The organism is Litoreibacter sp. JB4-2 (assembly GCF_055693445.1).
In genome coordinates this window covers 851,516-906,586 of the sequence record NZ_CM146334.1, presented here as the reverse complement: position 1 = coordinate 906,586, position 55,071 = coordinate 851,516, and the positions used below count along the sequence as shown (strand labels likewise).

Below are 55,071 nucleotides of genomic sequence, written 5' to 3'. Positions count from 1 at the left end.
TGTCCTTGAGGGAGGTGAAAACCGCTATGTTCATAGCCTGCCAAAGCATGTGAGGCAGGACATCATCCTTGAACATAGTATTGCAGACGCCGATAATCCTGTGTTCGCATGGTTAAAGTCGATATTGGAAAACGGATTCACCGCGCCGATTGAACCCAAGTTGCTGACTATCTCGCTCTGCGATGAAACGTCAGCCGTTTTGGCCAGCTGGCAGGTTGAACAGGCCTGTCCCATCACTTGGTCACTTGCGGATATTGATGCATCCAAAACGGATGTCTTAATTGAAAAGGTTGTGCTGGCTGGCGCGCGGGTCAACCGAACGTAGTGGTTCGGTATACAGTTGCACACCTCTAACTCTCAGTTTTTTAACGATTTTCTCTTTACAACTCCGGGCAAGAGGCTAGGTTGCGCCTCAAGTTTGGAAAAGGTCCCATGCCGTTAATTGAAGATCACCCGCTCCGTTACGAGCTTGCCAATGAATTGCATGCGCGTCCGTTCCCCTCACTCAAAGCGCCTTGCAGCGCTGCTTTTCTCGCAATTAAACAACCGGTTGACGCCTCTGCGCGGGATCGTGACGCGGATCGCGCGCACTTGCTGGCGTTGCTGGATCGATACGGCGCACCGCATCCAAAGCCAGGTGCCACGCATTGGTTTGGCCAGTTGGGCCGATACCAACTGAAATGGGAAAGCCACACCGAATTTGTCACTTATACGCTTTTTGGTGAAGGTGTGCCCGAACGGGCGTTTGATGGCAGTGTCTTTGCGGCCTTCCCGGATGATTGGCTGAAAGACGCGCCGGGCGTGCGGATGACCTCAGCTTTGGTGCGGGTCGTGCCGCATCCGGGCGAGGAGAAGATATCTAAAGTGCTGAGCGATTGGTTCGTGCCCGAGAGCTTGGCTTGTTCGCGGATGCTGGATGATAGCGTTACGGTCGCGGGTGACTTCCGCATCGACGAAAACGGACACATGCGCTTTGCTGTTTTTGCTGCGAAGGATTGCGGACCGCGGCGTTTGGGACGTGTCGTGCAGCGTGTGTGCGAAATCGAGACCTATAAAACGATGTCCATGTTGGGGCTCAGCCGGGTGCGGGGCATGGGGCGCGATTTGACGTCGATAGACGAGACGCTGACCCATATCATGACCAACATGAACAGCGAGCTGAATGGCCATCCGGTGAAGGAAGCTATGCCACCTGATGCTGCGTTGGACGCGCTGTTGCAGGTCTCGGCGGAACTGGAGGCATTGGCGGCCAAATCATCCTACCGGTTCGCGGCGACGCGGGCCTATGAGGCGATTGTCAGCCAGCGGATCGATGTGCTGCGGGAGACGGACTTCCGGGGGTTGCAAAAATTCGCGGAGTTCATGTCGCGCCGGTTTGAGCCTGCGATGCGGACCGTGATTGCGACCGAGGAACGGATCAAGGCGATGTCGGCGCGGGCGACGCGGGCGAGTGATTTGCTGCGGACCCGGGTTGATGTGGAGCGCTCGGCGCAGAACCAGGCGCTGCTGGAAAGCATGGACAAACGGGCCGATTTGCAGCTGCGGCTGCAAAAGACGGTGGAAGGGCTGTCTGTGGTGGCGATCAGCTATTATGCGGTCAATCTGGTTCTGAATATGACCCAGCCGCTGGGCGAGGCGGCGGGGCTGTCGAAGCTGGTTTTGACGGCGATCCTGACTCCGCTGGTGATCCTTGGGGTCTGGTGGATGGTCCGCCGTATTCGCGATAAAATGGAAAAATAATGCCCTCAGAGGGGCCGCCCCGCATGCGGGGGATCTGGTAACTCTCTGTTTTCAAATAGGTAACGGATTTTCATTTACCGTTTGTTAACCGCTCGACACCCAGTTCACCACCACGCGCTGCTTTTGCCGTCATTGAGGTGATTGGCCACGTTTGCAGGAAGGGGCCAGGCATCGGCGACGATGTTTGACATGTGCAACTCTGGGTCGTGTTTTTGGGCGTGTTCGCAAAGCTGCTTGTGCAACACACATCCATCACCGCCAAGGCGTCCTGCGCATATGCGCCGCGATCCGACCCGGTTCAACGGGGCGCAGTCAGATCATCCCGTGACCAGTCGGTCGCGGCCGCTGCGTTTGGCGTCATAGAGCAGTTCATCAGCGCGCTTCAGCACGGCTGGGCCGTCGAGCGTGTCGTCGGAGGCTTGGGTCAGCCCGATGCTGACGCGGATGCTGATCTTTTTGCCGTCGACAGGGATAATGGTGCCGCGCACGCGGTCCAGCAGGCGGTTGCAGGCGATGGTGGCACCCGCAAGATCGGTTTCGGGGAAGATCACAGCAAATTCTTCGCCGCCCAGTCGGCCGACATGTTCGATGGTACGAAATTCGTTGATCATCATTACCGACAAGAGGCGCAAAACCTTATCGCCCGCGTCATGGCCATAGGTGTCATTGACCGCCTTGAAATGATCGATGTCGATCATCGCAACTGTGAGCGGGTGGCGGAACCGGCGCGCGCGGGCGAATTCGGATTCAAGGCTTTTCAGGAATGGGCGACGGTTTGACAGATCCGTCAGCGGGTCTGTGTTGGCTTCGATCTGGAGCAGCTCATAGGCTTTGGTCAGTTCACGGATGCTGACAATATCGACCAGCTTGCCATTGTCGATGATGGGCATATGGCGGATCGCGTTTGAATTCATCAGACGCAGCACATAGGCGATTTCATCATCGGGGCCGCAGGTGATCACCCGTTGGGTCATCACGGTGCTGACCGGTTGCGCGACGGCCTCCGCGCTATAATTGGCGACCGTGTGGATCAGGTCCCGTTCAGAGACGATGCCCAACATCTTGTCATCGCTGTCCACGATCACCAGCGCCCCAATCCGGAAGGCGATCAGCTTCTGTGCCGTTTCGCGCAAGGTTGCGTCGGGTCCGATGCTTTCGACCTTGGCAGGCTTTTTCTCCGCCAGGAGCTGACGGACTTTCATGAAGGGGTCGCTTTCATCGCGGGGGGCTTTCAAAGGGGCAATTGCCGCCTCTCTAGCCATGACAGATGAATATTCCCTCAACCCTGGGCCACTTCGCCCGAGCTTGCCCCGTCTGCTGGCGACATTTTTTCCCCTTAAAGGAGTGGCTTGCGCCCGATACCTAAAATGCACATTATTTAAGCGCTTGGAAACGCAACATAGGGGGAGAAGTCTCATGGAAACCATTTTGGCACAGGTAATAGGTGGCGCCTTGGGCGGCACGGCGGGTGGTAAGGTCAATGCTGGCGGCAGCATGGGCGCTATCGGCAACCTGATCTCAGGCGGCGTTGGTGGCGTTGCTGGTGGCCAATTGCTGGGCGGCTTGCTTGGCGCTGCTGGCGGCGATGCCGCGGGCGGAATGGATATCGGCGCCATGGCGGGCAACCTTGTGGGCGGCGGTGTCGCCGGCATGGTTGTTCAGATGGTCGTTGGCATGATCATGAAGAAAATGAAGGGCTGATAGCCCTTCGTTATTGCCCACTCACGGCAATGAAAAACCCGGCCCTCAGGAGGCCGGGTTTTTTGTGTTTAGCGCCCGCGAATGCGTGGGTCGAGCGCGTCGCGCAGCCCGTCGCCCATGTAGTTCACCCCCAGCACCACCAGCGAGATCATCAGCCCCGGCCAGATCGCGCGTTCGGGGTATTGTTGCAGGAAGTCGGTGCCGTCGCGCAACAGCCGCCCCCAGGTTGGGAAATCCGGCGGGAAGCCAAGCCCGAGGAAGCTGAGCGAGCTTTCCGTGATGATCGCCGTGGCGATGCCCAGCGTGGCCGACACCATGATTGGCGACAGCACGTTGGGCAGGATGTGGCGGCTCATCATGCGCCCGTTCGGCGTGCCGATCGAGCGCGCGGCGAGCATGAATTCGCGCTCCTTCAGCGACAGCACATCACCGCGCACGATCCGCGCGGTCTGCATCCAGGAGGTGATCCCGATGGCGAAGACCATCAGGATGAAAATGCCGCCCTCCGGGCCAAACCGCGCCGACAAGGTCTCGCGAAACAGCATGATGATGACCAGCAGCAGCGGCAACAGGGGCAGGGCAAGAAACAGGTCCGTCAGCCGCATCAAGATGCCATCGAGCCGTTTGAAATAGCCCGCCAAAACGCCGATGCCGGTACCGAGTACCAGCGCGATTAACATTGCGGTCAGCCCCACGGCCAGCGACACCCGCCCGCCGATCATCACGCGCGCCAACGTATCGCGGCCCAGCTGATCAGTGCCCATCGGGTGGCCCCAGCTGGGCCCCTGATTGCGCGCGCGGATGTCGATGGTGGCGGCATCATAGGGCCACAGGAACGGCCCGATCAGCACCCCAAACAGGATCACGAAGAAGACCACCGCGCCGATCAGCGCGCCCTTGTGGGAGCGGAACTGCGCCCAGACGTCCCACCATTGGCTGCGGGCGGGTTTTTGCAATTCGGGGGTCACGTCAGTCATATCTGATCCTCGGATCCAGCAGCCCGTAAAGCACGTCCGCGATGAGGTTGAAGAGCACGATCAAGATCGCGAAGATGAAGGTCAGGGTTTGCACCGTTGGCACGTCGCCGCCCTGAATGGCGATGATGAGCAGCTGTCCCAGCCCGTTCACCTTGAACACCTGCTCGGTGATGATGGCGCCGCCGAAGATGCCGGGGATGCCCAGCGCGATCACCGTGACCACCGGGATCATCGAGTTGCGCAACACGTGTTTCATGACCACGCCGCGCTCCCGCACGCCCTTGGCCCGCGCAGTGCGCACATAGTCCTGATTGAGGTTGTCGAGCATGGAGGCGCGGGCGAAGCGCGAGATTTGCGCCGTGATCTGCAGCGCCAGCACCATCACCGGCATGATCATCTGGCGAAACTGGTATTTGAAGCTTTCCCAATCCACCACCTCATGCGTGGTGTCGTAGATGGAGGGCAGCCACCAGAAGCTGTCGGTGGGGATCAGCACGGAGAAGATCACGATGACCAGCACGCCCGAGAAGAAGGGCGGCACCGAGAAGCCGACCATGGAGATGAACGTGCCGGCCTGGTCGAAGATCGAATATTGCTTGTAGGCGGAATAGATCCCGATGGGGATGGCGATCAGGATGCCGACCACATAGGCGGTGCCCACAACCCAGAGCGTTTGCGGCATGCGCTGCCAGATGAGGTCCATCACCGGCGAGCGGGTTTGGTAGGAGATCAGGCGTATCTCGCCCGCGGTGCCGAGATCCCAGCCGAACCAGTTCTCCAGCACGATGCGCGGCTCCAACCAGAAGAACTGCTTGAGCCAGAGCAGATATTGCACCGTCAGGGGTTGGTTCACGCCCAGGCTTTCGCGGATTTTCTCGCGCACCTCGGGGGGGATGGTCAGGGGCAGGTTGGCCGTCGGGTCCGAGGGCGACAGCTTCACGATCAGAAAGATCACGAAAGAAATGAACAAAAGCGTCGGCACCGTCAGGATGAGCCGGCGGATGGTATAAGTCAGCATAAGAGCAAACGCCTTAGGTCAGGTCTTTTCAGCATGGGTGGGAACGGATGCAAAAAGGGCGGGCCCAAAGAGCCCGCCCAAATCGTCACATCACTTGGTGGAATACCAGTCTTTGATGTTCCACAGCTCTGAATCCCAGTCCGAGATCAAGACGCCGCCCAATGTGTTGGCATGCGCCGAGACGCCGCCACGGTGGATCAGCGGGATGATCGAGTAGCTGGCCATCAGCATGTCGTTCATCTCTTTCACGATCTCAGCACGGGCGTCGATGCCTGCGGTTTGTGCCAGCTTGTCGACCAAGGCGTCATAGGCCGGGTCACAGAAACGCTGCATGTTGGAGCCCTGCCACTGCGTGTCGGGCGAAGGGATTTCCGAGCAGCGCCAGTTGGCCATGTAGGCCTCTGGGTCAACGCCTGCGAAGTTGTTGGTGTACATCTCAACATCCGCGAAGAACTTCTGGAACGTGTCGGGCGATGCCGGGTCGCCGCCAAAGAAGACCGACGCGTCGATGTTGCGCAGCTCGGTCTCGATGCCGATCTCGCTCCACCACTGCTTGACCAGCGCTTGGGTGTCCTGACGGACGGCGTTGGTAGAGGTCTGGTAAGTGACGCTCAAAGGAACGCCGTCTTTCTCGCGAATGCCGTCACCATTGGTGTCGACGATGCCAGCCTCATCCAGAAGCGCGTTTGCACCTGCAATGTCTTGCACCTTGCAGCCGTCATTGGCTGTGGAGGCATAGACCGCAGGGGCGGGCAGCACGTTACATGTGACCTGACCACCGGCGCCGTAGCCGATTTCAACCAGCAAGGCGCGGTCGATGGCCATCGACATGGCTTGGCCGATTCTGGTGTCGGTCAGGAACGGGTGCGGGTGCTTCAGCGTTGCGCGCTCGTCACCCAGTGCTGGGTCTGGGTTGGATTGGTTGATATGCAAACGTTCCACCGAGGTGCCGAATGCGGTCACAACAGTGCCCACGCCTTTGCTTTCCATATCGGCCAGCACGGTTGGGTCAATTTGCAGGTTCCAGGCGTAGTCATACTCGCCCGTTTCCAGAACGGAGCGTGCCGCAGAGGCCGCGTCGCCGCCACCTTTGAAGTTCACCGTCGCAAAGGCAGGCTTGCCTTCTTCGCGGAAATTCTCATTGGCCGCGAACTGGATCACGTCATTGGCTTTGAATTCGGTCACAACAAACGGGCCGGTACCGATGGGGCCAAAATTGGCGTCCGTACAGGTCGGCGCATTGGCGCCCATGCAATCAGCAAATTGTGCGGCTTGTAGGATCGGGCTCTCGGAGCCGACCAAAGCGGTGTAGGGGAACGGCTTGGGCGCGTTGAACGAGATCTTGATCGTCAGATCGTCCACCGCTTCGATGTTTTCGACGCCGTCAAAATAGCTCGACTGTGCGCAGCCGCCATCCGGGTCGGTGCAGTACTTCCAAGTGAAGACCGCGTCAGCGGCGGTCAAAGGCGTGCCGTCGGACCACATGATGCCTTCTTTCAGGGTCCATGTGATTGACGTTAGGTCAGCAGCAAGACCGCCATTTTCAACGGTCGGAATATCGGCCGCCAGCCATGGCACCAGCTCGCCCGTATCGGTGAACCGGCCCAGCGATTCGAGCACCAGCGAGGCGCTTTCCACTTCCTTCGTGCCGCCCGACAGATACGGGTTCAGCGTCGAGGGCGCTTGCCAATAGATAATGTTGAGTTGCCCGTCGCGCCCGCGTTCGCCCTGATGCGCGTCCGCAAACGCCATCGGGGTTAGCGCTACCGTGGCAACGGCGCTCAATAGCAATGATTTTGTTGTCATGTCAGACTCCCAGTTGATTTCCGCAGGGGCAGTTTGTCTCCCCACGGTTGTGACCGCCACGCCCGGGTTTTCCCCGGTTCAATGAAGATCAGACGCGCCTAATAAAACAGCAGATTGGCGCGGTACTGGAAGATCACACACCAGCTTGGGATTGAATTGCAAGGGCTTTTCAAGCCGGTTGCATTCGTCGCTGGCCACGACCATAGTTTTCTGGTGCATTTGCTTAATGGTTAGGCAGCCCGCGTTTGGGCGGTTTAGACCACCTTAGAAATCTGCTGCAAAGGGGGCTTGAAAATGCTCGATAATCCCGCCGAGACAGGCTCAAGCCCTGTTGCCTCGATCCGCAACCTGCGCGTTGATTTTCAGACCAAAGACGGGCCTGTCACCGGCGTGCATGACATCAGTTTCGACATCGCGCCGGGGCAAACCCTATGTGTTGTGGGCGAAAGCGGCTCGGGCAAATCTGTGAGTTCGCTGTCGCTGATGCGGCTGATCGAATATGGCGGCGGCACCATCGCAAATGGCGCCTTGATGTTTGATAATGGCGACGGGCAGGGGCTGGTGGACCTGGCCCATATGGATCAGAAAGCCATGCGCCATTTGCGCGGCAACAAGATCGGCATGATTTTCCAGGAACCGATGACCGCGCTCAACCCGGTCTTCACTATTGGCGACCAGCTGCGCGAGGTGCTGCAGCTGCACCGCGACATGGATAAGGCGCAGGCGACCGACCGGGTGCTGGAACTGTTGCGCAAGGTGCGCATCCCCGAGCCGGAACGCCGCTTGGACCAATACCCACATGAGCTGTCGGGCGGCATGCGGCAACGCGTGATGATCGCCATGGCCTTGGCCTGCGAACCGCGTTTGCTGATCGCCGACGAGCCGACTACGGCGCTGGACGTGACCATTCAGGCTGAAATTCTGGCGTTGATTGATCAGCTGAAACGCGAAACCGGCGCGGCGGTGCTGTTTATTACCCATGACATGGCTGTGGTGGCGCAAATGGCCGACCGCGTCGTCGTGATGTTTCGCGGCAATAAGGTGGAAGAGGGCTCCGTCACCGAGATTTTTGAGAACCCGCAGGAGGATTACACCAAAGCCCTTCTGGCGGCGGTCCCGAAACTGGGCGAGATGACCGGCAAGTCCGACCCCGAACCGATGCGCCTGATGGGCGCGCCCGCACCTGCGCCCGTGGCATCCAAACCTGCCGCGAAAGACGCGCAGCCCATTTTGGAGGTCAAAAACCTTGTCACCCGCTTCCCGGTCAAGGGTGGGCTGCTGCGGCGGACGGTGGCCAATGTGCATGCGGTGGAAGACGTGTCGTTCAGCGTGGATGCGGGCAAGACCCTGTCCATCGTGGGCGAAAGCGGCTGCGGCAAATCTACCGTGGGCCGGTCGATCTTGCGCCTGACCGAGCCTTTGTCGGGCGAGATCATGCTTGACGGTGTCGATATTCGCGCACTGGCCCCCGAAAAGCTGCGCCGCGCGCGGGCCGACATGCAGATGGTGTTTCAGGACCCGTTCGCCTCGCTCAACCCGCAGATGCGGCTGATGGATCAGGTGGCGGAGCCGATGCGCAATTTTGGCACGCTGAAGGGCCGGGAGATGCAGCAAAAGGTCAAGGACCTGTTTGACCGGGTGCAGCTGCCGCAAAGCTTCCTGAACCGCTACCCGCATGAGATGTCGGGCGGGCAACGGCAGCGGGTGGCGATTGCGCGCGCGCTGGCGCTGGACCCGAAGCTGATCATCGCTGATGAGGCGGTCAGCGCGCTGGACGTGTCGGTGCAGGCGGAGGTGTTGAACCTGTTTTTGGAGCTGCAGGCCGATTTGGGCATCTCCATCGTGTTTATCAGCCATGACATGGCGGTGGTGGAGCGCGTCTCGCACCGGGTGGCGGTGATGTATCTGGGCCGGATTGTCGAGACCGGCACCCGCGCGCAGGTGTTTGAGGACCCGCAGCATGACTACACCAAAGCGCTGATGAGCGCCGTGCCCGTCGCCGACCCGCGCAACAAGACGATTAGCCGCGACCTGAATTTCAAGCCAATCCCGTCGCCGATCTTTGCGCTGGACCATGACCCCAAGCCCAGCATCTATGACGAGGTCGCGCCGGGCCATCTGGTGTTGAAAGGCTCGTACTGATGGACGCACGCGCGATCATGGACCGGCTGGTGGCGTTCCCGACCGTCAGCAAAGACAGCAATCTCGACCTGATCGACTGGGTGGAGGACTATCTGGACGGGTTCGGCGTTAAAGCGACGCGCGTGTATAATGACGAGGGCACCAAGGCCAATCTCTACGCCAATGTCGGCCCGGAGGTAGAGGGCGGCGTGATCTTGTCGGGCCACACCGATGTGGTGCCGGTTGAGGGGCAGGATTGGGACACCGACCCGTTCACGGTGACCGAAAAGGACGGCAAGCTTTACGGGCGCGGCACCTGCGACATGAAAGGGTTTGACGCGCTCGCGCTGTCGGCGGTGCCGCTGGCGCTGGAACGCGGCATCAAACGCCCGATCCAGATCGCGCTGAGCTATGACGAGGAGGTCGGCTGCGTCGGCGCCCCGTTCATGATCGCCGAGATGCGCAAGCACCTGCCGCGCGCGAAGGCCGCCATCATCGGGGAGCCGTCGATGATGAAGACCGTGTCGGGCCATAAGGGCGGCTATGGCTGGCATGTGCATGTAAAAGGGTTCGAGGTGCATTCCTCGCTCATGCATACCGGCGTCTCCGCCATCCTCGAAGGGGCCAAGCTGCTGTCCTGGGTCAACGAGATGAACGCGGAGATCCGCGCCCGCACCCCAAGCCCCATCGCGGCGCAGTTTGAGCCGCCATTCACCACCGTCCATACCGGCATGATCCAGGGCGGCACGGCGCATAATATCACTGCCAAGGATTGCATTTTCACGGTCGATTTCCGGCTTGTCCCAAGCGACGACATCGCGGAATACGAGGCGCGTTTGATGGCAAAAGTGGCCCAAGTGGAGGCTGAGATGAAAGCCATTCACCCCGACGCTGGCATCGAGATCGCCCAGCGATTCCACGTGCCGGGTCTGCGCCCTGAAGACGCTGGTGTGGCTGAGGCGCTGACCCGGCAGATCACCGGCGATAATGGCAGCCATGTCGTCAGCTACGGCACAGAGGCGGGCCAATTTCAGAATGAAGCCTATTCCGCAATTATCTGCGGGCCCGGCGACATCGCGCAGGCGCATCAACCCAACGAGTTTATCTCAGTCGATCAGTTCGTGCAGGGGGAGCGGTTCATCGAAAAGCTGGTGACGCATTTGGCGGATGGGTAACCGGCGCTGATATTCGCAAACCCGATACCTACATGCAGACAATTTCTTTGCGGCACTGAGTTTTGTCGTCGAGACTTCGCCAAAGAGGAGGAGGAGGATCATGTCAAAGATGAGAGCGTTCAATTTCCAGTCGTGGATTGACGAACATCGTCACCTGCTCAAGCCGCCCGTTGGCAACAAAATGGTGTTTGAGGATGCCGACCTGATGGTCACCGTGGTGGGTGGGCCAAACAAACGCACGGATTACCATGACGACCCGGTTGAGGAGTTCTTCTATCAGCTAGAGGGCGACATGCTGCTCAAGCTGTTTGACGGGACCGAGTTTTACGATGTGCCGATCCGTCAGGGTGAGATTTTTCTGTTGCCGCCGCATGTCCGGCACTCGCCGCAGCGCCCGCAGGAAGGGTCTGTCGGGTTGGTGATTGAGCCCAAGCGCCAGCCGGGCCAGCTTGACGCCATCGAATGGTATTGCTTTGAATGCGGGACCAAAGTGCATCGCGCCGAGATGCAGCTGACCTCCATCGTCACGGACCTGCCACCGGTCTACGAGGCGTTCTACGCATCCACCGAGGCGCGCACCTGTCCAAGCTGCAACACCGTTCATCCGGGCAAGGAGCCGCCGGAGGGCTGGGTCCAACTGTAATTCGAGACCAATACCAATAGGGGAAATCATGAAACATCTGTCCACACTCATCGCCTCGGCGGCCGTCTTTGCGGCCTCTTCCATTGGGGCCTATGCGAACGACTTCCGGCTGGGGCTGATCACCCCGCCGCCGCATATCTGGACCAAAGCCGCCGAAGCCTTCGGGGCCGATCTGGCGGAGGCCTCAGGCGGCGCGCATAGCGTATCGGTCTTCCCGGCGCGCCAGCTGGGCAATGAGGCCGAGATGCTGCAGCAATTGCAGACCGGCGCATTGGACATGGCATTTCTGACCGTGGCCGAAGTGTCGAACCGCGCGCCGGATTTTGGTGCCTTCTACGCGCCGTTCCTGGCCAATGACATTGGGCACGCGGCCCGGATTATCCAATCGGATTACGCGCGGGATATGCTTGATCAGCTTCCGGGCACCGTGGGCGTTGTGGGCCTTGGCTACGGCATGGCGGGCCTGCGCCAGATCGTGGCGCGCGGCGATGTCAGCTCGGCGGCGGATCTGGAGGGCAAGAAGCTGCGGATCACGCCGTTTGAGCCGATCCTTGATTTTTATTCCGCCATAGGTGCCGCCCCCACGCCGATGCCCTTGCCCGCCGTCTACGAGGCGCTGGCCAATGGCCAGGTCGACGCCATCGACATGGACGCGGAGCTGATCTGGGTTCTGAAATACTATGAACATGCCGACACGATCATCGAATCCAACCATATGATGTTCCCGATGGTGGGCTTGGTTTCGGCCAAGGTCTGGGCCGGCCTGTCTGAGGCGGATCGCGCCACCATTTCAGAGCTGATGAACAAGCATCTGGCCGGCGTCGTGACGTCTTACGTTGAAAAAGACCCGGTCTGGCTGGAGCAGATCAACGGGACCGGCAAGACCTATGTCAAAGTCGACCAAAGCTTCTTTGGCGGTGTCGAGGATGACTGGAACGCCAAATGGTCCGAAAAATCGGCCGCGCTTGAGGGCCTTCGCGCGGTTGCCGCTGACACGGCGCAATAACTGCATACGTCCCGCATCCGGGCCTGCCTTGCGGTGCAGGGGCTTGGATGCGGGGCTTATGTGATTTCCGGCTTTGCCCGGCCCAGCCGATGTGATCCTTTGCGCGCATGACCCGTTCGTTTCTGACCAAACTTTCCGCCGGGCTGGCCCGGATCGAGCTGTGGGGCTCGGCCTTCATGGCGGTGGCGATCACCGCGTTGATCCTGCTCAACATTGTCACGCGCTATTTTGGGGCGGCGATCTTCTGGGTCGATGAGCTGGCCATCTACGCCATGGTCTGGATGACCTTTCTGGGGGCTTCCGCCGCGTTGCATCACCGCAGCTCTGTTGCCATCACGCTGGTCCGCGACAACGTCTCTGAGCCCGCGCGCCGGGCGCTGGCCAAGCTGGTTGATCTGGTGATTTTCGGCTTTGCGATCTGCATGCTGTGGTTCTGCTGGCGCTGGTTTTTGCCTCTGGAGATCGCCAAGGCCGGATTTGACATCCGCGCCTTTCAGGGCAGCACATTCAACTTTGTCTATGCGGAGCCCACGGTGACGCTGGGCCTGCCGAAATACCTGTTCTGGCTGGTGATGTGGCTGTTTGCCATCGGGGCTACCATCCATTCGGCGATGCATTTGTTTTCCACCGCCCCGGTGCCGCCGCACACCCCGCCCGAGGCGCAGTCATGAGCGCGGGCGTCTTCCTGATCGCGCTGTTCATCTCGGTGCCGGTGGCCATCGTGCTGGGCGTCACCGCGATCTGGTACATTTGGGAAAGCGGCAACACCGTGTTGTTTGACAGCTTCGCGCAGAAAATGTTTGCGGGGCTGGAAAATTACGGGCTGCTGGCGGTGCCGCTGTTCATGCTGACGGGCGAGCTGATGAATGAGGGCGGTATGACCCGGCGGTTAGTGGCACTGGCGCGAATTTTCGTGGGCGGGTTTCGCGGCGGGCTGGCCTATATCAACCTGCTGGCCAACATGTTCATGGCCGCGATCATCGGCTCGGCCACGGCGCAAATCGCGGTCATGTCGCGCGCCATGGTTCCCGCGATGGAGGAGGAGGGCTACGACAAAGGGTTCGCCGCCGCCACCACCGCTGCGGGCGGGTTGCTGGCCCCGGTGATCCCGCCGTCGATGCTGTTCGTCATCTTCGGGGTGCTGGCGCAGGTCCCGATTGGCGACATGTTCATCGCGGGCATTATCCCGGGGCTGTTGCTGTCGCTGGCCTTTGCCTTTGTCATCACCGTGATCGGCTGGACCCAAAACCTGCCCCGGGGCACGTGGCTGTCGCGCGGCGAGGCGGTTCAGGCGCTGATCGGCGCGCTGCCCGCGATGCTGGTGCCGGTGGCGATCATCGGCGGCATTCTGTTTGGCATCGCCACGCCCACGGAGAGCGCGGCGCTCGCCTCCCTCATCGCGTTTTTGGTGGGTTGGCTGGTTTACGGCGACCTCGACCCGCGCCATTTAGGGCAGATGTTTTTACGCACCGCCGCAAATGCGTCGATGATCTTGTTCATGATCGCGGCGGCCAGCGTCTTTGGGTGGGTGATCATCTATGAGGAGCTGCCGCAGAAGCTGGCGGGGTTGATCACCTCGATCACCTCCGACCCGTTTATGTTCTTGCTGATCGTCAATTTGGCGCTGCTGGTCGTCGGCATGGTGATTGACGGGATCGCGGCGATCATCCTGATCACCCCGATCCTGTTGCCGATTGCGACCGGGTCCTACGACATCAGCCCGTTTCAGTTCGGGGTCGTGGCCTGTCTGAACCTTGTCCTTGGGTTGCTGACGCCGCCGGTGGGCATCGGGTTATACATCGCGTCGTCGATGAGCGGCGCCACGCCCGGTGCGATCCTAAAATCGCTTTGGCCGTTCTTGATTGCGGTCGCTTTGGTGCTGGTGCTGCTCAGCTATTTTCCGGTGCTGTCGACCTATTTGATCTAAGGCGCTTAGCGCGCCCAGAGCCGGGTCGTTGGGTGAAATTGCGACCACGCGAACCAGAAAGCCTGATGGCTGCCCAGATCGCGGCCCTTGGCGTCAACCGCCTTGATCCCGCCCGCGTCCTGCATCAATCGCACGTTTTCAACGGTGATCTGCTCGCCCCGCAAAAGCGCGGCCAATGCGGTGGAGCGTTGAAACGCCACTGGCGTGCCCGAGGCGGTGATCACGCCTATCACGTCTTCATGGACGGGCAGGCGCGGGTCGACATCGCCCACGGGGAAGATCGGGCCGTCCTTGTCGCGCCCATTGCGGAAATCAGGATCGCGGCCCAGTGCGTAGCGTTCCAGCAGCACGGTTGTGTCGGGATGCGCGGCCTGCCAGCTGGCCCAATCGGTCGTGACCACGTTGGCCTGTTGCAGTTGCACGCCCTTCTTGGCCAGCGGGCCGGTCACGGCCTTGCCCAGAAACGTGTCGAATACTGAGAAAGTGTTGACGTCATACATGACCTTGTTGGACCGGATCAGCAGACCCGAAGTGCGCAGCACCGGGCGTTTCACACCAGCGGGCAAGGCGTCAGTGAAATAGGCCTGCGCGGCGCCGCAAAGCGTGCAATAGGGGATGCCCAGATCGCGCCCGCCCAGCGTGTCATTGACCATCTCGCGCACTTCCATGATTTGGCGGGGGTAGGCGCGGGCCTCCCCGTTGATGACGATGCCAAAGACGATGTCATCTTCATTCAGCCATGTGGCCTCGGCCGCGGTGCTGACCTCTGGGTTGTCGGCGGCGGGGATGCAATTGCACAGCACGTCCGTTTCGTCATAGGCGCGGTCGTCGATCAAAACGCCGCCCCAAGAGACCAAGCGCCAGTCAATGTCGCCCTCGGTGAAAATTCGGTCCCAGCCGGGCACGATGGAGGTGAAAATTGCGCGTTTGGCTTTGAGGTATTCGGGCGGGGCTGGGATGTCCCACGCGATCAGGTGGTCGGTCAGGTTACCCCAAATGTCACGCCGGGGCAGTTTCTTACCCAGCAACTGTGACGCCGCGCCAGTCAGCTCGCCCTGCAAGCGGTCGGAGGAAATGAACCGCAGCATATCGCTGATCAACCAAGCCAATCGTGGGTCGCCGGATTTGACGATTTCGGTCAAGGCCTGCTGCTGGTTCTGGTCCCATGTCTTCAGCGTCACGCTGTCGATGAAGGCCACGCGCACGGCAAATTGCAGCGCGGGGGACAGATCGCCCGTCGGGATTGCCGGTGGGGTGCCGAATTGTTCGGTGACATAGCTTGGCAGGTTTTGCGCTGTGCCCATCTGCGCCAAAGGCAGGGACAGGAAAAGGGCTACAAAAAAAGCGCGAAACGGCATGGGGCGGGCTCCTTCGAAAGATCTGCGGCGGCCAAAGAAAGCCGCCGCCAAATCTAACGCACAGAGCGCGCTCACATCCCAATCACTATTTTATCAGGCACGTATGTCAGGCTCGCCTGCGTCAGGCGTGCAAAGTCCCCTTCGGGTCACTCATGTTTGGAGAAAACCACGTATTTATGGGCGATCTCTTCGAGCTTGTGCATTTCTTCGGCCATATGGCTGAACAGAAAGGCCAGAGCATCGGGTTCGGATGTGCCGTTCACAACCGCATTCAGCACCGGCTTTGTTTCTGCCCAATCCGCTTTTACCACGCGCAGCCCATCGGCAATTTCGGGGGTGGGCGCGGCAATCAGGCCAATTGCGGGCATGCCGTCGATCAACGCGTTGAGCGAGGCCTCATAGACTGCGATGGATTTTTTCAGCTCGTCCCGGACAGTGTCGGTATCGCGGCCGCTGAGAAGTTTGCAGGCGTTTTTCGCGATCTTTTGGGTCATCAAGGCCTGACGCCCGGCGATTTCCATCAACATGACGTCTGAAAGCATCAATTCAGCGGGGTTGGCATATTGCCCGGCAAGTTCCGTGGTCAAATCCTCAGTCAGCGCAAATAGCGGCATGTTCGTGTCTTTGATTGCCGTGAGCGCCTTGGTGTCGCTCTGGTCCGTCATCAGCGCGTCTACGGCGCCGTCCATCTCGGCCCAGACGGTTTCGATCGCGTCCAGCTTGGCGATCGTCTTGCGGCGTTCCTCAGCACCGATGATGCCTAGATCTGCGTCGCCGTCGCGCAGCGCCGCGAGCCGCAGGCCGAAGCCTTCGCGCGCCTCAACCATGAGCGCTTCGCTCAGCTCGGTTTCAATGCCGTTATGGTAAAAGCATGCCGCAGCCGCGATTTCCTGAGAGTAGGTGCGCAGCAAATCCCCCGATTCAATGCGTTCGGCGGCGCCGGTGTCTTCGACAAAGTTAACGTCGACAATTTCGTCGGGCAGGGCGGTTGCGTGGATGTGGGATGTCAAAGCTGCGGTGACAGCGAGTGTCTTGATCAATAGGTGGGCCATGGCAAAAAGTCCTCTCTCTTTATGAGAGGGGGTTTCTTAAATAAATGTGGCTCAATTTAGTCAAATTTAATTAAAACGTGTGTTTTGCGATGATATTTCTTATTTTTTGAGGGGGAATGGCGCAGAATAACAACGGAGCGCCTTTTTATGTGCGCTTTTTGGGCGGTAATGCTTAACTTAGGCGCGCGCTCGGCCGAAACGACGAAATGGAATATGACGTGGAAGACCTCACAGACAGCCTGCTTGCACCCGACCGCATATATGAACATGTCGGTCGCCAATTGCGCGCGCATCGCATTGGACGGGGGATGACACAGGTACAGGTCGCGCGGCTGATCGATATCAGCCCGCAGCAATACCAAAAATACGAAGACGCACATAGCAAATGCAGTCTGACCTATTTGGCCAAGCTGGCCGTCCATTACGGTGTGACCGTGAGCGACTTTCTTCCCGATGAAGATGTCGCGCCTTCCGTCGTGGATGAGGCCGGTCTGCTTGCACGCCTGGTGTCAGCCTATTCGCAGCTGGACAGCGTGACGCAGAAACAACGGCTGGTGCAACTGGTCGAAGTGATGAAGGACGAACAGCGGTCGTGAGCGAAGATATCTCCCTTCAATCTGTGCTTGCGGGCACCCTTACATCGCAGGAGCGCGACGCGGCGTTACGCGCGTCGACGGTTGTATGCGCCGCCGCGCCGGGCACGCCAGTGATTTTCGTCTCGGACGCGTTTGAAGCCCATACCGGCTACACACCCAGCCAAGCAATCGGGCGCAACCTGTCATTTCTGCAAGGCCCCAAGACCGAACCCGAAGCTGTGGCCGCGTTTCGACGGCTGATTGCGGAAGCCGAAGCCGGGGTTGTCCGGATCACGAATTACCGCGCGGATGGGTCCCTTTTTCAGCATGAATGCGACTTCCGTCCTGTTGTAGGGGATGATGATCGGGTCACTCATTTTGTGGCGATCCAGAAGCTTGTGACCTGACCGCCGCTGCGACAGCGACAAACTGTCACGAAGAAAAGACCTTTGCCGACTAAGGCTTGTCTACCCAGTGTTTTGGCGTGACGATGCGCTGACCCCGCCCAGAAAGGATACCTGCCATGCCCGTTAAGAATCGTTTCGCCGAATTGCTGCCCGAGATCACCGCTTGGCGCAGGGACATGCATGAACATCCTGAGATTCTGTTTGAAACGCACCGGACCTCAGCGCTGGTGGCCGAAAAGCTGCGTGCCTTTGGGTGCGACGAGGTTGTTGAAGGGATCGGGCGCACGGGCGTCGTTGGGGTGATCAAGGGAAAGTCCAATACATCCAACAAAACCATAGGCTTGCGCGCCGACATGGATGCATTGCCGATCTTTGAGGCAACAGGGCTCGACTATGCGTCCAAAACGCCGGGGGCGATGCATGCTTGCGGGCATGACGGGCACACGGCGATGCTGCTGGGGGCTGCCAAATACCTGTCCGAGACGCGCAATTTTGACGGCACCGTGGTGGTGATTTTTCAGCCTGCCGAAGAGGGCGGCGGCGGCGGTAAGGAGATGTGCGATGACGGGATGATGGACCGCTGGTCCATTGATGAAGTCTACGGCATGCACAATTGGCCCGGCCGTCCTGTTGGCAGTTTCGCGATCCGCCCCGGCGCGTTTTTTGCGGCCACCGACACGTTTGAGATCACCGTCAAAGGGCGCGGCGGGCATGCGGCCAAGCCGCAGGAAACCATCGACACGACTGTCATTGCGTCCCACATGGTGCTGGCTTTGCAATCGCTGGTGTCGCGCAACGCCGACCCGGTGCAACAAATGGTTGTTTCCGTGACCTCGTTTGAGACCGAAAGCAAGGCGTTCAATGTTATCCCCGAGACGGTCACGCTGAAAGGCACCGTGCGCACGCTTTCCACCGAGATGCGCGATCTGGCCGCCAAGCGCCTGCCCGAGATCTGCGAGGGCACGGCCGCGACCTTTGGCGGCACAGCGGATGTCAATTACATGAAGGGTTACCCCGTTATGTCCAACCATGACGCCCAAACCGCCTTCGCAGCCGAGGTCGCGGCATCTGTGTCGGGCGCATGCGATGACGCGCCGCTGGTGATGGGGGAGGATTTCGCCTTCATGCTGGAAGAACGTCCCGGTGCCTATATTTTGGTCGGAAATGGCGACACAGCCCCGGTCCATCACCCTGAATACAACTTCAATGACGATATTATTCCGGCAGGATGCTCTTGGTGGTCAGAAATTGTCGAGCAGCGGTTGCCAGCCCAAAATTGACCGACTAACTTAAAAATATCAGTGTTTTATTAGGAAGATTTAACATGAAAATTATCGTTTCGGCTGCGGCCGCATTGATGCTTATGGCCGGCGCAGCAGATGCTAAAAACAAGATTACCCGTACCATCGCTGTTGATGGCGATTTCAACGATGTCAGCATGCGCTGGACGGGCGCGACGCCAGGTGGCTATGACGCATTGTCCAAGCTGATTGTGGTAAATGGCGTCTATGAAATGTGCGGCGTCGGCGTGTCGACGAACATCCAGCTTAACAGTGCGATCCGCAGCGGATTACGGGGGGCAAGCTGCTGTTTGACGGCAAAACCGTGGTGAAGGATTTCACGTTTTTCGCAAAAGCGCGGTCCGCGCGAACCTTGCGCCAGACCAAAGCAAATTGTGTGTCGACTGGCTATCCCGCGTCAAAGCCAATCGGGAACGTTGATTTTCAATACGGCAACGCGACGTTTAGAAACTAGCGTTTCATCCCCCGGTATGGCTCATGTGGCGGGTCATTTGACCGCCAAGCTCCTGCCGGGAATAATCAAAATCGTGGCCCTTGGGTTTCAGCCCGATGGCCGCGTGAATTGCTTCTTCCAGTGGGGCATTGCCCTCTGATGCACGCAAGGGCGCGCGTAGGTCGCTTTTTCCTTCTTGACCCAGACAGGTGTAAATTTCACCCGTGCAGGTGACGCGCACCCGGTTACAGCTTTCGCAGAAATTATGAGTAAGCGGCGTGATCAGCCCGATTTTTTGGCCGGTTTCTTCAAGTCGCATGTAGCGCGCGGGGCCGCCGGTACGCTCCGACAGGTCGGTGAGGGTGAATTGCTCTGCCAGTTTGGCGCGTAGATCATCGAGTGACCAATATTGGCCAATGCGGTTTTCATTGCCGATATCGCCCATTGGCATGACCTCGATAAAGGTCAGATCCATTCCCAGATCGGCGCACCAGGCGGCGAGGGTGAAGAGCTCATCCTCGTTGAAGTCTTTCAAGGCGACCACGTTGATTTTGACCTTCAAGCCCGCTTTCAGCGCCGCATCGACGCCGCGCAGCACTTGCGGCAGGCGGCCCCAACGGGTGATTTCGGCAAATTTCGTCTCATCAAGCGTGTCGAGGGAGATGTTCACGCGCCGCACGCCAGCAGCAAAAAGGTCATCCGCGAAGCGCTCCAGCTGTGAGCCGTTGGTTGTGAGCGTCAGCTCTTTGAGCGCGCCGGTGTCCAGATGGCGCGACATCGCGTCAAAGAAGGTCATGATACCGCGCCGTACCAAAGGCTCACCGCCGGTTATTCTAAGTTTTTCAACGCCTAAGCCGATGAAGCTGGTACAAAGCCGATCCAGTTCCTCAAGGCTCAGCAGGTCCTTTTTGGGCAGAAAGGTCATGTTCTCGGACATGCAATAGACACAGCGAAAATCACAGCGATCCGTCACCGATAGGCGCAGATAGGTGATGGCACGTTGAAACGGGTCGATGAGCGTTTTGGTCATGGAGGGAGCCTATGCCCGGCACGGCACGATCACAAGCCACAGTTGGATGGTTGAAGCCAATGTGAAGCGGGCCTAGGGTTGGGCTATGATCAATATACCCCGCTTTTTTGCCGCCGCCGTCCTTATGCTTACACTGTCAGCCTGTGCGAATGTCAAACCACCCTCCGACGTGGTCGAAGCGCCTGTTGTGGCCCCCGTTGTCACGCCAACTGACGCGGACAGCGCTACGGAGGCAGAGGCGGACGACACGGCCGATGCGTCAGCGCAGACGCAGCCAAGCTCTGGCCTGTTGGGCGAGACGGTGGCGAGCCTGGGCGATCCAACGCAGCCCGGATTCTGGCTGAAAACTCCGCTGGTCAAGGCCGAGACGCCGGGCCGGGTGGAGCGCGAAGGCGGGGCGGTTGCGCAGGTGATCTTGATCCCATTGGACGGCGCGTCCGGCGCGGGCAGCGAGATTTCATTGTCGGCGATGCGGGCCCTAGATTTTGCACTGACAGATCTGGCGCCGCTGAAGGTCTATGCGCAATAGGCGAGGCTGTTTGAGTCCTTGTTTGCGCCACGCTGCGCGTGTCGCTACGGCGAGGGACCAGTCCCTCGCGCTCCCTGGAATATTTTTGAAACAATGAAAGGGATCAGGTGAGTTTGCGGCTGGCCTCTTTCACCGCGAAGGGTTTCATCTGATCGCCATGGGCCGCGAGAAACGCGTGCACGCGCGGGGCGTCATGTTTTGACAGCTCACGCAGCCACCAGGCGACGGCTTTCTGGATGAACCATTCATGGTCGGCGACATAGGTGGCGGCCCAGCCCAGCACTTGGTCGCGGATCGCCAGATCGGCGGGTTTGGGGTGGTTTTGCTTGGTCCAGGGCAGGGTGATCACCAAGGCTGCGCGGCGGGTCCACATATGGTCTGATTGGTGCCATTCTTCGATCTCATCCAAGCGCGACGGCTGCCAAACCAGCCGCTTTTGCCCTGCCATACAGGCGTGATCGGCTATCGCCCAGGCGTCAAAATCTGGAGCCCAGGATTTGATCAGCGCCCAGGCACTGTCATCAGATGGGCGCAGGCGGGCCTGTGTCAGAAGCTTGGCGGCAAGCACGCGCGCCTCATGGCTGCCGTCACGCCAGAGCGCGTCTGACAGTGCGACGCGGGCCTCGACATCCAGTTCGGTGCGCCAGTCTTTGGCGAGCGCGTCGAGCACCGGGTTGGACACGCCCAGATAGCGCCGATCCACCTTGTGGTAGGCGGCCATGTCAGTGGCTTTGGCAGCGTTGCCCAAGCTTTCAAGCTGGGCGAGGGCGGCTGCGGGTGTCATTCGACGGTGACGGATTTGGCCAGATTGCGTGGCTGGTCGACATCGGTGCCTTTGGCCACGGCGGCGTGATAGCTGAGCAGTTGGGCGGGAATTGCGTAGAGAATGGGAGCCAGAAACGGGTCGCAGCTGGGCATCACGATGCCTTCCCACACGCCGTCAGCGCCGTGTTTTGCGCCCTCGCTATCGGTGATCAGAATGACCTTGCCGCCGCGGGCCATCACCTCCTGCATGTTGGAAATGGTCTTTTCGAACAGCTCATCCATCGGCGCCATGACGACGACGGGCATGTTGCGATCAATCAGGGCGATGGGGCCGTGTTTTAGCTCACCTGACGCGTAACCTTCGGCGTGTATGTAGCTGATTTCTTTTAGTTTTAGAGCGCCTTCAAGCGCCAACGGGTACATCGGGCCGCGCCCTAGATAGATGGCGTCTGTGGCCAGTGAAATCTTGCGCGCGACGGCTTTGATCACCGGCTCCAGCGACAAGGCCTGATTGATCAGGCCCGGCAGGTTGCGCAGATCGGACAGCTTTGCGGCGAGGCCTGCCTCGTCCAATTTGCCGCGCTGATGGGCGGCTTTGAGCGCCAGAAGCGCCAAAATGGTGAGCTGGCAGGTGAATGCCTTGGTGGAGGCGACGCCAATCTCGGTCCCGGCCAGAATGGGCAGCGCCAGATCGCTTTCCCGCGCGATGGAGCTTTCGGGCACGTTGACCACGGACAGAATTTTACTGGCTTTCCCGGAGGCGTAGCGAAGGGCCGCCAATGTGTCCGCCGTCTCGCCTGATTGGGAGACGAACAGCGCGAAGGATTTGTCGGAAATCGGCGGGTTGCGGTAGCGGTATTCGGAGGCGATATCGACCTCCACCGGCAGGCCTGCGAGCTGTTCGAACCAGTATTTCGCCACCTGACAGGCCAGAAAGGCCGTGCCGCAGGCCACCATCGTGATCCGGTCGCAGCTGGTGAAATCCAGCTCGCCGCCGGGCAGGGTGATCGTGTTGCCCGCGCTGCCGGCATAGGCCGAGATTGCGTCGGCCAGAACGACGGGCTGTTCGGCGATTTCCTTGGCCATGAAATGCTTGTGGCCACCTTTTTCTACCCGCGTTGCATCCAGCCGGATTTTCTTCATCTGCCGGGTCGCTTGCCGTCCGCGCGCGTCATAAATCGCAAGGCTGGTGCGGGTCAGAACGGCGCGGTCGCCTTCTTCAAGATAGGTGACCTGATCGGTCATTGGCGCAAGCGCAATCGCGTCGGAGCCGACGAACATCTCGCCCTCGCCGTGGCCGATGGCCAGCGGGGATCCCTTGCGGGCTGCGATCATCAGATCATCCTCGCCGTGGAACAGGAAACACAGCGCAAATGCGCCTTCCAGCCGGCCGATTGTCATCTCCGCGGCTTCCTGCGGGGTCATGCCCTGATCAAGGTATTTTTGGGCCAGCAGCACCACGGTTTCTGTGTCGGTTTCGGTCACCGGTTTGATGCCGTCCTGCGCCAGTTCTTCGCGCAGGGCCTTAAAGTTTTCGATGATCCCGTTATGGACCACGGCGACGCGGCCAGATTGATGCGGATGCGCGTTTTCGACCGTTGGCGCGCCATGCGTGGCCCAGCGGGTGTGGCCGATCCCGGACTTGCCAGGCAGCGGGTCATGCACCAGCAAATCGGACAGGTTGATCAGCTTGCCCACGGCGCGGCGCCGGTCCAGCGTGCCGTTATTGACGGTCGCAATCCCTGCGCTGTCATATCCGCGATATTCAAGACGTTTGAGCGCCTCAACCAAAATGGGGGAGACCTCATGGGTTCCCAAAACACCAACGATTCCGCACATTTATCTGCCTCTTTTCATTTTCTTGGCGCGCAATATCTGCATCAGCTTGCGCGCGAAACCGGGTTTGATAGCTGTCTCTGCCCGACCAATGGCCATTGCGCCGTCGGGGACGTCTTTGGTCACGACCGTGCCTGACGCGGTCATGCTTTCTGCGCCCATTTTCACAGGGGCCACCAGCAAGGTGTTGGAACCGACAAACGCGCCCGCGCCGATCTCGGTACGGTGCTTCATGACGCCGTCATAGTTGCAGGTGATGGTACCTGCGCCAATATTCGCGCCCGCACCGACATGGGCGTCACCCACATAGGACAGGTGGTTCACCTTAGCGCCCGCGTCGATCTGCGCGTTCTTGATTTCGACGAAATTGCCGATCCGAGCGCCCTCGGACAATGCGGCGCCTGGGCGAAGCCGGGCGTAGGGGCCGATTTGGGTGTTCGGGCCGACATGGGCGCCTTCGAGATGGCAGAAGGCCCGGATTTCTGCGCCGCTTTCGACGGTTACGCCGGGGCCGAAGACCACGTTGGGGCCGACCCAGACATCTTGCGCCAGCTGCGTGTCATGAGAGAAATAGACGCTGTCAGGATCTGCGAGCGTGACACCGTTTTCCATGGCCTGCGCGCGGGCTTGGGCCTGAAACACGCGCTCTGCATGGGCCAGATCGTCGCGCGAATTGATGCCCAAAGTCTCTGCTTCCGGGCAGGTCACAACGGTGGCGCTAAGCCCGCGGTCAGTGGCCAGCCCGACAATGTCGGTGAGGTAGTATTCGCCGCTGGCATTGTCGTCCGATAGCTCCGATATCAAGGTGAACAGAACCTTGCAATCGACTGATTTAACGCCGGAATTGCACAAGGTGATGGCAAGCTCATTGGGGGTCGCATCCTTCGCCTCGACGATACGTTTGAGCGTCTCGCCTTCGGTGACCAGCCGCCCGTAGCGCGCGGGATCTTGGGCGTCAAAGCCCAGAATGGTGACATCGGCCTGCGACGCGGCGAGCGTGGTCAGCGTTTCCGCGCGCACGAACGGCGTGTCGCCAAAGAGCACAATCACCCGTCCATCGAAATCGGCCAATGCGGCGCGGGCTTGGTCGACGGCGTGGCCGGTGCCCAATTGCTGGTCTTGGCGCACGCAGATGGCTTTGGGCGATAGGCGCGCGACCTCCGCCTCGACGGCGTCCGCGCCATGCCCGGTGACCACCACCACGCGAGCAGGGTTCAAGGCGGTACCCGCGCGCAAAGCGTGCCCGACCAGCGACAGGCCGGCCACCTCATGCAGCACTTTGGGGCGGGTCGATTTCATTCTGCTGCCCATGCCTGCGGCCAGAATGACGAGAGCGGTTTGCATATCTGCTTTCCTTAGATTTGTGCCCGTTCTACCCTAGCGGCGGGCTGGCGCAAGATGCGCGGCCTCAAAACAGGTTACGGCGCATTACAAGCGACGAACGACAAAGGGCAGGGCATGCGCACAGTTGTTTTCGATCTCGACGGCACTTTGGCCGATACCAGCGGCGATCTGCTGGACGCCGCCAATGCGGTGTTCCGCGCTGAAGGGCATGGCGATGTGCTGCAACATCCGCGTGACGCAGGCACCGCCTTGCGCGGCGGGCGCGCGATGTTTCGGCTGGGCTACGAGCGGCTGGAGATTGAGCCGACCGACGCATTGCTGGACGCGCATTACCCCAAGCTGATTGCGGCCTATTTCGACCAGCTTTGCGCCAAGACCACGCTATATGACGGGGCGGAGGCAGCGCTGATCCGCCTGAAACGCGCGGGCTACAAGCTGGCCGTCTGCACCAACAAACCGATTGAACTGGCAGAGCCGCTTTTGAAGCTGTTGGGCGTGTCACATATGTTTGATGCTATTGTCGGCGCCAAAACCTTGCCGGTCAGTAAGCCCGATCCCGCGCCTTACCTTCTTGCGGTCGAACAGGCGGGTGGCACGCTGGCGCAATCTCTGTTGGTGGGCGATACGGCGACGGACCGCAAAACCTCCACCGCCGCTGGGGTGCCGTCGATTTTGGTCACATTCAGCCCCGCCGGGCATTCGGTGCTGGAGCTGTTCCCCGACGAGACGATAGATCATTTCGACGCGCTGGATGCAGCGGTTGAAAAACTGATCCCGATTAGCTGAACGCGGGGATTTGCGGCATCACGCCCGTTGACGCCGCGCGCCCGCCCGCGCAACATCGCCCCGACCAAGGAGGGCGCGATGCCGGAACGTTTCACGGGCGTATTTAAGGGGTCATTCACCCAGCAAGAGCCGATCCCGGAGGCGGGCATAAAGGCCGCGATGGACGTGCTGCAGCATGGCCGTTTGCACCGCTACAATGTGGCGGAGGGCGAGCATGGCGAGACCGCGCTATTGGAGCAGGAATTTGCCGCGCTGACGGGTGCCAAATACGCGCTCGCCGTGGCCTCGGGCGGCTACGCAATGGGCTGCGCAATGCGCGCTGTGGGCGTCAAAGCGGGCGACAAAGTGCTGTCAAACGGGTTCACCCTGGCGCCAGTGCCGGGCGCGATTGCGTCTCTGGGCGCGGAGCCTGTCTTTGTTGAGGTGACCGACGGGCTGGTCATTGATTTGGACGACCTGAAAGCGAAAATCGCAGGCTCGGGCGCGAAAACCCTGCTGCTCAGCCATATGCGCGGGCATCTTGTCGACATGGACGCGCTGATGGCGATCTGCGACGCGGAGGGCGTGCAAGTGATCGAGGATTGCGCTCATACGATGGGGGCGGACTGGCGCGGCACGCCGTCGGGCCGGCATGGCGTGATCGGCTGCTATTCCTGCCAGACCTACAAACATGTCAATTCGGGCGAGGGGGGCTTTTTGATCTCCGACGATGCCGAAGTGATGGCCCGCGCGATTATTCTGTCGGGCAGCTACATGCTGTACGCGCGCCATCTGGCGTCCCCGCCTGCTGAGGTGTTCGAACGCGTCAAATACGACACGCCCAACATATCGGGCCGCATGGACAATTTGCGCGCCGCGATCCTGCGCCCGCAATTGGGAACGCTGGCGGCGCAGGTCGACAATTGGAACGCGCGTTACAAAGCGGTCGAGCTTGGCCTACGCAATTGCCCGGGTCTGCAAGTGATCGAACGCCCGGTGGAGGGACATTTCGTAGGCTCGTCCATCCAGTTTCTATTGCCCGGCTACCAGCCTGCCCAGATTGAAGGTTTCGTAGCCAGCTGCGCCGCGCGCGGCGTGGAGCTGAAATGGTTCGGCGCGGCCGAGCCCAAGGCTTTCACCTCTCGCTATGACAGCTGGCGCTACGCTGAGGACCAATCCCTGCCACAAACCGACCGCGTCCTAGCAGGCCTGATCGACATGCGCCTGCCGCTTACTTTTTCGCTGGACGATTGCGCCCAAATCGCCCGCATCATCGCCGATGAGGCGATTGCTTTGGCCGGGCAAGTCGCCGCCGAATAGTCGTTGGGCAGGTAGGTAGGATTGGTTACACGGACATGTTTGCCGCGAATGTCAGCTCTGAGCCCATATCGTCCACAGCGCTGCAAAGCAGCCAACGGCGAGTTAAGGGAACCCAGTTCCTTCCGGTGTTTCTGCAATCCACGTTTCGTAAAGGTCGTGAAAATGCCGCATCGCATGTTCCGAAATGCCATGGTCGTTCAAATCGCTTACGTACCATCCTTGATGGAAGCTGCGATGTGACATTCCGCGTTGCACACTTTCGCAAAGCGCCTGATCTTCTTTCGCGACTACATCTCTTGTCCAGACGGATCTCAATCGGTCCCGCTCCGGCGCACCAGGATCGGTATCGTCCGCTGGTTTAAGCGACAGTGTGTAGCGAGAGGTCCTCGACGGCGTGACCGGATCGAACCGAGAGATGTAGAAGTTCTGGGTGCCCGGAAACCGCCCCAAGGTGATGTTGGGGAACAGCCACCAGAACTCGCCCACCAAGACATCATGGTCTAGATCAAGCGGGAAGGCGAGGTTGTCGGGCTTCCTCTTCGTCGGGGCATTCTGGTAGGTGAAAGTCGGGAAAAGCGTGAAGGCACTGTCCGGGATCGCCATCATCTCGTTGAAGTCCGGATGCGCCATCTGGCAATGGTAGCATTCCAGATAATTGTCGATCATGACCTTCCAATTCGCATCGCAAATGTAGGTATGCCCGAACTCCGCCCCGTCGCGGTTCGGCACATAGTCCAGGATATCGGGGCAGGCATTAAAGATCTGGCCCTCCAGACCAGGCGCGAATTCCCTGAGCGGGGGCGCGGTGTTGCTGGTATTCACAAAGACCAGCCCCGCAAGCACATCCACCGCAATGGAGGACAGTCCAATCTGGTCGAAGTCCTTTTCGCGCCGGGATAGCCCGCGCGCGCCCCGCAGCGCGCCGTCCAGGCCAAAGGTCCATGCATGATAGGGGCAGGTGATCACCCGTTTGTTGCCGGTCCCGTCCACCAACCGATGGCCCCGGTGCGGGCAAACATTGGCATAGCCGCGCAGGGTTTCCTCACCGTCGAGGACAAGGAAATACTCCTCGCCATGTAGTGTGAAGGTGAAGAAATCGCCGGTGTCCGTGATGTCGCTGACGTGGCATACGAATTGCCATGTCGTGTGGAACAGGTCTTGTTTTTCGAGGTGCATGACCGCCGGATCAAGGTAGAACCGCGCGCCTAGAGTAAGATCACGGTTCCGTTTGACATGTACTTGCAGAATTGGATTTTTGTCCATCGGTGTCGCCTCCCATGCGTCAGACTCACAAATGTATCTATCAAGGACACCTCGAACGCCAATTGCTGTTTGCGACAAAAAATCCAAAAAGCAGAAGAACAGACGTTTGCTTCAAACAATCCAACGGCAGCTTCGTCCCGCATAGCCGCCACTCGACTGGCATCCTACCCAGCTCGACTTGTATGGACCTCAACGGTGCGCTCGGTCCGCGAATTGCAAAACCGTTGCCTCTTCTAGTTGCGTGGGGGGAGGTCGGTTGTCCGTGCTGCGCGTTCGGCCACAAGTCCCTGTGTGCGCTTGGCGACGCGCAGCGGGGCGGTATTGGCGCTGAGGCCGCCGGGGGAGGGCATGTTGAGATGTGCCAGCACCGCCTGTGCGCCTTCGCGTGCGGTCAAAAGCCCGCCGGCAAAGGTGCCGCTTCCGGGGAAGGTTGGCACGCCTTGAGTGAACCGTGGTCGGCTGGCGTTTTTGCGCGCAACGACCAGCTCCTGGGCGGCGTAATAGGTGCGATTATGTTCCTCGACGATGCGCTTCAGATCGCCGGGCGCGTAGGTATGCGGGTCGGACAGCCCCATGGCCTTCGCGCAGAGCTTTGAGCAGAACCAGCGGTCAGGGGTGTGACGGCGCATGTTGATGAACTGGGTCATCAAAAGCCCCCAATAATCGTAGCCACAGCCCATATGTTTGCGCGCACGATCTAGGGTGTCTTTGGGTGCCCACGGCACCGGCAAAAACTCATACGCGCCCTTACGAAAGGTCATGTCGCGCTCGCAGACACCCCCGTGTTTTCCAACAGCAGAAATGCACATATATGTGTCGCCGTGGCAGGGCGGCTCCTTACTCGTAAACAATTCGCAATGCGAAAACTCAGACCGAGTGACAGCTTGGACAAGAGTATCGCTTAAAAACCGGCCCTCGCCTCGGTAGAAGGCAAGGTAGATCATAGTCGTGGTAGTGGTCCCAGGTGTTAACCTGTCAAAAATGGGGCAGAACCCGGGGAGGGGCAAGAAAAAACTAACGAAATGTTAAGCTTACGTGGCGAAGTGTTAACGAGTGGCTGCCTTGTTTTTGCCACATTTTCCGCCGACCCCTTGTTATTATGGCGGCACCGATATTCATGACGCGCACGTAAAGCTTTTTTTGTTGGCTCGCGCGGGTTTGGCATGAAACGTTCAGACCACGCCTTAGCATCAGCGGGAATCCGCCGGTCTGTTAATATTGGTTAATTTACGCGCAATCAAAAGACGGCAGCGCACCAAGGCGGGCGCGTGTCGCTGCCAGAAAAACGTTGACCGGGGGCGCAGGCTCCGTATTATCTGAACAAGTGTTCAATTAAAATTGAAAAGGCCGCCCATGTTTGCAGCTTCCATGCATTTCGATCTCGGCGAGGACGTCAACGCGTTGCGCGAGATGGTGCATCGCTGGGCGCAAGAGCGCGTGGCGCCGATCGCGGCTGAGGTCGATGCCTCCAACACGTTCCCCTCCGAACTGTGGAAGGAAATGGGCGCACTCGGCCTTCTGGGGATCACGGTTGATGAGGCGTATGGCGGCGCCGGCATGTCTTACCTGGCCCATGTCGTGGCCATTGAGGAAATCGCGCGCGCCTCCGCCTCAGTCTCCCTCAGCTACGGGGCGCATTCCAACCTCTGCGTCAACCAGATCAAACTGAACGGCACCGAGGAACAGAAGCGCAAATACCTGCCCGGGCTCATCTCCGGCGCGCATGTCGGCGCTTTGGCCATGTCTGAAGCGGGCGCGGGCAGCGACGTCGTGTCGATGAAGCTGCGGGCCGAGAAGCGCAACGACCATTTCCGGCTGACGGGCAACAAATACTGGATTACCAACGGCCCCGACGCCACGACTTTGGTGGTCTATGCCAAGACCGATCCGGATGCGGGCTCAAAGGGGATCACGGCGTTTTTGATCGAGAAGGACATGGCGGGGTTCAGCACCAGCCCGCATTTCGACAAGCTGGGCATGCGCGGCTCCAACACGGCAGAGCTGATTTTTGATAATGTTGAGGTGCCGTTCGAAAACATCCTTGGCGAAGAGGGGCGGGGCGCGAAGGTTCTGATGTCGGGCCTCGACTATGAGCGCGTTGTTCTGGCAGGCATCGGCACCGGCATCATGGCCGCCTGCATGGATGCGATCATGCCCTACATGGCGGAGCGCAAACAATTCGGCCAACCCATCGGCTCCTTCCAGCTGATGCAGGGCAAGATCGCCGATATGTACACGGCGATGAATTCCGCCCGCGCCTATGTCTATGAGGTCGCCAAGGCCTGCGACCGCGGTACCGTTACCCGACAAGATGCCGCCGCCTGCTGCCTCTATTCTAACGAAGAGGCGATGAAGCAAGCCCATCAAGCCGTGCAAGCCATGGGCGGTGCGGGTTTTCTGGCCGACGCGCCTGTCGCCCGCCTGTTCCGCGACGCCAAGCTGATGGAGATCGGAGCTGGCACCTCCGAGATCAGGCGCATGCTTGTGGGGCGCGAGCTGGTGGGGGCTATGGGGTGACGCGGATAGCTATCCTAATACTATTAGTTACATTCGCCATGCCCTCTAAGGCAGATGATGTCGGCGATTGGATGGATCGTTGTTTCGCCCATGTGGATGCGCTCATCGAAAACGCTGAATACGATACTAAGAGTTCGTTTTGGCAATTTGCGATGAATACAGAAAGCGCATGCGTCGAAGACCCTATAAACTACTGCGAGTATGCAGCCGATCCGAGCAAATGCCTTGATGAGTTGCGATTGGCGTTGGAGCTACGTCTTGATGTGCTCGAAAACGACATCGATATAGTTGTTGGAGAAAGCTCTTTCCTGCGCCTCCGATACGCCCGAAGGATCTCTCGCCACTTCGATGACGCCGAAAAAAGCGCCTGCGTTGGCCCCAATCCTTCAAGGGATGCACCAAACTGCGACAATGATAAATTCTGTGTCGTACTCGGGCGTATCGGTCAGCTCACCGGCGCGCGTAGGCTAGCTAGGGCCTTGGACGGCAAGCCAGAACAATGACCCTCCGCCCCCTCCATTACGCCGTGATCATCCTGCTGGCGCTGCTCGCGCTTCTTGCCGCTGCGCTCTACCAGCGCGCGGCCCTGACGCTCACGGAAACGCAAATCATCAAAACTTATGCGTCCCAATATCTGACTGATGCGGGGCCGGGCGCAAAACTGACAGATTGCCGTGCCATGACAGGCCAAAATAGCGCCACGCGGATGGTTGTCATTTGTGGCCCCGCCCAGTTTGATGCGGACCGACACTATGAATATCACGTGGGCCCTCTGGGTCAGCTGATCGTCAAACACGGGCCCGGTGATTGGGCCACACGCGACCCCGTCGCCGGACGGGAGGCCGCATGACATGAAAGAGATCACCATGAGATCACTCACCCTTGCCGCATTGCTGCTGGCCAGCCCCGCCGCAGCCCAAGACCTGCCAATAGCCGATGACAAACTTGTGGTGCTGGCCTGCCTTGAGAATATGGAGATCACGACAACCTGGCCGCAATGTCTGGACCTGATGTTTGAACCTTGCGCAGAAGAGGCGCCCGGCACAGACCCCCACGCGACCTGCCTGAGCGGCGTGCGCGATGAATGGAAAGGCACGGTTCAGGACCTGCAGGAGGAGGTGATGGCCGTCACCACTACCAATGGGGCCAACCAACTTTTGAACCTGATCGTCATCTGGACCGACTATGTCGCGCAAAAATGCGAAGACGTGGCGCAATCGCGCACAGAGGGCGTCGATAGCGCGCGGCTGGGCTGCGAAGTGAGCGAGCTTGCGGGCCTGACAGACGAGTTTGCCGCCTGTTTGGAAGGGCGCTCCACCGCCGAATATTGCGAGATAAAGGAGTAGGGTTTGACGGTGAACCGCGCTCCCAAGGACCGGAATCAAGCCGCAGGCGCCGGTCCAGCGACGGCCCGCCCCGACGGGCTGGCGCTTTTGCCGATCTCGCGCCCCACAAATGGGGGAGATGTGCTTGGCAACCATAAAGCTTTGTCGAATATGCGTTTCTGCGCCAACCCGCGGGCCGCCGCTGGACCGGCTCAGCATCGGGGACTGGCGTCATGAAACTCACCTCCCAAATCTCCCCCGGCTCTGACGATTTCAAAGCCAATGAAGCGGCCCATCTCGACGCGCTGCGCAGTGTGCAAGAGGCCGCAGAGACAGCCGCGCTCGGCGGCGGCGACAAAGCGCGCGAACGCCACCTGTCGCGCGGGAAAATGCTGCCCCGCGACCGGGTCGGCAATCTGCTGGACGCAGGCTCACCATTCCAGGAGGTCGGCGCGACGGCGGCCCATGGTCTGTATGACGGTGCGGCCCCTTGCGCGGGCGTTGTCGCGGGCATCGGCTTTGTCGAGGGCCGGATGTGCATGATCATTTGCAACGATGCGACGGTCAAAGGCGGCACCTACTACCCGATGACGGTCAAAAAACATCTGCGCGCGCAGGAGATCGCACAGGAAAACCATCTGCCCTGCATCTACTTGGTGGACTCAGGCGGCGCGAACCTGCCCAATCAGGATGAGGTCTTCCCAGACCGCGACCATTTCGGACGTATCTTTTACAATCAGGCCCAGATGAGCGCGCAAGGCATTGCGCAGATCGCGGTCGTTATGGGCAGCTGCACGGCGGGGGGCGCTTACGTGCCGGCGATGTCGGACGTCACCATTATTGTCAAAGAGCAGGGCACGATTTTCTTGGCTGGGCCCCCTTTGGTCAAAGCCGCAACCGGCGAAGTTGTCAGTGCTGAGGATTTGGGCGGCGGGGATGTGCATACGCGGCTGTCAGGTGTCGCGGATTATCTGGCCGAGGATGACGCCCATGCTCTGGCCTTGGCACGCCGCGCCGTGGGCAGCCTAAAAATTCTGTACAAAATGGGGTTGGGCCTTTGGAAAGTGACCCCAGTTTGTACAATTTCGAAGAACCGGCCTACGATCCGGCGGAGCTGCTGGGCGTCGTGCCCGCGTCGCTGACCACGCCCTACGACATTCGCGAAGTGATCATGCGGATCGTTGACGGATCGCACTTTGACGAGTTCAAAGCGCGGTTCGGGGAGACTTTGGTCACCGGATTTGCCGCGATCTGCGGCATGCCGGTTGGGATTATTGCCAATAACGGCGTGCTGTTTTCTGAAGCCGCCCAGAAGGGCGCGCATTTTGTTGAGCTGTGCTCCCAGCGCCGTATCCCATTGGTATTTCTGCAAAATATTACGGGTTTCATGGTCGGGCAGCGCTATGAGAACGAAGGCATTGCTCGGCACGGGGCGAAGATGGTGACGGCTGTGGCCACGACCTCCGTGCCGAAAATCACGATGATTGTTGGCGGCTCTTTTGGGGCGGGCAATTACGGCATGGCCGGGCGCGCCTACAGCCCCCGGTTCCTGTGGTCCTGGCCCAATTCCCGCATCTCGGTGATGGGCGGCCCGCAAGCCGCAGGTGTTCTGGCGACCGTCAAACGCGACGGGATCGAACGCAAGGGGGAGCTGGTCCGAACAGGAAGAAAGCGAATTTAAACAACCGGTTATCGACCAGTTTGAAGAGCAATCGCACCCACTTTATGCCTCCTCCCGGCTGTGGGATGACGGTATTGTTGATCCGCGTAAAGCACGCGACGTATTGGCCTTGTCGCTGCGTGCCGCCCTGTGTGCGCCGATTGAAGAGACACGCTTCGGCGTGTTCCGCATGTGACGCAGGCTTATCCCAAAGAGGGGCGCGACCTTAGGGGGCATCGAGCCCCCACGGCCGCGCAGGCGATCCGTGAGCTGTACCCGGTAAGGTATTGTGATGTTTAACAAGATCCTGATCGCAAACCGCGGGGAGATCGCCTGCCGCATAATAGAAACCTGCCGCAAGATGGGCGTTCGCAGTGTCGCGGTGTTTTCTGATATCGACGCAAGCGCGCGCCATGTCGCCATAGCGGATGAGGCTGTCGCACTGGGCGGCAAGACGCCAGCGGAAAGCTACTTGCGCATGGACGCGGTTGTCGCCGCCGCACAGCAGACCGGCGCGGAAGCGATCCACCCGGGCTATGGCTTCCTGTCTGAGAACCCGGATTTCGTCGACATGGTCGAGGCGGCAGGGCTGGTTTTTATCGGCCCATCAGGTGCAGCGATCCGCGCTATGGGGTTAAAAGACGCAGCTAAAGCGCTGATGCAGAAGGCAAATGTGCCGGTGGTGCCGGGCTATCATGGCGCGGCGCAGGACGATTTGGCGAAAGAGGCTGCCAAGATCGGCTACCCGGTTTTGATCAAGGCCGTCGCGGGCGGCGGCGGCAAGGGCATGCGCAAGGTGGAGGCTCCGGATCAGTTTGATGAGGCCTTGCGCGCGGCGCAGTCGGAGGCCTTGAACGCCTTTGGCAATGACGCGGTATTGGTTGAGAAATACGTCACCAAGCCACGCCATATTGAAGTGCAGATTTTTGGCGACGGCACCCGCGCAGTGCATTTGTTTGAGCGCGACTGCTCGCTGCAACGCCGCCATCAGAAGGTGATCGAAGAAGCGCCCGCACCGGGCATGACAGACGCATTGCGCAGCGCCATGGGGGCCGCCGCCGTTCGCGCAGCGGAGGCCGTGGGATATGCCGGCGCAGGGACGGTCGAGTTCATTGTCGACAGTTCTGACGGGCTGCGCGAGGACCGGTTTTACTTCATGGAGATGAATACGCGCCTGCAGGTCGAACACCCCGTGACAGAGGCGATCACGGGCGTTGATCTGGTCGAATGGCAGTTGCGCGTCGCGGCAGGCGCGCCCTTGCCCGCGTCGCAGGAGGATCTGGCCATCAGCGGGCACGCCTTTGAGGCGCGGATTTATGCAGAAGATGTGCCGGCTGGATTCTTGCCCGCGACAGGTCGGCTGGATCATCTGCGCTTTGCACCTGAGGCGCGGATCGACACCGGTGTTCGCCAAGGCGATGAGATCAGCCCGTTTTATGATCCTATGATTGCGAAACTGACCGTGCATGCTGCGACGCGGGCGGAGGCCCTAAAGAAGCTGGACCGGGCGCTTTCGCAAACACAAATCACCGGTTCTGTGACCAATATCGCGTTTTTGCGCGCTTTGGCGCGGCATGATGGATTTGCCGCTGGTGACGTGGATACCGGGTTGATTGAGCGCGATCTTGCAGCGCTATCGGCGGTTGCGGTTCCCTGCGCGCGGTGCCGGGCAATCGCGGCCGTTGCCGCTTTGGACCTGCGCGGCGGACGGTTTGAAGGCGCGACGCTTTGGCAGCCTCTGCGCCACGCCGTTGCGTTGGATTGGACCGAAGAGCGGATCGACGCGCAGGTCGCGGTTTTGGGCGCAGGGCGCTTTACTGTCGAGATTGACGGCGCGACCCAAGAGGTCATGCGCGAGGGCGCGCGTTGGTCCGTCAATGGGCACGTGTTGAGCGCAGAGGTTATTGAAGGGGACCGTGAGGTTACCGTCTTTTGGGGCAACACTTACGTCTTTGGCCGCCCCGATCCGCTGGCGCGGGGCGGCGTGGCGCAAAGCAGTGATGCGACACTGGCGCCGATGCCGGGGCTGGTGCGCGCGGTGTTTGTGCGCCCCGGCCAACACGTCCAAGCGGGCGACAAGCTGGCGATCCTGGAGGCCATGAAAATGGAACATGTGCTGCGCGCCGGTCGGGACGGGATCATTGCCGCTGTCAGTGTGCAGGCTGGCGCGCAGATTGCGGCGGGCGACATCATGGTCACGCTTGAGCCCGCCGATGACGCGTAAGGCCGAGATATTCGAAGTTGGCCCGCGCGACGGTTTGCAAAACGAGGCCGCGATCATCCCGACATCGCGCAAAATCGCTTTGATTGACCTGCTCAGCTGCGCGGGGTTCGCGCGGATCGAAGTGGCGAGTTTCGTGTCGCCGAAATGGGTGCCGCAGATGGCGGATAGCGCAGAGGTGTTGGGTGGCATCGCGAGGGAGAAAGGCGTCTCCTACGCCGCGTTGACGCCGAACATGCAGGGCTATGCGCGTGCGAAGGCGGCCAAGGCGGATGAAATCGCCATTTTCGGCAGCGCGTCCGAAGGGTTTTCCAAGGCCAATCTAAACGCGACGCGGGCCGAAGCTTTGGCGCGGTTTGGCCCGGTCGCGGAGGCCGCGCGCGCGGACGGTGTGCCGATGCGCGGCTACGTGTCATGCGTCACCGACTGTCCTTATGACGGGCCGGTTTCCCCCGGCGATGTGGCCGATGCTGTGGCCGCGATGCGCGATTTGGGGTGCTACGAGGTCTCGCTAGGGGACACGGTCGGGCAGGGAACGCCCGAGCGCGTGGATGCAATGCTGCGCGCCGTTTTGAATGAGCTTCCTGCCAACAAGCTTGCAGGACATTTCCACGATACGGCCGGGCGGGCGCTTGAGAATATCGACGTCTCGCTCGAACGCGGACTGCGTGTGTTTGATGCGGCCGTTGGCGGTTTGGGCGGCTGCCCCTATGCGCCCGGCGCTTCTGGCAATGTGGCGACGGAAACGGTTGCCGTGCATTTGGCCGTAGGGGGCTATGAGACCGGGCTGGATTTGGGGCTGATCGCGACGGCGGGTGAGATGGCAAAAGGGATGCGTAATGTTTGACACGGTGACACTTGAGACCGACGCGCGGGGCGTGGCCAATCTGACGCTGAACCGGCCTGACAAGCGCAATGCCATGTCCGGCGAGATGATCGCGGAGCTGCACCAAGCGGCGGACCAATTGGCGGCTGATGCGGCGGTCCGCGTTGTCGTGTTGCAAGGTGCAGGCGCGATGTTTTGCGCGGGCGGCGATTTGAACTGGATGAAGGCGCAGATTGACGCGGATGCTGAGACGCGCGGGCGCGAGGCGGGAAAACTTGCCGCGATGCTGGGCGCGCTGAACAGGCTGCCGAAACCTTTGATCGGGCGGATTCATGGCGGGGCGTTTGGTGGCGGCGTCGGGCTGGCGTCCGTCTGCGACGTTGCCGTGGCGGCGCCGGAGACGACATTCGGGCTGACCGAGACGCGACTTGGGCTGATCCCCGCCACCATCGGGCCTTACGTGATTGCACGCATGGGCGAAGGGGCTGCGCGACGTGTATTCATGTCGTCCCGCTTGTTCGGTGCGGATGAGGCGCAAACGCTTGGATTGGTTGCGAAAATCGACGCTGATCTGGATGCGGCGGTTGAGGCTGAAATCAAGCCTTACCTTGCCTGCGCGCCGGGGGCCGTGGCTGAGGCCAAAGCGCTTGCGCTGCGGCTGGGCGGCGCGCCGGGGGCGGCGGAGGTGCAAGCCTCCATCGACGCGCTTGTCACGCGCTGGGAAAACGCGGAGGCTGGCGAAGGCGTCACCGCGTTTTTTGACAAGCGCAAGCCGGACTGGGCGTCCTAGTCACCACCGAAAGGGCCTTTACATGAACCACTCACGCCGCAGTTTCTTGATCCTCAGCGGAGCGGCGGGGTTACAAGCCTGCGCGGGCGGCACAACAGCGAGTGCGTCGCGGGCCGCACAACCGGCACTAAACGCCGGTTGGGATGCCTGGGTCGCGCGGTTCAAAGCGCGCGCCGCCGCCCGCGGCATCCGTCCAAACGTGATAGAGCGCGCGTTCAGAGACGCCGGGTTCCTGTCGGAGGTTGTGACGCTTGACCGGAACCAAAGTGAGTTCAAACGCAGCTTTGAGGATTACCTCGCCCTGGTTGCGACGGAAGAAAAAGTGCGCGCCGGTCGCGCGGCTTTTGCGCGACATGAAGCGTCTTTGAGGGCCATTGAAACCCGATACGGCGTGGACGCCGAAATTATCGCAGCGGTTTGGGGCGTTGAAAGCAATTTCGGGGCGCGGCGGGGGGATATCCCCGTGATCTCCGCCACCTCGACGCTGGCCTATGACGGGCGACGCGGACGGTTCTTTGAAGGCCAGCTGATGGCGGCTTTGCGCATTTTGCAATCGGGGGATATTTCAGCGCAGGGGTTGGTGGGCTCTTGGGCGGGCGCGATGGGACACACGCAGTTTATTCCCACGTCTTATGAGGCCTTCGCCGTGGATTTTGACGGCGACGGGCGGCGCGACATTTGGTCGGATGACCCGACCGATGCCTTGGCCTCGGCCGCGGCCTATCTGGCGCGCAATGGCTGGCGGCGCGGCGCGCGTTGGGCCACGGAAACGCAGGGCGGCAGTTTGCAACCCGATGCAGGCGGGCCGCGTTTCGCGACGGGCCCAAATTTCGCGGCGATCAAACGCTACAACAATTCGACAAATTACGCGCTTGGAGTTGGGTATCTGGCGGACCGGATCGCGGGGGCAGGGCCGCTTGAGACGGCGTTTGCGCCAGATCGAAACGGTCTGACACAAGAGCAACGCAAGGAACTGCAGCGCCGCCTGATCGCACGCGGGTTTGATACGGGCGGCACCGACGGTGTTTTGGGCCCGAAATCGCAGGCGGCGATTGCGGCCTACCAGCGCAGTATCGGGCAACAAGCGACGGGACGCCCGTCGCCTGCCGTGTTGGCGTCCCTTCGATAAACGGGTGGGCTGTTGCGAAAGCCTTTATCCCAACCCTTATGAAACTGCTGATTTTTTCCCCGCAATTGTACCTTGCGTCGCATTGACCCTCTGAGCCGCGCGGCGTAAAGATCACTCCAAATTGCAGAAGGCCGGGCCGTCGAGGGCGCGGCTCACGAAGGAGACGCACGTGGACGAGCTGCTACGCGAATATCTTCCCATCCTTATTTTCCTTGCGATTGCTATTGGTTTGGGCCTTGTCCTGATCCTAGCGGCGGTTGTTGTGGCGGTGCGCAATCCCGACCCTGAAAAAGTGTCGGCTTACGAATGCGGGTTCAACGCATTTGACGATGCGCGGATGAAATTCGACGTGCGCTTTTACCTCGTCTCAATTCTTTTCATCATTTTTGACCTTGAGGTCGCATTTCTCTTCCCTTGGGCGGTCGCGTTCAAGGACGTGGGTTTGCTGGGCTTCTGGTCGATGATGGTGTTCCTGGCGGTGCTGACGATTGGCTTCGCCTATGAGTGGAAAAAAGGAGCCCTTGAATGGGAGTAGCAACAGGCGCAAACACCGCCAGCTGGGACAAAGATGTCGCCACGCAAGCTTTGAACGCGGAGTTGCAAGACAAAGGCTTTTTGGTCACATCGACTGAGGATATCATCAACTGGGCGCGCACCGGGTCGCTGCACTGGATGACCTTCGGACTGGCCTGCTGCGCGGTTGAGATGATGCACACCGCCATGCCGCGCTACGACATGGAACGGTTCGGCACCGCGCCGCGCGCCTCCCCGCGCCAGTCTGACCTGATGATCGTGGCCGGAACCCTGACCAACAAAATGGCGCCTGCTTTGCGTAAGGTCTACGATCAGATGCCTGAGCCACGCTATGTGATCTCGATGGGGTCATGTGCCAATGGTGGCGGGTATTACCATTACAGCTATTCGGTTGTGCGCGGCTGCGACCGCATCGTGCCGGTAGACCTTTACGTGCCGGGCTGCCCGCCCACAGCAGAAGCGCTGCTTTACGGCATCCTGCAATTGCAACGCAAAATCCGACGCACAGGGACGATCACACGATGAGCGACGCACTCAAAGAACTGGGCGCGATGATCGAGGTGAAACGCCCCGATTGCGTGCTGAGCTGGTCGGTGGAGCATGGTGAGCTGACGGTCAATGTGGCGCCTGCGTCGTTGAAGTCGTTCAGCGAATTCTTGAAGACTGATCAGAACTGCAAATTCTCGACAATGGTGGACATGACCGGGGTCGATCACCCGACCCGCGACGCACGGTTTGACGTGGTCTACCACTACCTGTCGATGTACCAAAACCATCGCATCCGCGTGAAGGTCGCGATCCGGGAGGAGGAAATGCTGGCCTCCCTCGTCGATGTGTTTCCCGCGGCCAACTGGTTTGAGCGCGAGATTTTCGACATGTTCGGTATTCTCTTTACCGGGCACCCGGACCTGCGCCGCATTCTGACCGATTACGGGTTTCGCGGGCATCCGCTGCGCAAGGATTTTCCGACAACGGGTTATGTTGAGCTGCGCTACGACGAGGCGCAAAAGCGCGTGGTCTATGAGCCGGTGACGCTGGTTCAGGAATACCGCCAGTTTGATTTCATGAGCCCGTGGGAAGGCGCGCAATACGTGCTGCCCGGCGACGAGAAAACCGACGATGAGGAGGCTAAGGCCTGATGGCAGACCGCCATTCGGACATGCCGAGCATCCTGTTCGGCCTGGGTGCGACGAAAGCGGGGACCAGTTGGCTCTACCGCTATCTCGACGCGCACCCTGATTGCGCCATGCCTGTCCCCAAAGAGCTGCATTATTTCGACCGCATTGATGGCGTGTTTGACGTGGACCAACGTGTCAAGCTGGAAGAGCGGCTGGCGGAGTTGCCCGAAGGCGGCCCTCGCGCCGCCGGTCTGCGCCGCTATTTGGAGTTAATGGATCAGCCCCGCGACACTGACGCGCCCTATCGCGATTTCGCGCACGTGTCGGGGCAGGGCAAGGCGGTGTTTGGCGACATCACCCCGTCTTATGGTTTGGTGTCGGTCCCGATGCTCAAGCGTATGGCCGGGCTGGCAACTGAGACGCGGTTCGTGTTCTTGATGCGCGACCCGGTTGCGCGGCTCTGGTCCAACATACGCATGCAGGCCAAACGCCGCGCCGCGAAAACAGGCGATGCGATTGAACAGGTCGCAGAAAATGTTGCACAAAATTTCCTGAAGGGCGGTGCGAAACCGGTCGCTCTTCGTTCTGACTACGCCGGAATGCTGTCGCGGATCACGCAAGCCGTGCCGGCCAAAAACCTGTTCGTTGCCTTTTACGAGCAGCTATTCACGAGCGCGACGATCTCGAAGCTCTGCACTTTTCTGGGCATTCGCGACGTGCCTGGCACATTCGACAAGAAGATACATGAGGGCCGGGACATTTCGCTTTCCCCTGAGCTGACGCGCGCCTTTCGCGCCAAGCTTGCCCCACAATACGCGGCCGTGGCCGCGCAGTTTAACGACCTGCCGCAAGCGTGGCGGGCAAATATGGGTGGCGCATGATGGACGGCTCAAAATTCAATGATGCTCTGACGGGCGAGCAGAAAATCCGCAACTTCAACATCAATTTCGGGCCTCAGCACCCGGCTGCCCACGGCGTGTTGCGTCTGGTGCTGGAGCTGGACGGCGAGATCGTAGAGCGTTGCGACCCGCATATCGGCCTTCTGCACCGCGGCACGGAAAAGCTGATGGAAAGCCGGACCTACCTGCAAAACCTGCCCTATTTTGACCGGCTCGATTACGTGAGCCCGATGAATCAGGAACATGCGTGGTGTCTGGCGATTGAAAAGCTGACGGGCACTGAAGTACCGCGCCGCGCGTCGTTGATCCGGGTGCTGTATTCCGAGATCGGGCGCATCCTGAACCACCTGCTGAACGTTACCACGCAAGCTATGGATGTGGGCGCGCTGACGCCGCCGCTCTGGGGCTTTGAAGAGCGTGAAAAGCTGATGGTCTTCTATGAACGCGCCTGCGGCGCACGTCTGCACGCGGCCTATTTCCGCCCCGGCGGTGTACATCAAGACCTGCCGCCGGACTTGATCGACGATATTGAGGAATGGACCACGACATTCCCGCAAGTGATGGACGATATCGACGGGTTGCTGACGGATAACCGCATCTTCAAGCAGCGCAACGCGGATATCGGCATCGTGTCTGAGCAGGACATTTTGGATTATGGCTTCTCCGGCGTGATGGTGCGCGGGTCTGGCCTCGCATGGGACCTGCGCCGCGCGCAGCCCTATGAATGCTACAATGAGTTCGAGTTCGAAATTCCGGTGGGCAAAAACGGCGATTGCTACGACCGCTATCTGGTTCGCATGGAAGAGATGCGCCAATCGCTGTCGATTATGCGTCAGGCCATTGTGAAGCTGCGCGAACCCGAAGGGCAGGGCGACGTCATGGCGCGGGGCAAAATGACCCCGCCGTCACGTGGCGACATGAAGACATCAATGGAAGCGCTGATCCACCATTTCAAATTGTACACCGAAGGGTTCCACGTGCCCGCCGGCGAGGTATATGCAGCAGTTGAAGCCCCCAAAGGCGAGTTCGGTGTCTACCTTGTGGCGGACGGAACCAACAAACCCTACCGCGCCAAGCTGAAAGCCCCGGGCTTCCTGCATCTTCAAGCCATGGACTACATGTGCAAAGGCCACCAACTTGCTGATGTTGCTGCCATTATTGGCACGATGGATGTCGTTTTCGGAGAAATTGACCGCTAATGCTACGCCGCCTTCACAAAGACCAACCCGACAGCTTTGCGTTCACGCCTGCCAATCAGGCATGGGCCGAAGGGCAGATCACGAAATACCCTGAGGGGCGTCAGGCCTCTGCGATTATTCCTCTGCTCTGGCGCGCGCAGGAGCAGGAGGGTTGGCTGACCCGCCCGGCAATTGAGCATATCGCGGGCATGTTGGACATGGCCTATATCCGAGCGCTGGAAGTGGCCTCGTTTTACTTCATGTTCCAGCTGCAACCCGTTGGATCGGTCGCACATTTCCAGATTTGCGGCACGACGTCCTGCATGATCTGCGGGGCTGAGGACTTGATTGCTGTGTGCAAAGAGAAGGTTGCGCCTAACCCGCATCAGTTGTCGGAAGACGGCAAGTTCAGCTGGGAAGAGGTCGAATGCCTGGGCGCCTGCACCAACGCGCCAATGGCCCAGATCGGCAAGGATTACTACGAGGACCTGACGGCCAAAGGGTTCTCCGACATGATTGACCAATTCGCGAAGGGCGAGGTTCCGACGCCGGGCCCCCAAAACGGCCGGTTCGCGTCCGAGCCTTTGAAAGGCCTGACAACGCTGACCGACTACGACAGCGGCAAAACCCAGTATAATGCATCCGTGCAGTTGGCCTCCGACATTGGCGATACGGTTAAGCGCATTGACGGGACCGAAGTGCCGTTAATCACGCCTTGGAACCACGGTGGCAAACCGTCCAAAGCAGCGAATACGGCACCGAAACCCAAGGCGAAGGCACCAGCTGCCAAGCCCGCTGCGCCAAGCGAAGCTGCCAAGTCGACCGCGAAACCTGCGACAAAACCGGCCCGCAAACCCGTTGCCAAGGACGGCAAGCCCGAGATGCTGAAAGCGGCGCGGGATGGCGGCGCGGATGATTTGAAAATGATCAAGGGTGTCGGACCGAAGCTTGAGGCTTTGCTCAATAAGCTCGGCTTTTATCATTTTGACCAGATCGCCGGATGGCGGAAGGCGGAGGTCGCCTGGGTCGACGAAAATCTCGAAGGATTCAAGGGTCGCGTAAGCCGCGACGATTGGGTGGCTCAGGCCAAGACCCTCGCCAAAGGGGGCAGCACTGAGTTTTCAAGCCGCGTCAAAAAAGGCGGTGTCTACTAATGCTTTTCGCGAGCGGACAGGGAGATGAAACATGAGTGAACAAAGATCGGGCCAGATGTGCCTGTTTATGTGCTGGGTGGTGGCTGCGCTGTTTGGCGTGCTGATTTTGGGTCTGTTGATGGTGCAAGGCGATTGGTCCTTCCTGCCTGCGGCGATGATCGGCGGTCTTGGTGCGGTGCTGGCTGGTATTTTCTTACCAATGGCTTTCTGCTCAAGCGCGCGCGCCTCTGCGGCCGCAGCCGCACCAGCGCCAACTGTCGCCGCGACACCTGCCGCGGCTGCGGCACCTGTTGCGACAAGCACCGCTGCGGATGACGCTGCGGCTGCGAAAGCGAAGGTTGACGCGGATGCTGCTGCCGCCAAAGCGAAAGCCGACGCGGATGCAGCAGCGGCGAAAGCGAAGGCAGATGCAGATGCTGCCGCAAAAGCAAAGGCCAAAGCCAAAGCGGATGCAGACAAAGCGAAGGCCGATGCCGCGGCCGCAAAAGCCGCGCCCAAGGGTGAGGATTTTGACGGCGACGGTGTTGTCGAGGGTACAGGTGAAGGCACCCGACCTGAAGCGTTGGACGGTCCGCGCGGCGGCAAAGCGGATAACCTCAAACAAATCAAGGGCGTAGGCCCGAAAATGGAAAAGCTGTGCAACTCGCTGGGCTTTTATCATTTTGACCAGATCGCCAGCTGGACGCCGGACGAAGTGGCCTGGGTCGACGCTAACCTGGAAGGCTTCAAAGGCCGGGTGACCCGCGACACATGGGTTGCGCAAGCCAAGATCCTGGCAGAAGGGGGAACGACGGAGTTCTCCAGCAAAGTGAAAAAAGGTGGGGTCTATTGACCCCGTCATGGGCCTAGGCAATGGGCCCGAACGACGACACTGATAGGTCCCGGCGGACCGGGCAGCGACTGGCGCTGCTGATCGCCGGGACCGCCTTGGCCTATATTGGCGTCCAGATAGCCGGCGCGTCATTGGGCTGGTCCACACGGACCATGGGATTTTTCGATTTGGCGGCTTTGGCCGTCTTTGGATGGGCGCTGGTGAGCGCATTTATAATTTGGCGCAAGCGCCAGGACGACAGCTAAGGGACGCACGCGATGCTCGCAGACAAGGACCGGATTTTTACCAACCTTTACGGCATGCATGAACGCACGCTGGCGGGCGCCAAGGCGCGCGGCCATTGGGATGGTACGGCTGACATCATCAAGCGTGGGCGCGACAAGATCGTTGAGGAAATGAAAGCCTCCGGTCTGCGTGGGCGCGGCGGCGCGGGCTTCCCAACGGGTCTGAAATGGTCCTTCATGCCGAAAGAAAGCGATGGGCGTCCTGCCTATCTGGTGGTCAATGCTGACGAATCCGAACCGGGCACCTGCAAAGACCGCGAGATCATGCGCCACGACCCGCATACGTTGATCGAAGGTTGCCTGATTGCCAGCTTCGCGATGAACGCGCATGCCTGCTACATCTATATTCGCGGTGAATATATTCGCGAGAAAGAGGCGCTGCAGGCCGCGATTGATGAAGCGTATGATGCTGGTCTGGTTGGCCCGAACGCCGCCAAATCCGGCTGGGATTTCGACATCTACCTGCATCACGGCGCAGGCGCCTATATTTGCGGCGAAGAAACCGCGTTGTTGGAAAGCCTTGAAGGCCGCAAGGGCATGCCGCGCATGAAGCCGCCATTCCCGGCGGGCGCGGGGCTCTATGGGTGCCCGACCACGGTGAACAATGTCGAATCCATCGCCGTGGTGCCAACCATTTTGCGGCGTGGCGGGGATTGGTTTTCGGGCTTTGGCCGCCCGAACAATACCGGCACCAAACTGTTTGCGATATCGGGCCATGTGAACACGCCTTGCGTGGTGGAAGAAGCCATGTCGATCAGCTTTGAAGAGCTGATTGAGAAGCATTGTGGCGGTATTCGTGGCGGCTGGGACAACCTGAAAGCGGTGATCCCGGGCGGATCGTCTGTGCCCTGCGTGCGCGGCGAAAACATGAAAGACGCGATCATGGATTTCGACTACCTGCGCAATGATTTGCAGTCGGGCCTCGGCACCGCAGCGGTGATTGTGATGGACAAGTCGACTGACATTATCAAAGCCATCTGGCGCCTATCGGCCTTCTATAAGCATGAAAGCTGCGGGCAGTGCACGCCGTGCCGAGAAGGCACAGGCTGGATGATGCGCGTCATGGACCGGCTGGTTAAGGGTGAGGCGGAGCCGGAGGAAATCGACATGCTGTGGGACGTCACCAAGCAGGTTGAAGGCCACACAATCTGCGCCTTGGGTGATGCAGCCGCCTGGCCCATTCAGGGCCTGATCCGCAATTTCCGCGACGAGATCGAAGATCGAATTAAGCATAAGCGCACGGGGACCTCCCCGATCGCGGCGGAGTAAGCGGATGCGTCTGGCTCTTCTCCCAGTTTTTTGCGTGGCAGGTCTTGCGGCTTGCGACCCGATCGCCACAAACAAGCCCGAAGTCCCGGAAGGTCCGCCTTTTGAGATCACTCAAGCGACCCGGGCCGGCGACACGACCACCATCGTGATGCGTTACAAGGACGGCACGCCGATCCCGCGCGAAGACGAGGCGCGCGCCGCGTTGAAAGCCGCAAGCGTGGCCTGTCGCGAAGAAGAGAGCCCGATTGCGGACACGCGCAGCCGCGCCAAAGGCCTGTTGAGCGTGAATGTGTTCTGCGTCCAACTTTTGCAAAGCGAAGACGTCGTTGACGGCTCGGGGCTGAAATCATGACCCTGCGCAATCTGTCCATATTGGCACTGGTTGCACTGGTCGCCGCGTGCGGCGGGCGCAGCGCACCTGAGCGGGCGGACGCACCAATCGAATTGCCCTACAAGGCAAAGCTTTCGAAAGGTGATGAGCGCAGCTTCAGCGTGTCCGTGGACAACAAGGGCAAAGGCCTCGAAGAGGTGCGCGAAAGCGTGCGGTTTGAGGCGACGAAATACTGTTTGGGCGCATTTGGCGGCTCGGATGCTGAATGGAAGATGGACCCGGCGACGGGCGATTGGGCGTTCAACCAGGATGGCTCACGATTGATTTTCAACGGGGAGTGCACCGCGCTGTGACGCATCCCGGATGGGCCCCGGCCCGCATGCAATATTAAGACAAAGAGGCTTCAGAATATGTCTGACCTACGCAAAATCATCATCGACGACAATGAGATCGAGGTCGATCCGGCGATGACACTGATCCAAGCCTGTGAGCAGGCGGGCATCGAGGTGCCGCGCTTTTGCTATCACGAGCGGCTGACCATTGCGGGCAATTGCCGGATGTGTCTGGTTGAGGTTGTGGGTGGACCACCAAAACCAGCTGCTTCTTGCGCGATGCAGGTGAAAGATTTGCGCCCCGGCCCGGAAGGCCAGCCGCCTGTTGTCAAAACCAACTCGCCCATGGTCAAGAAAGCCCGTGAAGGCGTGATGGAATTCCTGCTGATCAATCATCCGCTGGATTGCCCGATCTGCGATCAGGGCGGTGAATGCGACTTGCAAGATCAAGCCATGGCATATGGCGTGGATTTCTCGCGCTACCGCGAACCCAAGCGCGCCTCGACCGATCTGGACTTGGGGCCGCTGGTTGAAACCCATATGACGCGCTGCATTTCCTGTACCCGCTGCGTTCGCTTTACAACCGAGGTCGCAGGCATCACCCAAATGGGCCAAACGGGCCGGGGCGAGGATGCGGAAATCACCAGCTATCTGGGCGAAACGCTCGACAGCAACATGCAGGGCAACATCATTGATCTATGCCCGGTGGGCGCGTTGGTGTCGAAACCCTACGCCTTCACGGCGCGGCCTTGGGAACTGACCAAGACCGAAAGCATTGATGTGATGGACGCGCTAGGCTCCAACATTCGGGTCGATACGAAGGGGCGCGAAGTCATGCGCTTCCTGCCGCGCAACCATGATGGCGTGAACGAGGAATGGATTTCCGACAAAACGCGCTTTGTCTGGGACGGGCTGCGTCGTCAGCGTCTCGACACGCCGTATATTCGCGAAGGCGGCAAGCTGCGCCCGGCCACGTGGCCCGAAGCTTTGTCGGCAGCCGCAAGCGCTATGAAAGGCAAGAAGGTCGCCGGCTTGGTTGGCGATCTGGCCTCCACTGAGGCGGCATATGCGCTGAAGGTGATGATCGAGGGCAAGGGCGGCAATGTTGAATGTCGCACGGACGGCACGAAATTGCCTGCCGGAAACCGCGGTGCCTATGTAGGCACGGCCGAGATTGCCGATATTGATACAGCTGACAAAGTCCTGTTGATCGGCGCCAACCCTGCGGTTGAGGCGCCCGTTCTGAATGCCCGCATTCGGAAAGCTTGGAGCCATGGCGCAGATGTTATTGTCGTCGGCGAACCCGTTGATTTGACGTATGAATATGAGCATATGGGGTCGGATCGCGCGGCGCTGGAGCATGTCGCCGGGCTCAATATGGATGAGCTGAAAGACAAAAGCTGCGTGGCCATCGTCGGGCAGGGCGCGTTGCAGGAAGCCGACGGCGAAGCCGTCTTGGCAATGGTCCAATCGATCTGCGCAAAATCTGGCGGTAAGCTTCTGATCTTGCACAGCGCGGCGGGCCGCGTGGGCGCGATGGATGTGAACGCGGTGACTGATGGGGGCATGAAAACTGCCATCGAAGGCGCCGACGTGATCTACAATATGGGCGCCGATGAGGTCGACGTGGCCGATGGCCCGTTCGTGATTTATCAGGGAAGCCATGGCGACCGGGGCGCGCATCGCGCGGATATTATCCTACCCGCTGCGGCTTACACCGAAGAACAGGGCCTCTTTGTAAACACCGAAGGGCGGCCACAACTGGCGTTGCGCGCTTCATTCCCGCCGGGCGAGGCCAAGGAAAACTGGGCAATCCTGCGCGCTCTCTCGGCAGAGCTTGATGCGACACTGCCTTTCGACAGCATGGCGCAGCTGCGTCAACAGATGGTCGAGGCGGTTCCGCATTTGGCGATGATCGACGATGTGCCAGAGAACGAAGTCACGCCGCTGAAATCCAAAAAACTGGGAACGGCGAGTTTCAAATACGCAATCAGCGATTTTTACCTGTCCAACCCGATCGCCCGCGCATCAGAATTGATGGCGGAGCTATCGGCAGGCGCCAAGGCCCGGAAAGGCCAAAAGATCGCGGCGGAGTAGAGAGAATGGGCGCGGGGCGCGCGATAAGCTTGCTGGCAGGACTTGCCTGTCTTGCCGCATGCGAGCCACCCGAGCCGACGGATGAACCATTTGCCCCGGTCTATCTGGGGATTGAGACGAGGAAGCTTGACGATGATTTGGTCAGCTTTTTGGTGCGCATGACCGGCGCACAGAGCAACGATAACCTGACGGCATACGCCGATTGCGCCGCTGCGCAATACGCGCTGATCAGGGGGTACGGATTTGCCCGCCATGTGCGGACAAATCTGCAGGAACGGGCTGGCATTTGGGCCGCAGATGCGGTTTACACCATCTCGGAAACCCTGCCCGACGGATTGAAAACTCTCGACGCAGGGCTTGTCGTCGAGGACTGTGCCGCAAACGGCATACCGACTGTATGAGGGACGCATGGCTGAATTCTTAACCACCGGGCCGGGCATTGCCCTTATCATTGTGGTGCAATGCCTCGCGCTGATCGCCTTCGTGATGGTCTCGCTTCTGTTTCTTGTCTATGGGGACCGCAAAATTTGGGCCGCCGTACAGATGCGTCGCGGGCCCAACGTGGTGGGCGTCTGGGGCTTACTGCAAACCGTCGCCGACGCCCTAAAATATGTGGTCAAAGAGATCGTGATCCCGGCGGGCGCCGACAAGGCTGTCTTCATGCTCGCACCCATGTTGGCGTTCGTGTTGGCCCTTATTTCATGGGCTGTGATCCCGTTTAACGAAACCTGGGTTCTGGCCGATTTGAATGTCGCGATCCTGTACGTCTTTGCTATCGGCTCGCTTGAGGTTTACGGCGTGATCATGGGCGGCTGGGCGTCGAATTCTAAATACCCGTTCCTGGGGTCGCTACGGTCAGCGGCGCAAATGATCTCTTACGAGGTGTCAATCGGGTTGATCATCATCGGGGTGATCATCTCAACAGGGTCGCTCAACTTCGGTGACATCGTGCGTGCGCAGGACGGCAATTACGGGCTGTTCAACTGGTATTGGTTGCCGCATTTCCCGATGGTGTTCCTGTTCTTCATTTCGGCCCTGGCTGAGACGAACCGCCCCCCGTTTGACCTGCCGGAAGCAGAATCGGAACTGGTGGCGGGGTATCAGGTGGAATATTCCTCAACCCCATTCCTGTTGTTCATGGCCGGTGAATACATCGCCATCTTCCTGATGTGCGCGCTGATCACGCTGCTGTTCTTCGGCGGTTGGCTGTCCCCGATCCCGGGCGTTGCCGATGGCGCGCTGTGGATGGTCGGCAAGATGGCCGTGTTCTTCTTCTTGTTCGCGATGGTGAAGGCCATCGTGCCGCGCTACCGTTACGACCAGCTGATGCGGTTGGGCTGGAAAGTGTTCCTGCCTTTCAGCCTCGCTTGGGTCGTGATCGTGGCTTTCTTTGCTCAATACGGGGCCTTTGGCGGTGCATATGCCCGCTGGGCCGTAGGAGGCTGATATGGCTGTAACGCTCGCCCGCCGCGCAAAATATTTTTTGCTGCTTGATATATTTGCTGGTTTCAAACTGGGCTTTAAATATTTTTTCGCGCCCAAGTCGACGCTCAACTATCCGCATGAAAAGGGGCCGCTCAGCCCACGGTTCCGGGGCGAACATGCTTTGCGCCGTTACCCCAATGGGGAAGAACGTTGCATCGCGTGCAAACTGTGCGAAGCGGTTTGCCCGGCGCAGGCAATCACGATTGACGCCGAGCCGCGCGAAGACGGCTCCCGCCGCACGACGCGCTACGACATTGATATGACGAAATGCATCTATTGCGGCTTCTGCCAAGAAGCCTGCCCGGTGGATGCCATTGTCGAAGGCCCAAATTTCGAATTCGCAACCGAAACACGTGAGGAGCTGTTTTATGACAAAGACAAGCTGCTGGCGAACGGTGAGCGTTGGGAATCCGAGATCGCCCGCAATCTAGAGATGGACGCGCCTTACAGATGAGTGATCCAACCAACCCTTTCGCGGCCATGATGAAGATGGGCCAGGATATGGCGAAGACCATGAACCCCGCTTTGGAAGCGTTCACGCCCAAGGGCTTTGAAAACATGATGCCGACCATGTCTGCAGACATCATGGAAACGATGATGGGTAAGACGCTTAACCCAGAGGGGCTGGACGCCAAAACTAGGCTGCTCTTAACCCTGACGGGCCTGACCATTCAGGGCGCACAGGCGGAAAGCCAAATCCGCATCACCGTGCGCCATCTGGTTGAGGCGGGTGCCACAAAGCAAGAGATTGCCGAAACCATCGCGCAGGCGGCCATGTTTGGCGGCGTACCTGCGATGAGCAAGGCGATGGAGCTTGCGACCGAGGTGCTTGATGCGCCGAGTGAAGGAGACGCCTGATGGGCTTTGCAGATTTTGCCTTCTACCTGTTTGCAATCACCGTGGTGACATCGGGAATGCTGGTCGTGGTATCGAAAAACCCGGTCCATTCGGTGTTGTGGCTGATCCTGGCCTTCCTCAGCTCTGCCGGGTTGTTCGTACTGCTGGGCGCCGAATTCGTCGCGATGCTTATGATCATCGTCTATGTGGGCGCGGTCGCGGTCTTGTTCCTGTTTGTCGTCATGATGCTGGACGTGGATTTCGCAGAGCTGCGGGGCGAGCTGGCCAAATTTGTGCCGCTTGCCGGGCTGATCGGTGTGATCTTGTTGATGGAATTGGCACTGGTTTTCGGCGTCTGGGAAGGCGCTGCAAATGCCGACGCTCTGCGTGACGCCGTGGCCCCCGCATTGGAAGACACCCAGAACACCGCCGCTTTGGGCCAACTGATCTACACCAAATATATCTACCTGTTCCAAGCGGCAGGTCTGATCCTGCTGGTCGCCATGATCGGCGCCATTGTGCTGACATTGCGTCACCGCGAGGACATCAAACGTCAAGATATTGTCAGCCAAATTTTGCGGGACCCTGCCGAGCAGATGGAGCTTAAAAACGTCAAACCGGGGCAGGGGCTTTAAGCGCGTGAACGCTTTGCGCATCATAATACCTGCTTTGGCATTGACGCTTTCGGCGGGGCCCGTTGCGGCCTCCATCGAGGCATGCGACCGGGTCACGCATATCAGCCATGGCGGGTCCAGTGATCACCGCGACTTCGGTGACGGAAAAGTCATGTGGATTGACTGGTGGGCGCAGGAAGGTGTGTTCAAAGATGTCTGGCTCGCCAACTGCGAAACCGGCACCGCTCTGTCCCTACGCACCTGGGAAGAACGGATCAAAGATCGCCATGTGATCGACCGCACCGACCGTGTCGTTGAGAAGATCACCCGTCAGGCCGAAGCGCCTGCGTTTTTCACAGTGGAGCGCGTGGCTGGTTTGATCCGCAAAGACGGCGTCGACCTGATGGTCGCGCAACACGCCGAAGAATTCTGCGCCTGCGCCGTCGCTTACCCAGAGATGCGCGGCGATAAGATCGCGTTTGGGGAGGTGCTGCAATGATGCGCCCCAGCTTTAGACGCGCGGTGCTTTTCGGCCTTTTGGCCCTTTTCGTTGCGCCGATCATCGCGCTTGGCGTCTCGCCCGCCGACCGCGTGCATGGGTTGGCTGGACCTTTCCACAGCGGCGGCGCTGCTGCGCCAACGGGAGGTCTTTAAGGACATGGTACTGAAGAAAGATGCGACATGATCGGACTTGAACACTATTTGACAGTCGCGGCGGCTTTGTTCGTCATTGGCATTTTCGGCATCTTCGTGAACCGTAAGAACGTGATCGTCATTCTGATGTCGATCGAGCTGATGCTCTTGGCGGTGAACATCAATTTCGTGGCGTTTTCTAGCTTCCTCAATGACCTCGCTGGGCAGGTATTCACCTTGTTTGTGCTGACGGTCGCGGCGGCGGAGGCGGCCATCGGGCTGGCCATTCTGGTCTGCTTCTTCCGAAACCGCGGCACCATTGCCGTGGAAGACGTCAACGTGATGAAGGGCTAAGTCACAATGGAAACCATTATCCTTTTTGCCCCCCTCATCGGCGCGCTGATTTGCGGCTTCGGGTGGAAATTCATCGGCGAGCAGGCGGCTTGCGTCGTGGCTACGGCCGGACTGTTTTTGGCGGCGTTCCTCAGCTGGATCGTGTTCCTGACTTTTGACGGAACCACCGAAAGCATCGAATTGCTGCGCTGGATTCAATCGGGCACGCTGGACACCAGCTGGGCCATTCGGATGGACCGGTTGACGGCGACGATGCTGATCGTGATCACCACCGTGTCCGCGCTGGTTCACTTATATTCCTTCGGCTACATGGCGCATGACGAGCATTTCGCCGAAGGGGTCAGCTACAAGCCGCGCTTCTTCGCGTATCTGTCGTTCTTCACCTTTGCGATGTTGATGCTGGTGACTGCTGACAACCTTGTGCAGATGTTCTTTGGCTGGGAAGGGGTCGGCGTGGCCTCCTACCTGTTGATCGGGTTCTACTACAAAAAACCGTCGGCCAATGCGGCCGCGATCAAGGCCTTTGTCGTGAACCGAGTCGGCGACTTTGGCTTTGCGTTGGGCATCTTCGGACTGTTCTTACTGACTGACAGCATCAATTTCGACGACATCTTCGCCGCCGTGCCAACGATTGCGGAGACTCAAATCCGGTTCCTGTGGACTGAATGGAACGCGGCCAACCTGCTGGCCTTCCTGCTGTTCATCGGCGCTATGGGCAAATCGGCGCAGCTGCTGTTGCACACCTGGCTGCCCGACGCGATGGAAGGCCCAACACCAGTATCGGCGCTGATCCACGCGGCGACCATGGTGACGGCGGGCGTCTTCCTTGTGTGCCGCATGTCGCCTTTGATGGAATACGCGCCGCAAGCGCAAAGCTTCATCGTGATCCTTGGCGCGACAACCGCGTTTTTCGCGGCCACCGTGGGCCTTGTTCAAAACGACATCAAACGCGTCATCGCCTATTCAACATGCTCGCAGCTGGGCTACATGTTCGTGGCAGCGGGCGTCGGCGTATACTCGGTCGCGATGTTCCACCTGCTGACACACGCCTTCTTCAAGGCGATGTTGTTCCTTGGGGCGGGCTCAGTCATCCACGCGATGCATCACGAGCAGGACATGCGCAACTATGGCGGGCTGCGTCACAAAATACCCAAGACCTTCTGGGCGATGATGATCGGCACGCTGGCAATCACCGGCGTGGGCATACCGCTGCTCTATATCGGCTTCCCAGTGGGCTTTGCGGGCTTCGTGTCGAAAGACGCCATCATTGAAAGCGCCTATGCGGCGACGCCGATGGGCTACGCCTTCTGGCTGCTGGTTATCGCGGCGCTTTTCACCAGCTTCTACAGTTGGCGGCTGATGTTCCTGACCTTCTATGGCGAGCCACGCGGCGACAAACATACGCATGAGCACGCCCATGAAAGCCCGATGACCATGCTGACGCCTTTGGCGGTATTGGCCGTGGGCGCGATCTTTTCCGGTATGGTGTTCTACAAACCGTTCTTCGGCTCGACCGAAAGCGTGAACAAATTCTTCGGCATCTCGGGCGAAAAGCACGCCATTGTTGAGATGGTCACACCGGCCTATGCCGCTGATGACAGCCATGGCGATGACCACCATGCGGAGGTCTACGCTCCGGGCACCGGAGCGATCCACCATGGCCCCGACAACCACGTGCTGCATGAGGCGCATCTTGTCCCGAAATGGGTCAAAGTCTCGCCCTTCATCGTGATGCTGCTGGGTTTTGCGACGGCTTGGCTGTTCTACATCAAAAACCCAAGCTTGCCGGGCCGTTTGGCCAAGGCGCAAGCGCCGCTATACAACTTCCTGCTGAACAAGTGGTATTTTGACGAGGTCTATGACTTCCTCTTCGTGCGCCCGGCCAAATGGCTTGGCAACTTTCTTTGGAAGCGCGGCGACGGCAACGTCATTGACGGTTCTATCAACGGGATCGCTATGGGCGTTGTTCCATTCTTCACCAAGCTGGCGGGACGCGCGCAGTCGGGCTTCATGTTCCACTACGCTTTCGCCATGGTCATCGGGGTCGTTGTGTTGATCACCTACTTTGCGATTGTCGGGGGCGGGCTGATGCTGAACTCTTTGCTTTCCATCATTACCTTCATTCCACTGTTGGGCGCGGTGATCCTTGCGCTGTTCTTGCGCGGCGATGATGAGGCCGCGCAGCGCAACGCCAAATGGCTGGCGCTGATCGCGACGACCGCAACCTTCATCGTGTCGATATTCCTTTATACCGGGTTTGACGCAGCCAACACGGGCTTCCAGTTCGTGGAAGAGCGCGAGTGGATCCTCGGCTTCAAATACAAGATGGGCGTTGACGGGATCAGCGTACTTTTCGTGCTGCTGACCACCTTCCTTATGCCGCTGGTCATTGCCAGCTGCTGGGACGTCAAGCACCGCGTGAAGGACTACATGATCGCCTTCCTCGTTTTGGAAACGCTGATGATCGGCGTGTTCTGCGCGCTGGATCTGATCTTGTTCTACCTGTTCTTCGAGGCAGGCCTGATCCCGATGTTCCTGATCATCGGCATCTGGGGCGGTG

The 55,071-nt window shown here is 59.7% G+C and carries 57 protein-coding genes and 2 pseudogenes (2 of these 59 only partly in view); 47 read left to right on the top strand and 12 right to left on the bottom strand.

All coding sequences use genetic code 11. The features are described 5' to 3' along the window. Positions 1–325 carry the 3' portion of a phage tail protein gene (locus ACZ1G7_RS04505; RefSeq protein WP_472662649.1) on the top strand. 107 nt of this gene lie to the left of the window's left edge, so only the last 325 of its 432 coding nucleotides appear in the window; its start codon lies off the left edge, out of view; the stop codon is at positions 323–325. A 107-nt stretch (positions 326–432) separates the two neighbouring features. Next, the gene (locus ACZ1G7_RS04500) at positions 433–1,740 is read left to right on the top strand and encodes a DUF3422 family protein (protein ID WP_472662648.1); all 1,308 of its coding nucleotides are present in this window, start codon (positions 433–435) and stop codon (positions 1,738–1,740) included. Between the two features lie 317 nt (positions 1,741–2,057). Here the strand turns inward: ACZ1G7_RS04500 and ACZ1G7_RS04495 are convergent, their stop codons facing one another. Beyond that, positions 2,058–2,942, bottom strand: a complete 885-nt coding sequence (locus tag ACZ1G7_RS04495; protein ID WP_472662647.1) for a GGDEF domain-containing protein — start codon at positions 2,940–2,942, stop codon at positions 2,058–2,060. A gap of 214 nt (positions 2,943–3,156) precedes the next feature. On the opposite strand from ACZ1G7_RS04495, the gene ACZ1G7_RS04490 reads away from it, so the two are divergent. Continuing rightward, the gene (locus ACZ1G7_RS04490; protein ID WP_472662646.1) at positions 3,157–3,441 is read left to right on the top strand and encodes a hypothetical protein; all 285 of its coding nucleotides are present in this window, start codon (positions 3,157–3,159) and stop codon (positions 3,439–3,441) included. Positions 3,442–3,509: 68 nt separating this feature from the next. Here the strand turns inward: ACZ1G7_RS04490 and ACZ1G7_RS04485 are convergent, their stop codons facing one another. The 3 genes from ACZ1G7_RS04485 to ACZ1G7_RS04475 all read right to left on the bottom strand — a co-directional run bounded on the left by ACZ1G7_RS04485 (position 3,510) and on the right by ACZ1G7_RS04475 (position 7,242). Next, positions 3,510–4,418: an ABC transporter permease gene (locus tag ACZ1G7_RS04485; RefSeq protein ID WP_472662645.1), complete on the bottom strand. Its 909-nt coding sequence runs from the start codon at positions 4,416–4,418 to the stop codon at positions 3,510–3,512. Continuing rightward, positions 4,411–5,436 carry an ABC transporter permease gene (locus tag ACZ1G7_RS04480; RefSeq protein ID WP_472662644.1) on the bottom strand — a complete coding sequence of 342 codons (1,026 nt, stop codon included), beginning with the start codon at positions 5,434–5,436 and terminating at the stop codon, positions 4,411–4,413. Before ACZ1G7_RS04480 ends, ACZ1G7_RS04485 begins: the two co-directional genes overlap by 8 nt. 90 nt (positions 5,437–5,526) lie before the next feature. Beyond that, positions 5,527–7,242 carry a peptide ABC transporter substrate-binding protein gene (locus ACZ1G7_RS04475; RefSeq protein ID WP_472662643.1) on the bottom strand — a complete coding sequence of 572 codons (1,716 nt, stop codon included), beginning with the start codon at positions 7,240–7,242 and terminating at the stop codon, positions 5,527–5,529. A gap of 294 nt (positions 7,243–7,536) precedes the next feature. Between ACZ1G7_RS04475 and ACZ1G7_RS04470 the strand changes: the two genes are divergently transcribed. The 6 genes from ACZ1G7_RS04470 to ACZ1G7_RS04445 all read left to right on the top strand — a co-directional run bounded on the left by ACZ1G7_RS04470 (position 7,537) and on the right by ACZ1G7_RS04445 (position 14,114). Beyond that, a complete protein-coding gene (locus ACZ1G7_RS04470) occupies positions 7,537–9,384 on the top strand; it encodes an ABC transporter ATP-binding protein (protein WP_472662642.1) in 1,848 nt (615 codons plus the stop codon). Then, on the top strand, positions 9,384–10,538 hold the full coding sequence (argE, locus tag ACZ1G7_RS04465; RefSeq protein ID WP_472662641.1) for an acetylornithine deacetylase: 1,155 nt from the start codon (positions 9,384–9,386) through the stop codon (positions 10,536–10,538). The genes ACZ1G7_RS04470 and argE overlap by 1 nt, the downstream gene beginning before the upstream one ends. Positions 10,539–10,638: 100 nt before the next feature. Beyond that, positions 10,639–11,181, top strand: coding sequence for a 3-hydroxyanthranilate 3,4-dioxygenase (locus tag ACZ1G7_RS04460; RefSeq protein WP_472662640.1), 543 nt, complete (start codon positions 10,639–10,641; stop codon positions 11,179–11,181). Positions 11,182–11,209: 28 nt separating this feature from the next. Beyond that, on the top strand, positions 11,210–12,187 hold the full coding sequence (locus tag ACZ1G7_RS04455; RefSeq protein ID WP_472662639.1) for a TRAP transporter substrate-binding protein: 978 nt from the start codon (positions 11,210–11,212) through the stop codon (positions 12,185–12,187). A 107-nt stretch (positions 12,188–12,294) separates the two neighbouring features. Beyond that, positions 12,295–12,858, top strand: coding sequence for a TRAP transporter small permease (locus ACZ1G7_RS04450; protein ID WP_472662638.1), 564 nt, complete (start codon positions 12,295–12,297; stop codon positions 12,856–12,858). Next, positions 12,855–14,114 carry a TRAP transporter large permease gene (locus ACZ1G7_RS04445; RefSeq protein WP_472662637.1) on the top strand — a complete coding sequence of 420 codons (1,260 nt, stop codon included), beginning with the start codon at positions 12,855–12,857 and terminating at the stop codon, positions 14,112–14,114. Before ACZ1G7_RS04450 ends, ACZ1G7_RS04445 begins: the two co-directional genes overlap by 4 nt. 5 nt (positions 14,115–14,119) lie before the next feature. Here ACZ1G7_RS04445 and ACZ1G7_RS04440 read toward each other — a convergent pair whose 3' ends face one another. Beyond that, positions 14,120–15,472 carry a DUF3179 domain-containing (seleno)protein gene (locus ACZ1G7_RS04440; RefSeq protein WP_472662636.1) on the bottom strand — a complete coding sequence of 451 codons (1,353 nt, stop codon included), beginning with the start codon at positions 15,470–15,472 and terminating at the stop codon, positions 14,120–14,122. Between the two features lie 146 nt (positions 15,473–15,618). Further along, a complete protein-coding gene (locus ACZ1G7_RS04435) occupies positions 15,619–16,524 on the bottom strand; it encodes a type IV pili methyl-accepting chemotaxis transducer N-terminal domain-containing protein (RefSeq protein WP_472662635.1) in 906 nt (301 codons plus the stop codon). Between the two features lie 218 nt (positions 16,525–16,742). Here ACZ1G7_RS04435 and ACZ1G7_RS04430 point away from each other — a divergent pair, with 218 nt between their 5' ends. The 4 genes from ACZ1G7_RS04430 (at position 16,743) to ACZ1G7_RS04415 (ending at position 19,118) form a co-directional block, all read left to right on the top strand. Beyond that, a complete protein-coding gene (locus ACZ1G7_RS04430) occupies positions 16,743–17,120 on the top strand; it encodes a helix-turn-helix domain-containing protein (protein WP_472662634.1) in 378 nt (125 codons plus the stop codon). Then, entirely contained in the window at positions 17,117–17,506 is a 390-nt protein-coding gene (locus ACZ1G7_RS04425) for a PAS domain-containing protein (RefSeq protein ID WP_472662633.1), read from the top strand. The genes ACZ1G7_RS04430 and ACZ1G7_RS04425 overlap by 4 nt, the downstream gene beginning before the upstream one ends. Positions 17,507–17,622: 116 nt before the next feature. Then, entirely contained in the window at positions 17,623–18,786 is a 1,164-nt protein-coding gene (locus ACZ1G7_RS04420; RefSeq protein WP_472662632.1) for a M20 aminoacylase family protein, read from the top strand. Positions 18,787–18,830: 44 nt separating this feature from the next. Further along, positions 18,831–19,118 carry a hypothetical protein gene (locus ACZ1G7_RS04415; protein WP_472662631.1) on the top strand — a complete coding sequence of 96 codons (288 nt, stop codon included), beginning with the start codon at positions 18,831–18,833 and terminating at the stop codon, positions 19,116–19,118. A 147-nt stretch (positions 19,119–19,265) separates the two neighbouring features. On the opposite strand, the gene moaA is transcribed toward ACZ1G7_RS04415, so the two are convergent. Continuing rightward, complete coding sequence (moaA, locus tag ACZ1G7_RS04410) at positions 19,266–20,270, bottom strand: GTP 3',8-cyclase MoaA (protein WP_472662630.1); 1,005 nt, start codon at positions 20,268–20,270, stop codon at positions 19,266–19,268. An 85-nt stretch (positions 20,271–20,355) separates the two neighbouring features. Between moaA and ACZ1G7_RS04405 the strand changes: the two genes are divergently transcribed. Then, positions 20,356–20,799: a hypothetical protein gene (locus tag ACZ1G7_RS04405; RefSeq protein ID WP_472662629.1), complete on the top strand. Its 444-nt coding sequence runs from the start codon at positions 20,356–20,358 to the stop codon at positions 20,797–20,799. A 103-nt stretch (positions 20,800–20,902) separates the two neighbouring features. Here the strand turns inward: ACZ1G7_RS04405 and ACZ1G7_RS04400 are convergent, their stop codons facing one another. Genes ACZ1G7_RS04400 through glmU form a run of 3 tightly spaced genes read right to left on the bottom strand, consistent with a single transcriptional unit; the run spans position 20,903 to position 24,744 of the window. After that, the gene (locus ACZ1G7_RS04400) at positions 20,903–21,583 is read right to left on the bottom strand and encodes a DNA alkylation repair protein (protein WP_472662628.1); all 681 of its coding nucleotides are present in this window, start codon (positions 21,581–21,583) and stop codon (positions 20,903–20,905) included. Further along, positions 21,580–23,403 (bottom strand): glutamine--fructose-6-phosphate transaminase (isomerizing), encoded by a 1,824-nt coding sequence (gene glmS / locus ACZ1G7_RS04395; RefSeq protein WP_472662627.1) that lies wholly within the window; start codon positions 23,401–23,403, stop codon positions 21,580–21,582. The genes ACZ1G7_RS04400 and glmS overlap by 4 nt, the downstream gene beginning before the upstream one ends. Further along, complete coding sequence (gene glmU / locus ACZ1G7_RS04390) at positions 23,404–24,744, bottom strand: bifunctional UDP-N-acetylglucosamine diphosphorylase/glucosamine-1-phosphate N-acetyltransferase GlmU (RefSeq protein ID WP_472662626.1); 1,341 nt, start codon at positions 24,742–24,744, stop codon at positions 23,404–23,406. It lies immediately after the preceding gene. A gap of 114 nt (positions 24,745–24,858) precedes the next feature. Between glmU and ACZ1G7_RS04385 the strand changes: the two genes are divergently transcribed. Further along, positions 24,859–25,530 (top strand): HAD-IA family hydrolase, encoded by a 672-nt coding sequence (locus ACZ1G7_RS04385; protein ID WP_472662625.1) that lies wholly within the window; start codon positions 24,859–24,861, stop codon positions 25,528–25,530. Between the two features lie 78 nt (positions 25,531–25,608). After that, positions 25,609–26,829: a DegT/DnrJ/EryC1/StrS family aminotransferase gene (locus tag ACZ1G7_RS04380; RefSeq protein WP_472662624.1), complete on the top strand. Its 1,221-nt coding sequence runs from the start codon at positions 25,609–25,611 to the stop codon at positions 26,827–26,829. 102 nt (positions 26,830–26,931) lie between these two features. On the opposite strand, the gene ACZ1G7_RS04375 is transcribed toward ACZ1G7_RS04380, so the two are convergent. Beyond that, on the bottom strand, positions 26,932–28,092 hold the full coding sequence (locus tag ACZ1G7_RS04375) for an aromatic ring-hydroxylating oxygenase subunit alpha (RefSeq protein ID WP_472662622.1): 1,161 nt from the start codon (positions 28,090–28,092) through the stop codon (positions 26,932–26,934). Between the two features lie 233 nt (positions 28,093–28,325). Further along, complete coding sequence (locus tag ACZ1G7_RS04370) at positions 28,326–28,853, bottom strand: hypothetical protein (RefSeq protein WP_472662620.1); 528 nt, start codon at positions 28,851–28,853, stop codon at positions 28,326–28,328. Positions 28,854–29,445: 592 nt separating this feature from the next. On the opposite strand from ACZ1G7_RS04370, the gene ACZ1G7_RS04365 reads away from it, so the two are divergent. The 31 genes and pseudogenes from ACZ1G7_RS04365 to ACZ1G7_RS04215 form a co-directional block, all read left to right on the top strand. After that, positions 29,446–30,609, top strand: coding sequence for an acyl-CoA dehydrogenase family protein (locus ACZ1G7_RS04365; RefSeq protein WP_472662618.1), 1,164 nt, complete (start codon positions 29,446–29,448; stop codon positions 30,607–30,609). 38 nt (positions 30,610–30,647) lie between these two features. After that, positions 30,648–31,112 carry a hypothetical protein gene (locus ACZ1G7_RS04360; protein ID WP_472662617.1) on the top strand — a complete coding sequence of 155 codons (465 nt, stop codon included), beginning with the start codon at positions 30,648–30,650 and terminating at the stop codon, positions 31,110–31,112. Continuing rightward, positions 31,109–31,459: a hypothetical protein gene (locus ACZ1G7_RS04355; RefSeq protein WP_472662615.1), complete on the top strand. Its 351-nt coding sequence runs from the start codon at positions 31,109–31,111 to the stop codon at positions 31,457–31,459. Before ACZ1G7_RS04360 ends, ACZ1G7_RS04355 begins: the two co-directional genes overlap by 4 nt. A 16-nt stretch (positions 31,460–31,475) precedes the next feature. Next, on the top strand, positions 31,476–31,955 hold the full coding sequence (locus tag ACZ1G7_RS04350; protein ID WP_472662614.1) for a hypothetical protein: 480 nt from the start codon (positions 31,476–31,478) through the stop codon (positions 31,953–31,955). A gap of 212 nt (positions 31,956–32,167) precedes the next feature. After that, positions 32,168–33,790, top strand: a pseudogene (locus tag ACZ1G7_RS04345) (carboxyl transferase domain-containing protein). A 96-nt stretch (positions 33,791–33,886) separates the two neighbouring features. Further along, positions 33,887–35,818, top strand: a complete 1,932-nt coding sequence (locus ACZ1G7_RS04340; protein WP_472662612.1) for an acetyl/propionyl/methylcrotonyl-CoA carboxylase subunit alpha — start codon at positions 33,887–33,889, stop codon at positions 35,816–35,818. After that, positions 35,808–36,662 carry a hydroxymethylglutaryl-CoA lyase gene (locus ACZ1G7_RS04335; protein WP_472662610.1) on the top strand — a complete coding sequence of 285 codons (855 nt, stop codon included), beginning with the start codon at positions 35,808–35,810 and terminating at the stop codon, positions 36,660–36,662. Before ACZ1G7_RS04340 ends, ACZ1G7_RS04335 begins: the two co-directional genes overlap by 11 nt. Beyond that, entirely contained in the window at positions 36,655–37,431 is a 777-nt protein-coding gene (locus tag ACZ1G7_RS04330) for a crotonase/enoyl-CoA hydratase family protein (RefSeq protein ID WP_472662608.1), read from the top strand. The genes ACZ1G7_RS04335 and ACZ1G7_RS04330 overlap by 8 nt, the downstream gene beginning before the upstream one ends. 22 nt (positions 37,432–37,453) lie before the next feature. After that, positions 37,454–38,560, top strand: coding sequence for a lytic murein transglycosylase (locus ACZ1G7_RS04325; RefSeq protein ID WP_472662606.1), 1,107 nt, complete (start codon positions 37,454–37,456; stop codon positions 38,558–38,560). 169 nt (positions 38,561–38,729) lie between these two features. Continuing rightward, positions 38,730–39,095 (top strand): NADH-quinone oxidoreductase subunit A, encoded by a 366-nt coding sequence (locus tag ACZ1G7_RS04320; protein WP_472662605.1) that lies wholly within the window; start codon positions 38,730–38,732, stop codon positions 39,093–39,095. Then, positions 39,086–39,619 carry a NuoB/complex I 20 kDa subunit family protein gene (locus ACZ1G7_RS04315; protein ID WP_472662603.1) on the top strand — a complete coding sequence of 178 codons (534 nt, stop codon included), beginning with the start codon at positions 39,086–39,088 and terminating at the stop codon, positions 39,617–39,619. Before ACZ1G7_RS04320 ends, ACZ1G7_RS04315 begins: the two co-directional genes overlap by 10 nt. Continuing rightward, on the top strand, positions 39,616–40,233 hold the full coding sequence (locus ACZ1G7_RS04310; RefSeq protein ID WP_472662601.1) for an NADH-quinone oxidoreductase subunit C: 618 nt from the start codon (positions 39,616–39,618) through the stop codon (positions 40,231–40,233). Before ACZ1G7_RS04315 ends, ACZ1G7_RS04310 begins: the two co-directional genes overlap by 4 nt. Then, positions 40,233–41,093, top strand: coding sequence for a sulfotransferase family protein (locus ACZ1G7_RS04305; protein ID WP_472662600.1), 861 nt, complete (start codon positions 40,233–40,235; stop codon positions 41,091–41,093). The genes ACZ1G7_RS04310 and ACZ1G7_RS04305 overlap by 1 nt, the downstream gene beginning before the upstream one ends. After that, a complete protein-coding gene (locus ACZ1G7_RS04300; protein ID WP_472663664.1) occupies positions 41,093–42,310 on the top strand; it encodes an NADH-quinone oxidoreductase subunit D in 1,218 nt (405 codons plus the stop codon). Before ACZ1G7_RS04305 ends, ACZ1G7_RS04300 begins: the two co-directional genes overlap by 1 nt. Then, positions 42,310–43,443 carry an NADH-quinone oxidoreductase subunit NuoE gene (gene nuoE, locus ACZ1G7_RS04295; protein WP_472662598.1) on the top strand — a complete coding sequence of 378 codons (1,134 nt, stop codon included), beginning with the start codon at positions 42,310–42,312 and terminating at the stop codon, positions 43,441–43,443. Before ACZ1G7_RS04300 ends, nuoE begins: the two co-directional genes overlap by 1 nt. 31 nt (positions 43,444–43,474) lie before the next feature. Continuing rightward, positions 43,475–44,275, top strand: a complete 801-nt coding sequence (locus ACZ1G7_RS04290; protein ID WP_472662596.1) for a hypothetical protein — start codon at positions 43,475–43,477, stop codon at positions 44,273–44,275. Between the two features lie 20 nt (positions 44,276–44,295). Next, positions 44,296–44,520: a DUF5337 domain-containing protein gene (locus tag ACZ1G7_RS04285; RefSeq protein WP_472662594.1), complete on the top strand. Its 225-nt coding sequence runs from the start codon at positions 44,296–44,298 to the stop codon at positions 44,518–44,520. Positions 44,521–44,532: 12 nt separating this feature from the next. Beyond that, the gene (gene nuoF, locus ACZ1G7_RS04280) at positions 44,533–45,828 is read left to right on the top strand and encodes an NADH-quinone oxidoreductase subunit NuoF (RefSeq protein WP_472662592.1); all 1,296 of its coding nucleotides are present in this window, start codon (positions 44,533–44,535) and stop codon (positions 45,826–45,828) included. 4 nt (positions 45,829–45,832) lie between these two features. Continuing rightward, complete coding sequence (locus ACZ1G7_RS04275) at positions 45,833–46,180, top strand: hypothetical protein (protein WP_472662590.1); 348 nt, start codon at positions 45,833–45,835, stop codon at positions 46,178–46,180. Beyond that, positions 46,177–46,512, top strand: coding sequence for a hypothetical protein (locus ACZ1G7_RS04270; RefSeq protein ID WP_472662588.1), 336 nt, complete (start codon positions 46,177–46,179; stop codon positions 46,510–46,512). The genes ACZ1G7_RS04275 and ACZ1G7_RS04270 overlap by 4 nt, the downstream gene beginning before the upstream one ends. A gap of 57 nt (positions 46,513–46,569) precedes the next feature. After that, positions 46,570–48,588: an NADH-quinone oxidoreductase subunit NuoG gene (nuoG, locus tag ACZ1G7_RS04265; protein ID WP_472662586.1), complete on the top strand. Its 2,019-nt coding sequence runs from the start codon at positions 46,570–46,572 to the stop codon at positions 48,586–48,588. Positions 48,589–48,593: 5 nt separating this feature from the next. Beyond that, the gene (locus ACZ1G7_RS04260; protein WP_472662584.1) at positions 48,594–48,989 is read left to right on the top strand and encodes a hypothetical protein; all 396 of its coding nucleotides are present in this window, start codon (positions 48,594–48,596) and stop codon (positions 48,987–48,989) included. Between the two features lie 7 nt (positions 48,990–48,996). Continuing rightward, positions 48,997–50,034: an NADH-quinone oxidoreductase subunit NuoH gene (nuoH, locus tag ACZ1G7_RS04255; RefSeq protein WP_472662582.1), complete on the top strand. Its 1,038-nt coding sequence runs from the start codon at positions 48,997–48,999 to the stop codon at positions 50,032–50,034. A gap of 1 nt (position 50,035) precedes the next feature. Beyond that, a complete protein-coding gene (gene nuoI, locus ACZ1G7_RS04250) occupies positions 50,036–50,527 on the top strand; it encodes an NADH-quinone oxidoreductase subunit NuoI (protein WP_472662580.1) in 492 nt (163 codons plus the stop codon). Continuing rightward, entirely contained in the window at positions 50,524–50,931 is a 408-nt protein-coding gene (locus ACZ1G7_RS04245) for a carboxymuconolactone decarboxylase family protein (RefSeq protein ID WP_472662578.1), read from the top strand. Before nuoI ends, ACZ1G7_RS04245 begins: the two co-directional genes overlap by 4 nt. After that, on the top strand, positions 50,931–51,545 hold the full coding sequence (locus tag ACZ1G7_RS04240) for an NADH-quinone oxidoreductase subunit J (RefSeq protein WP_472662576.1): 615 nt from the start codon (positions 50,931–50,933) through the stop codon (positions 51,543–51,545). Before ACZ1G7_RS04245 ends, ACZ1G7_RS04240 begins: the two co-directional genes overlap by 1 nt. A 4-nt stretch (positions 51,546–51,549) precedes the next feature. After that, positions 51,550–52,023 carry a hypothetical protein gene (locus ACZ1G7_RS04235; protein WP_472662574.1) on the top strand — a complete coding sequence of 158 codons (474 nt, stop codon included), beginning with the start codon at positions 51,550–51,552 and terminating at the stop codon, positions 52,021–52,023. Next, positions 52,020–52,178 carry a hypothetical protein gene (locus tag ACZ1G7_RS04230; protein ID WP_472662572.1) on the top strand — a complete coding sequence of 53 codons (159 nt, stop codon included), beginning with the start codon at positions 52,020–52,022 and terminating at the stop codon, positions 52,176–52,178. The genes ACZ1G7_RS04235 and ACZ1G7_RS04230 overlap by 4 nt, the downstream gene beginning before the upstream one ends. Before the next feature lie 27 nt (positions 52,179–52,205). Beyond that, the gene (gene nuoK, locus ACZ1G7_RS04225; protein ID WP_159808281.1) at positions 52,206–52,511 is read left to right on the top strand and encodes an NADH-quinone oxidoreductase subunit NuoK; all 306 of its coding nucleotides are present in this window, start codon (positions 52,206–52,208) and stop codon (positions 52,509–52,511) included. A 6-nt stretch (positions 52,512–52,517) separates the two neighbouring features. Then, positions 52,518–54,593 (top strand): annotated as a pseudogene (gene nuoL, locus ACZ1G7_RS04220) (NADH-quinone oxidoreductase subunit L); the annotation flags it as partial. Between the two features lie 6 nt (positions 54,594–54,599). Further along, positions 54,600–55,071 carry the start of an NADH-quinone oxidoreductase subunit M gene (locus ACZ1G7_RS04215; protein ID WP_472663663.1) on the top strand. 1,073 nt of this gene lie beyond the right edge of the window, so only the first 472 of its 1,545 coding nucleotides appear in the window; its start codon is at positions 54,600–54,602; its stop codon lies off the right edge, out of view.

Excerpts from the sequence above, each read along its gene's own strand:
- ACZ1G7_RS04285 (WP_472662594.1), top strand. The coding sequence starts at position 44,296 with ATGGGCCCGAACGACGACACTGATAGGTCCCGGCGGACCGGGCAGCGA.
- moaA (WP_472662630.1), bottom strand. The coding sequence starts at position 20,270 with ATGACCAAAACGCTCATCGACCCGTTTCAACGTGCCATCACCTATCTG.
- ACZ1G7_RS04305 (WP_472662600.1), top strand. The coding sequence starts at position 40,233 with ATGGCAGACCGCCATTCGGACATGCCGAGCATCCTGTTCGGCCTGGGT.
- nuoG (WP_472662586.1), top strand. The coding sequence starts at position 46,570 with ATGTCTGACCTACGCAAAATCATCATCGACGACAATGAGATCGAGGTC.
- ACZ1G7_RS04420 (WP_472662632.1), top strand. The coding sequence starts at position 17,623 with ATGCCCGTTAAGAATCGTTTCGCCGAATTGCTGCCCGAGATCACCGCT.
- ACZ1G7_RS04275 (WP_472662590.1), top strand. The coding sequence starts at position 45,833 with ATGCGTCTGGCTCTTCTCCCAGTTTTTTGCGTGGCAGGTCTTGCGGCT.
- ACZ1G7_RS04290 (WP_472662596.1), top strand. The coding sequence starts at position 43,475 with ATGAGTGAACAAAGATCGGGCCAGATGTGCCTGTTTATGTGCTGGGTG.
- ACZ1G7_RS04445 (WP_472662637.1), top strand. The coding sequence starts at position 12,855 with ATGAGCGCGGGCGTCTTCCTGATCGCGCTGTTCATCTCGGTGCCGGTG.
- ACZ1G7_RS04455 (WP_472662639.1), top strand. The coding sequence starts at position 11,210 with ATGAAACATCTGTCCACACTCATCGCCTCGGCGGCCGTCTTTGCGGCC.
- ACZ1G7_RS04415 (WP_472662631.1), top strand. The coding sequence starts at position 18,831 with ATGAAAATTATCGTTTCGGCTGCGGCCGCATTGATGCTTATGGCCGGC.
- ACZ1G7_RS04490 (WP_472662646.1), top strand. The coding sequence starts at position 3,157 with ATGGAAACCATTTTGGCACAGGTAATAGGTGGCGCCTTGGGCGGCACG.
- ACZ1G7_RS04450 (WP_472662638.1), top strand. The coding sequence starts at position 12,295 with ATGACCCGTTCGTTTCTGACCAAACTTTCCGCCGGGCTGGCCCGGATC.
- ACZ1G7_RS04435 (WP_472662635.1), bottom strand. The coding sequence starts at position 16,524 with ATGGCCCACCTATTGATCAAGACACTCGCTGTCACCGCAGCTTTGACA.
- argE (WP_472662641.1), top strand. The coding sequence starts at position 9,384 with ATGGACGCACGCGCGATCATGGACCGGCTGGTGGCGTTCCCGACCGTC.
- ACZ1G7_RS04330 (WP_472662608.1), top strand. The coding sequence starts at position 36,655 with ATGTTTGACACGGTGACACTTGAGACCGACGCGCGGGGCGTGGCCAAT.
- ACZ1G7_RS04230 (WP_472662572.1), top strand. The coding sequence starts at position 52,020 with ATGATGCGCCCCAGCTTTAGACGCGCGGTGCTTTTCGGCCTTTTGGCC.
- glmU (WP_472662626.1), bottom strand. The coding sequence starts at position 24,744 with ATGCAAACCGCTCTCGTCATTCTGGCCGCAGGCATGGGCAGCAGAATG.
- ACZ1G7_RS04380 (WP_472662624.1), top strand. The coding sequence starts at position 25,609 with ATGCCGGAACGTTTCACGGGCGTATTTAAGGGGTCATTCACCCAGCAA.
- ACZ1G7_RS04325 (WP_472662606.1), top strand. The coding sequence starts at position 37,454 with ATGAACCACTCACGCCGCAGTTTCTTGATCCTCAGCGGAGCGGCGGGG.
- ACZ1G7_RS04245 (WP_472662578.1), top strand. The coding sequence starts at position 50,524 with ATGAGTGATCCAACCAACCCTTTCGCGGCCATGATGAAGATGGGCCAG.
- ACZ1G7_RS04370 (WP_472662620.1), bottom strand. The coding sequence starts at position 28,853 with ATGACCTTTCGTAAGGGCGCGTATGAGTTTTTGCCGGTGCCGTGGGCA.
- ACZ1G7_RS04365 (WP_472662618.1), top strand. The coding sequence starts at position 29,446 with ATGTTTGCAGCTTCCATGCATTTCGATCTCGGCGAGGACGTCAACGCG.
- ACZ1G7_RS04400 (WP_472662628.1), bottom strand. The coding sequence starts at position 21,583 with ATGACACCCGCAGCCGCCCTCGCCCAGCTTGAAAGCTTGGGCAACGCT.
- ACZ1G7_RS04495 (WP_472662647.1), bottom strand. The coding sequence starts at position 2,942 with ATGAAAGTCCGTCAGCTCCTGGCGGAGAAAAAGCCTGCCAAGGTCGAA.
- nuoE (WP_472662598.1), top strand. The coding sequence starts at position 42,310 with ATGCTACGCCGCCTTCACAAAGACCAACCCGACAGCTTTGCGTTCACG.
- ACZ1G7_RS04470 (WP_472662642.1), top strand. The coding sequence starts at position 7,537 with ATGCTCGATAATCCCGCCGAGACAGGCTCAAGCCCTGTTGCCTCGATC.
- ACZ1G7_RS04500 (WP_472662648.1), top strand. The coding sequence starts at position 433 with ATGCCGTTAATTGAAGATCACCCGCTCCGTTACGAGCTTGCCAATGAA.
- ACZ1G7_RS04375 (WP_472662622.1), bottom strand. The coding sequence starts at position 28,092 with ATGGACAAAAATCCAATTCTGCAAGTACATGTCAAACGGAACCGTGAT.
- ACZ1G7_RS04385 (WP_472662625.1), top strand. The coding sequence starts at position 24,859 with ATGCGCACAGTTGTTTTCGATCTCGACGGCACTTTGGCCGATACCAGC.
- ACZ1G7_RS04240 (WP_472662576.1), top strand. The coding sequence starts at position 50,931 with ATGGGCTTTGCAGATTTTGCCTTCTACCTGTTTGCAATCACCGTGGTG.
- ACZ1G7_RS04270 (WP_472662588.1), top strand. The coding sequence starts at position 46,177 with ATGACCCTGCGCAATCTGTCCATATTGGCACTGGTTGCACTGGTCGCC.
- ACZ1G7_RS04360 (WP_472662617.1), top strand. The coding sequence starts at position 30,648 with ATGCCCTCTAAGGCAGATGATGTCGGCGATTGGATGGATCGTTGTTTC.
- ACZ1G7_RS04405 (WP_472662629.1), top strand. The coding sequence starts at position 20,356 with ATGATCAATATACCCCGCTTTTTTGCCGCCGCCGTCCTTATGCTTACA.
- ACZ1G7_RS04460 (WP_472662640.1), top strand. The coding sequence starts at position 10,639 with ATGTCAAAGATGAGAGCGTTCAATTTCCAGTCGTGGATTGACGAACAT.
- ACZ1G7_RS04485 (WP_472662645.1), bottom strand. The coding sequence starts at position 4,418 with ATGACTGACGTGACCCCCGAATTGCAAAAACCCGCCCGCAGCCAATGG.
- nuoF (WP_472662592.1), top strand. The coding sequence starts at position 44,533 with ATGCTCGCAGACAAGGACCGGATTTTTACCAACCTTTACGGCATGCAT.
- ACZ1G7_RS04260 (WP_472662584.1), top strand. The coding sequence starts at position 48,594 with ATGGGCGCGGGGCGCGCGATAAGCTTGCTGGCAGGACTTGCCTGTCTT.
- ACZ1G7_RS04340 (WP_472662612.1), top strand. The coding sequence starts at position 33,887 with ATGTTTAACAAGATCCTGATCGCAAACCGCGGGGAGATCGCCTGCCGC.
- ACZ1G7_RS04440 (WP_472662636.1), bottom strand. The coding sequence starts at position 15,472 with ATGCCGTTTCGCGCTTTTTTTGTAGCCCTTTTCCTGTCCCTGCCTTTG.
- nuoI (WP_472662580.1), top strand. The coding sequence starts at position 50,036 with ATGGCTGTAACGCTCGCCCGCCGCGCAAAATATTTTTTGCTGCTTGAT.
- nuoK (WP_159808281.1), top strand. The coding sequence starts at position 52,206 with ATGATCGGACTTGAACACTATTTGACAGTCGCGGCGGCTTTGTTCGTC.
- ACZ1G7_RS04355 (WP_472662615.1), top strand. The coding sequence starts at position 31,109 with ATGACCCTCCGCCCCCTCCATTACGCCGTGATCATCCTGCTGGCGCTG.
- nuoH (WP_472662582.1), top strand. The coding sequence starts at position 48,997 with ATGGCTGAATTCTTAACCACCGGGCCGGGCATTGCCCTTATCATTGTG.
- ACZ1G7_RS04300 (WP_472663664.1), top strand. The coding sequence starts at position 41,093 with ATGGACGGCTCAAAATTCAATGATGCTCTGACGGGCGAGCAGAAAATC.
- ACZ1G7_RS04350 (WP_472662614.1), top strand. The coding sequence starts at position 31,476 with ATGAGATCACTCACCCTTGCCGCATTGCTGCTGGCCAGCCCCGCCGCA.
- ACZ1G7_RS04310 (WP_472662601.1), top strand. The coding sequence starts at position 39,616 with ATGAGCGACGCACTCAAAGAACTGGGCGCGATGATCGAGGTGAAACGC.
- ACZ1G7_RS04315 (WP_472662603.1), top strand. The coding sequence starts at position 39,086 with ATGGGAGTAGCAACAGGCGCAAACACCGCCAGCTGGGACAAAGATGTC.
- glmS (WP_472662627.1), bottom strand. The coding sequence starts at position 23,403 with ATGTGCGGAATCGTTGGTGTTTTGGGAACCCATGAGGTCTCCCCCATT.
- ACZ1G7_RS04335 (WP_472662610.1), top strand. The coding sequence starts at position 35,808 with ATGACGCGTAAGGCCGAGATATTCGAAGTTGGCCCGCGCGACGGTTTG.
- ACZ1G7_RS04475 (WP_472662643.1), bottom strand. The coding sequence starts at position 7,242 with ATGACAACAAAATCATTGCTATTGAGCGCCGTTGCCACGGTAGCGCTA.
- ACZ1G7_RS04480 (WP_472662644.1), bottom strand. The coding sequence starts at position 5,436 with ATGCTGACTTATACCATCCGCCGGCTCATCCTGACGGTGCCGACGCTT.